Source organism: Streptomyces sp. NBC_01445, from assembly GCF_035918235.1.
Taxonomy (GTDB): Bacteria; Actinomycetota; Actinomycetes; order Streptomycetales; family Streptomycetaceae; genus Streptomyces.
Window position 1 is genome coordinate 5,269,603 of the sequence record NZ_CP109485.1, and the last position, 56,509, is coordinate 5,326,111.

Genomic DNA, 56,509 nt, shown 5'->3' on the forward strand with positions numbered 1-56,509 from the left:
GCCGATCCCCAGTTCCCCGCGGCGTCGGCGCTCGCCGTGTGGTGGACGAAGGAGTACGGGGCGGTGCGCGACGCGTTCGCCGAGTGAGCGGCCGTCAGTGAGCCGGACCGGCCGGGTCAGCCCGACGCCGGGTCGCCCGTGGAGACCTGGAGCTGGATCGACTCGGGGTTCTTCGGGTCGATCTCCGTGCGCGCCTTGGGGTACTGCACGATGACCGTGCCCTCACCGAAGGTGTTCTCGTCGACGTCCCGGACGTCGAACTTCCAACCGGCGGCCTGCATGCAGGCCTTGACCGACTTGATGTTCTTGTAGGTGAAGTCCGGGAGCAGGACCTTGTCCGGGTCGTTGTAACCCGTTTCAGGCTCCTTGCACTCGTCCTCTTCCATCGTCTTCGTCAGATCGGGACCCTTGTGACCGGCGACGGCCGACGGCGACTTCTTCGCGTCGCCGCCGCCCTTCTCGTCATTGCCGTTCAGTGTCAGGGCCGTGATCAGACCGCCGACCGCGATCAGCGCGACGACGATCGAACCGACGATCACGCCGGTGTTCCGCTTGCCGCCACCGCCGCCGGAGCCCGCCGAACTCGGCGTCGTCTGGGGCGAGATGGTGTACGGCGGGGGCGTCTGCTGGTGCTGTTGCTGCTGATACTGCTGCTGCTGAGGCGCGTACGGAGAGGTGGGCGGCGGGGTCTGGTAGCCCTGCTGCGGATATCCGTAGCCCGGAGTGGCCGGCGCCGGAGTGGGCGTCCCGTAGGGGCCCGGCTGGTACGGCGTCTGCACCGGGCCGGTCGGCGCCGCCGTCGACTGGTCGACCGGCGGGAACACCGCGGAACCGACACCCGCGCCGCTGGACGTCTGCGCGCCCGGCACGATGCTGGGCGCCGCGGCGTGCAGCGACTGGGCGACCCGCAGGCACTCGTCCCGCATCGCCTCGGCGCTCGGGAAGCGCTCGTTCGGGTTCTTCTTCAGCGCGCGGGCGACCAGCGCGTCCACGGCCGGGGGCACCGACCGGTTGATCGACGAAGGAGCCACCGGCTCCTCCTGGACGTGCGCATACGCTATGGCCAGCGGCGAGTCCGCCTCGAACGGCAGCCGCCCGGTGACCAGTTGGAACAGCATGATGCCGACCGAGTACAGGTCGGAGCGGGCGTCCACGCCACGGCCGAGGGCCTGCTCGGGCGAGAGGTACTGCGGGGTGCCGACGACCATGCCGGTCTGCGTCATCGACGTGACACCGGACTGCATGGCGCGGGCGATGCCGAAGTCCATCACCTTGACGACGTTCCGCTTCGTCATCATGACGTTGCCCGGCTTGATGTCGCGGTGGACCAGACCCATCTCGTGGCTGATCTCGAGCGCCGCGAGCACATCGGCCGTGATCTTCAGGGCCTTGTCGGTCGGCATCGCGCCGTAGTGCGCGACATCCGCGTCGAGCACGGAGCCGAGGGGCTGGCCCTCCACGTACTCCATGACGATGTACGGAGTGGTCATCCCGTCGAGGTCGTCCTCGCCGGTGTCGAAGACCGAGACGATGTTCGTGTGCGTGAGCTTCGCCACGGACTGGGCCTCGCGGCGGAAGCGCTCACGGAACGCCTGCTCGCGCCCGAGCTCGGTGTGCAGCGTCTTGATCGCCACCTGGCGGTCGAGCACCGAGTCGTACGCGAGGTGGACCGAGGCCATGCCGCCCTCGCCGAGCAGATCACGCAGCTGGTAGCGACCGCCGGCGACAGCACGCCCTGCGTACCGGCCCTGTGCGCCGTCCTGGCTCATGTTTCTACGTCCCCCATCGGCGCGGCCGGTGATCGATTACCACTATTCCCGGCCAAGTCTGCCCCGTGGCACCGGCACGTCAAGCTCGGTGCCCGTTCCGTGACCGTACGGGCAAGAAGCGTCGCGGAAGCGTTACAGGAATTGCCCAGACGATTTGCATCGCATTGCCCGCACAAGGTTTGATGGCCGGTCCATCTCGGGACGGCGCGCCGGGCGAAGCCTGTAGCGTGGCCCGACGGAGACCGTAACGACCACCGCGCGTACATCCGAGAGTGCGGACACGGACGCGGACAGAAACGACGGCGAGGACTGATGGCACAGACGCAGCGCGCTCAGGGCCCGTCCGACCCCGAGGCGGCTGGCGGCGGTATGTCAGATGCGCCGGAGTTGTGGGGCAACGGCGGGCTGGTCGGCGACGGCCGGTACCGGCTGACCCACAGACTCGGCCGGGGCGGCATGGCGGAGGTTTTCGCCGCGGAGGACGTCCGGCTCGGACGCACCGTCGCGGTCAAGCTCCTGCGCTCCGACCTTGCCGAGGACCCGGTCTCCAAGGCCCGCTTCACGCGCGAGGCCCAGTCGGTCGCGGGCCTCAACCACCACGCGGTCGTCGCCGTGTACGACTCCGGCGAGGACACCGTCGGCCGCTCGGTCGTCCCCTACATCGTGATGGAGATCGTCGAGGGCCGCACGATCCGCGACCTCCTCCTGAACGCCGAGGCGCCCGGCCCCGAGCAGGCACTGATCATTGTCTCCGGTGTCCTGGAGGCCCTCGCCTACTCGCACCAGCACGGCATCGTGCACCGCGACATCAAGCCGGCGAACGTGATCATCACCAACACCGGTGCGGTGAAGGTGATGGACTTCGGCATCGCGCGCGCCCTGCACGGCGCGCAGTCGACCATGACGCAGACCGGCATGGTCATGGGCACGCCCCAGTACCTGTCGCCCGAGCAGGCCCTCGGCAAGGCCGTCGACCACCGCTCCGACCTGTACGCGACCGGCTGCCTGCTCTACGAACTCCTCGCGCTGCGGCCCCCGTTCACCGGCGAGACCCCGCTGTCCGTCGTCTACCAGCACGTCCAGGACGTGCCGGTGCCGCCCTCCGAGGTCTCGGACGTGGCGCCGCCGGAGCTCGACGGCCTCGTCATGCGCTCCCTGGCCAAGGACCCGGACGACCGGTTCCAGACCGCCGAGGAGATGCGCGGCCTCGTCCAGTACGGGCTGCAGATGCTCTACGACCAGGGCGGCCACACCAACACGTGGAACACCGGCCCGGTCGCCGCCGACATGCACCAGGGCGGCAACACCCCGGCCATGGGCGTCGCGGGCACGACGGCACTGCCGCACCCGACCGACGGCGGTACGGCGGCCCAGCCGATGCTGCGGCCCCCGGGCAGCGACGACGGCGGCTTCGACGGCGGCCACCGGGGAGGCGGCGGCAGCGGTCGCGGCAAGATGTGGATCCTCGCGGTCCTCGCCGTGATCGCCATCGCGGGCGGCGCGGCCTGGGCGATGACCCGTGGCGGCGACCACGAGGGCGGCACCGGCACGACCCAGTCGCCCACGCAGTCGCACTCCCAGAAGGAGAAGGAGCCCACCCAGAGCTCCGACGACACCTCCACCCAGGACGACACCACCGACCCGGGCACCGGGACCGGTGGGCAGTCCGAACCCTCGCCGTCGGAGGAGCCCAGCACGGGTGACGTCACGCCGTCCGGCAGCGCGTCCGAGCCGAGCGACGAGCCCTCGGACCCGACGCCGACCAAGAGCCAGCCGACCTCCGAGGAGCCGTCCTCGGACGGTCCCAGCCTGCCCACGGAGGAGCCGCCCACGGGTGGCGCCAACGGGGACCCGGGCGGGAACGACGCGGCGGGCACCGACGGCGGCGCCTGAGCCGCCGCCCTCCCCGCAGACGACATACGAAGGCGCCCGGCCGGTCATGGTGACCGGCCGGGCGCCTTCGCGTTGAGGGTTCGATTCGGGTTGCGACAGGTACCGGGCAGGGGCGCCTGTGTCTTTACAGGTACGGGCCTCCGGAGCGGCCGGCGATCCGCGGGTCGTCGCCCTCCTCGCCGCCGCCCACGCCGGGCGGCAGCGCGCGGCGCATCTGCTCCAGCTGGGCCCGCGCGGCCATCTGCTGGGCGAACAGCGTCGTCTGGATCCCGTGGAAGAGCCCCTCCAGCCAGCCCACCAACTGGGCCTGCGCGATCCGCAGTTCCGCGTCGCTCGGGATCACCTCGTCGGTGAACGGCAGGGAGAGGCGCTCCAGCTCCTCGACGAGCTCCGGCGCAAGACCGTCCTCGAGCTCCTTCACGGAGCTGGAGTGGATCTCCTTGAGCCGCACCCGGCTCGCCTCGTCCAGAGGAGCCGCCCGCACCTCCTCGAGCAGCTGCTTGATCATGCTGCCGATGCGCATCACCTTGGCGGGCTGTTCCACCATCTCCGTCACTGGAACCTCGCGGGAGTCGTCGTCTCCACCGCCGCCGAGCGCCATTCCGTCCTGGCCCACGACCAGGACCTGGGGACTCTGCGGCGAGCTTTCGTTCCTCGGCATCTCCATGCCGCCATTCTCTCGCACCGCACCATCACACCTGAGTAGTGCCCCCATACGAGGGTGATCCACCGTGTTCGGGCGTACTCCCACCGTGATCGACGGTGTTTCCGACGCGTACGGGTCTGCGCGACGCGGGCGGCGGCTTGCGGGGCGGGCGGGGCGTCGAACGGGGGCCACGGGCCGGTCGGGACGGGAGGTCTCGGGACTCGGCGGAGCGGGGGGTGTCGGGCGTGGGGGGTGCGTAGGGCGTGAGGGGTGCGTAGAGCGTGGGTCGCGCGTGCGGTCGCGGCCGGGTCATGGGGAGCGCGTGGGGCGTGGGTCGCGCGTGTGGTCGCGGCTGAGTGATGGGGAGCGCGTGGGCCATGGGCGGGGCGTATGTCATGGGCAGCGGAGATTTCTCGCTCGGGGCAGATTTCATGGGCGGGATTTCAGGTGCGGCAGCGATTTCATGTGCGGGGCGATTTCGCGTGCGGGGCAGATTTCGCGTGCGGGGCAGATTTCGCGTGCGGGGCAGATTTCGCGTGCGGGGCAGATTTCATGTGCGGGGCAGATTTCACGTGCGGCGCAGGCGCAGTGCCAGGAATCCGATGCCGAGGCCTACGAGGACCAGGCCGGAGCCCAGCGGCAGGACGCCCACGCCGGGGATCACGGGTTCGGCGGCGGTCGGCCGCGGGGTGCGGCCGGCGGTGTCCACGGGGACGCCGGTGGGCCGGGCCGACGGCTGGACCTGCTGCTCGTCGGAGCCGTCCTCGCGTGCCTGCGGCTCTTCCGGGGGCACGGGTATGGAGGCGTAGGCCGGGCGAGAGCGGGGCGGGTCCGCCGACGGAGGGCGGGACCATTTCGGCGGCGCGGCGGCGGACGCCGAGGCGGAGTGGCTCTTACCGGCGGAGTGGCCCTTGCGGGAGGGGCTCGCGGGGGAGGCCTTCTCGGGGGAGGCCTTCGGATTGGCGTGGGAAGCGCTGGGCCTTCTGGGGGAGGCACTCGCCGAGGGCTTCCCCCTGTCGGGCGCGGAGGGTGCGGCCGCGGAGTGCCCGTCGCTGGGCCGGCCCGTGGGCGGCTTCTGTTCGGGCCGGTCGTGGGCCGGCGGCTCCGACTCGGCCCGCCCCGGCGGCGTACGGCCCTTGCCGGGGTGGCTGCCGGCCTGTGCCTCGCCGGCAGAGGCGGAGGCAGGGGTGGAGGTAGAGGCGGGGGCAGGGGCGGGGGCGGGGGCAGAGGTGGGGGCGCGCGTGGGCGCGGGTTCGGCGGCGTACGCGTAAGTGCCTGAGGCGGCCGGTCCGAGGAGGGCCAGGAACAGCAGGGGCCACAGCAGCGGCGGCAGCGGCAGCAGCGGGCGGCCGGTGGTGCGGAGGCGTGGAGTCATTCCGCGCGCCCCTCCCGGAATCGAGTCACCAAGATCGGAGGAATCCCGGAATCAGCGTCACATGACGCACCAATTCCGGCACCTTGGTGTCACTCCACTCACTCCGGCCACGCCACCCGGCCGCCCGGCCGCCTGCGGACCTGAGGGCCGGGGGGGCCGGGGGCCTGGGGGCCTGGGGGCCTGGGGGCCTGGGGGCCTGGGGCCCGGGGCCCGGGGGCCTGGGGGGCCACCAGCTCGCCCGGGCCGCGCCCCCACCCGCCGATGGATCTACTCGACGGCGAGCAGCACCTTCCCGATGTGCCCGCTCTCCTCCAGGACCCGGTGCGCCTGCGCCGCGTCGCTCATCGGCAGCTTCCGGTCGACGATCGGCCGGACGCGGCCCGAGTCGATCAGCGGCCAGATGTGTTCCCGTACGGCGGCGACGATCGCGGCCTTCTCGGCCAGCGGGCGCGCGCGCAGCGAGGTCGCGGTGATGGCCCCGCGCTTGTTGAGGAGCATGGCGATGTTCAGCTCGCCCTGGATGCCGCCCTGCATGCCGATGATCGCGAGGCGGCCGTTGGTGGCCAGCGCCTGGACGTTGCGGTCCAGGTACTTGGCGCCCATGTTGTCGAGGATGACGTCCGCGCCCGCGCCGTCGGTGGCCCGCTTGATCTCCTCCACGAAGTCCTGCTCGCGGTAGTTGATCAGGATGTCGGCGCCGAGCTCGGCGCAGTAGTCGAGCTTCTCCTTGCTGCCCGCCGTCACCGCCACCTTGGCCCCGATGGCCTTGGCCAGCTGGATGGCCATCGTGCCGATGCCGCTGGAGCCGCCGTGGACCAGGAAGGTCTCGCCGGGGCGCAGGTGGGCGATCATGAAGACGTTCGACCAGACGGTCGAGGTCACCTCGGGCAGCGCGGCCGCCGTGACGAGGTCGGTGTTCTCGGGTACGGGCAGGAGCTGGCCGGCCGGGACGGCGACCTTCTGGGCGTAACCGCCGCCCGAGAGAAGCGCGCACACCTCGTCGCCGACGGACCAGCCGGACACACCGGCGCCGAGGGCGACGATGCGTCCCGAGCACTCCAGACCGGGGATGTCACTCGCGCCGGGCGGCGGGTTGTAGAAGCCCTGACGCTGAAGCAGATCGGCGCGGTTGACGGCCCCGGCCGCCACCTCGACCAGCACTTCGCCGTCACCGGGTACGGGATCGGGGACCTCCGCCCAGACGAGCGCCTCAGGTCCACCGGGTTCCGGAATCGTGATCGCATACATGCCGGCGAGGCTACTCCTCGGAGCAATCCAGGAGACGGGTCGGCGCGTGCCCCGACTGCAATCCTCCCGGGCCCCCAACTCGCCGTCCCCGCGAGCCCCGACTGTCAGTCCCGCGGCAGCCGTCGCGTGTCCGGGATGGCCTGGGTGCCGGGGGTGGCCCGGACGATCGTGATCAGACGGTCCGTCAACTGGAGTGTGCCGATGGCCCGGTCGTCGTAACCCAGCACCCGGTGCCCGCGCACCACGCTCACCACCAGGTCCTCGGTCTCGCGGACCTTCAGCCCCACCTCGGCCTTTATGACCGGCCGTTCCACGATGTCGAGGCCGGTGCCCTGCTGGATGAGGTCCTCCATGACCATGCCCGCGCTCGGGCTGAGCACGGAGAGTCCGAGCAGCCGGCCCGCCGCGCTGGCACTGGTGATGACGGCGTCGGCGCCCGACTGCCGCAGCAGCGGGGCGTTCTCCTCCTCGCGGACAGCCGCCACGATCTTCGCCCCGCGGTTGAGCTGGCGGGCGGTGAGGGTCACCAGGACCGCGGTGTCGTCCCGCTGGGTGGCGATGATGATCTGCCGCGCTCTCTGCACCTCGGCCCGCAACAGCACATCACTGCGCGTGGCATCGCCGACGACCCCGGCGAACCCATGCGCCGTGGCCGCCTCGATGACCTTGCTACTGGGGTCGACGACCACGACCTGATCCGCCTTCAGGCCCGTCGCGCAGACGGTCTGGATCGCCGACCGGCCCTTCGTGCCGAATCCGACGACCACGGTGTGGTCACGCAAGTTGGACCTCCAGCGGTTCAGTCGCCACTCCTCCCGCGTGCGCTCGGTGAGCACTTCGAGAGTGGTGCCGACCAGGATGATCAGGAACAGCACGCGCAGCGGCGTGATGACGAGGATATTGACGATCCGGGCACCGTCACTGACGGGTGTGATGTCCCCGTACCCGGTCGTGGAGAGGGTGACGGTCGCGTAGTAGAACGCGTCCAGCAGGTCGACGCTGCTGTCGGAGCTGTCGCTGTAGCCGGAGCGGTCGATCCAGACGATGAACGCCGTCGCGACCAGCACGGCGAGCGCCACTATCAGTCGCCGGGCGACCTGCCGCAGGGGCCGCTCGACAACCCGCTTGGGCAGCTTCACCTGACGGGCGACGACCTTCTCGTCGTCCTGGCGGGCCATCGCGTCATGGCCGGGAAGTTTCACGTGAAACACCTCTCGGCAGCGCCGTAGCCTCCGTCGCCACCTGTCGGGCTCCACGACCACGGCAGGTCGAGGATCTCCACTTCCCGCCCGGCCTTCGCGCCGCCGGGCGCGACGACGGCGAGCCCGTCGGCCGCCGCGATCCCGCGCAGCATGGCCGGACCGTTGTAGCGCAGCGGCACGGCCACATCCCCCCGCACGACGACAGGGACGAGCCGCGTGTCATGCGGATGCCCGTGCACAGCCTCCTGGAGCGGCACGGTGTACGGCTCCTGCTCCGGCCGTCCCGCGAGGATCCCCAACAGGGGCTCGGCGAGCGTGAGGAGCCCGGAGACGGCCGCGAGTGGGTTGCCCGGCAGGCCGACGAGGTGCTGCCGTTCCTTGGTGCGGGCGAGCAGCATCGGGTGCCCCGGCCGCACCGCGACACCGTCGACGAGCAGCTCGGCATCGACCCGGCTCAGCGTCGGGTGCACATGGTCGACCGGGCCCGACGCGGTGCCGCCGGTCGTCACGATGAGGTCGGCGTTCGACGCCCGTACGGCCTTGAGCAGCGACTTCGGATCGTCGCCCAGACGCCGTACGGAGGCGACCTCCGCGCCGAGCGCCCACAGCCACGGCGGCAGCATGGGGCCGAGCGCGTCCCGGATGAGGCCCTCACGGGGGAGGCCCTCGGTCAGCAACTCGTCGCCCAGGATGAACACTTCGGCCTTCGGCCGGGTCACCGTCAGAAGTTCGTCGTACCCGGCGGCCGCGGCCAGCCCGAGCACCGCGGGCGTCACCAGGGCTCCGGTGGGCAGGAGTTGGTCGCCGGAGCGGCACTCCTGGCCGCGAGGTCGGATGTCCTGGCCGTGGCCGACGTCGCCCAGGGCGAACAGCCGTCCCTTGTCGTCGGTGCGGCCGTGTTCGCTGCGGATGACGGCGGTCGCGTCTCTCGGGACCCGGGCGCCGGTCGCGATCCGGACGGCCTCACCGTCGGACAGCGGCTCGGGCCGGTCCTGCCCGGCGAGTATCCCCTCGGCCCGTACGTCCCAGGGGCCCGGCCCGGCAACGACCCAGCCGTCCATGGCGGACGTGTCGAAGGACGGGAGGTCGGAGAGCGCGGCGAGGGGTTCGGCCAGCGTCAGGCCCAGCGCCCGAACGAGCGGCACGCGGCACTCCGCCGCACCTCCCCGGAGCGCGGCGGCCGCGCGTCCGACCCGACCGGCGACGGCCCGCGCAGCGGACCAGGGGGCGGCCTGGTGCCGGGAGTCGGTTCGGTGGCTGGAGGAAGTGCTGTTGCGTGCGGGGTCCTTGCGGTCCGGGTGGTCGGTGTGGCTGGTGGGGGTGGCGGGGCCGGTGCGCCGGGCGCGCTCTGCCGAACCGTGTCCTGGGCGTCCCGTACCGGAACCTGCCCCGCCGGAGCGTCCCGCACCGCGGCCGTCCGCCGCCCGGGCCTCGTTGACCAGGGCGAGCGCCTCGTCGACGGCGCCGTCCTCGGCCGCCCGCGCCTGCGCGGCGAGCGACTCCGCGCTCTGACCGCTCATCATGCGTCCGGCCGCACGCCCGCGGAGCCACCGGGTGAGTCGCCGCCGGATGCGGGGCTGTCGGACGAGGCAGCCGGGCCGGCACCCGCCGTCCCGGGCGCCGACGCTTCCTCGTCCGCGGCCTCCTTCGCCCAGCGGTCAGCGAGCGCGGCGGCCTTCGCGCAGGCCTCGGCGACGGCCTCGCGGCCCCCTCCGGCGTTCGCGGCCGCGTACCCGACGAGGAATGTCGTCAGGGGAGCGGCCGGCCTGGCCACACCGTGCGCGGCGTCGCGGGCGAGGTCGAGCAGGACGCCGGTGTCGACGTCGAGCTCGATGCCCAGTTCGTCCTTGGCTGCGGAGATCCATTCATCCAACACGTGCCCATGCTCCCTGATACGTGACCGGGCGGCGGCGATGTCGTCCCAGGTGTCGCAGTCGAAGGACGCGACGGGGTCGGTGATGCGGGTGAGTTCGAGTCGGCCGACGAGCAGCCGCAGGGGCAGCCCGGAGAGGCCGTCGTCGTGCGCGGCTGCGAGTTCGGCGAGGTGGTGGCGCAGGGGTGCGCTGCGGTAGGCCGCGACGAGCGGCTGGTCCCGGCCGTCGGCGTCGGTGAGCATGACCCCGTCCGCCGTTCCCGCGTCAAGGGCATCGAGGAGGCCCCGTACCGTCTGCTCGCTCAGGAAGGGCAGGTCGGCGGAGAGGACGAGGACCTGGTCGCCCGTGGTGGCGCGCAGACCGGCGTCGAGTGCGGCCAGCGGTCCGCCGCCGGGCGGGTCCTCACGGGTCCAGATCACGGGGTGCGCGGTGGGTCGGGGTTCGGCGACGACGACCGTGGTACCGGCCGTGGCGCAGGCGGCCAGTACCCGGTCGAGCAGCGGCCTGGCTCCGACACGGACCGCGGGCTTGTCCGCGCCGCCGAGCCGTCTGGCGGCGCCGCCGGCGAGCACGACGGCGTCGTGGGCGGGGCGGCTCGGCGCGGGAGCAGCGTTCATCCCCCGAGTATGGGCGCACGAAGGATCATTGCCACCCCTGGAAACGGCCCGCACCCACGAGGATTTACGTCACATCGAGGTGGGCGGTGCGGGCCGTTCGTGCTCACAGGGTGCGCAGGCTCGCGCTCACAGAACGCGCAGGCTCGTCCTCACAGGGTGCGCAGGAGCACCGCCGGCTGTTCGATGCAGTCCGCGACGTAGCGCAGGAAGCCGCCTGCCGTGCCGCCGTCGCACACCCGGTGGTCGAAGGTGAGTGACAGCTGGACGACCTGGCGCACCGCCAACTCCCCCTGGTGGACCCAGGGTTTGGGGATGATCCGGCCCACGCCGAGCATCGCTGCCTCGGGGTGGTTGATGATCGGCGTCGAACCGTCGACGCCGAAGACGCCGTAGTTGTTCAACGTGAACGTGCCGCCCGTGAGTTCCCCGGGTGTGAGCCGGCCGGCCCGCGCCGCGTCCGTGAGGCGGGCGAACTCGGCGCTCAGGGACTCGGCGTCGCGTACGTGCGCGTCCTTCACGACGGGGACGACGAGTCCGCGCTCGGTCTGGGCGGCGAACCCGAGGTGCACGGCGTCGAGCTGCACGACTTCCCGGGCCGCCATGTCGACCCGGGAGTTGAGCTCCGGGTAGCGGGCCAGGGCCGCGGTGCAGATACGGGCGAGCAGGGCGAGTACGGAGATCTTCTCCCCGCCGGCCGCGTTCATGGCCACGCGCGCGTGCATGAACTCCGTGGCGTCGGCGTCCACCCAGCAGGTCGCGTCGGGGATCTCGCGGCGGCTGCGGGTGAGCTTGTCGGCCACGGCGCCTCGGAGGCCGCGCAGGGGGACACGGATGCCGTCGGCGGTCCCGCCCACTGGGGCCTGGGCCGGAGCCGGGGCCACGGCCTCCGCTTCCGCCGCGTGGGCCCGCACCTGCACCGTCTCCCGCATGGCGCTCTCGACATCGGCCCGCATGATGAGTCCTTCGGGTCCCGACCCGGGCAACTCGCGCAGGTCGACACCGTGTTCGCGAGCGAGCTTGCGCACGAGGGGAGAGATGACCGGCACGGGTCCGCTCCGCGGCGGCGCCTCCGGAACCGGGGCGGACGAGGCATTCCGGGTGGGTGCCGCAGGCGCCACGGGGAGGTCGTCCTGTCGGCGAACCCGGCGGCGGCGCGCGGGGGCGGCCGCGGTGCCGTATCCCACCAGGACGTTCCCGGACCCCTCGTCGTCACCCTCCCCCTCGGCCGGTGTGCCCACAGCGACCGTCAGGAGGGGCGAGCCGACGGGCAGTTCGGTGCCCTCCTCGCCGAAGCGGGCGGTGACCACGCCCCCGTAGGGGCACGGGACCTCGACCATCGCCTTGGCGGTCTCCACCTCGACGACCGGCTGGTCCACCGCCACGACGTCGCCGACCTGGACGAGCCAGGTGACGATCGAAGCCTCGGTGAGGCCTTCGCCGAGGTCGGGCAGCTTGAACTCGAGGACCTGTGCCATCAGCTGCCCGCCTCCCACTGGAGTCGCGCGACCGCGTCCAGGATCCGGTCGACTCCCGGCAGATGGTGCCGCTCCAGCATCGGCGGCGGATACGGGATGTCGAACCCGGCCACCCGCAGGACCGGCGCCTCCAGGTGGTGGAAGCACCGTTCGGTGACGCGCGCGGCGATCTCACCGCCGGGGCCGCCGAAACCGCCCGACTCGTGCACGACGACCGCCCGCCCGGTGCGGCGCACGGACGCGCTGACCGTCTCGTCGTCGAACGGCACCAGGGAGCGCAGATCGACGACCTCCAGATCCCAGCCCTCGGCCCGCGCCGCCTCCGCCGCCTCCATGCAGACGGGTACCGACGGCCCGTACGTGATGAGGGTGGCACTGCTGCCGGTCCGGCGGACCACGGCCCGTCCGATGGGTTCGACGTCCGTCGGGTGCTCGGGGTTCCAGGAGTCCTTCGACCAGTACAGCCGCTTGGGTTCGAGGACGATGACGGGGTCGTCGGAGGCGATGGCGGCGCGCATCAGGCCGTAGGCGTCGGCGACGGTGGCGGGCGTGACGACATGGAGACCCGGGGTGGCCATGTAGTAGGCCTCGGAGGAGTCGCTGTGGTGCTCTACGCCGCCGATGCCGCCGCCGTAGGGCACGCGCACGGTGAGGGGCATCGGCATCGCGCCCCTGGTGCGGTTGCGCATCTTCGCGACGTGCGAGATCAGCTGCTCGAAGCCCGGGTAGGCGAACGCGTCGAACTGCATCTCGACGACGGGCCGCAGACCGTACATGGCCATGCCGACCGCGGTGCCGAGGATGCCCGCCTCGGCGAGCGGCGTGTCCGTGCAGCGGGCGTCGCCGAACTCCTTGGCGAGTCCGTCGGTGACTCGGAAGACGCCGCCCAGCGTGCCGACGTCCTCGCCGAGGACGTGCACGGAGGGGTCGGCGGCCATGGCGTCGCGCAGGGCGCGGCCGAAGGCCTGCGCCATGGTGGCCGGCTTGGCGGCGACAGTCGTCATCGGTCCGTCCCGTCCGCCTCGGCGTCGAGCTCGGCGCGCAACTGGGCGGCCTGCTCGCGCAGTTGAGTGGTCTGCTCGGCGTAGACATCACGGAAGAGGTCCATGGGGTCGAGCACCGGATCCTGGTTCATGCGCTCGCGCAGGTCGGCGGCCATCTTCTCGGCGTCGTCGCGCACGGCCCGTATGCCTTCCTCGTCGAGGAGTCCGCGATCCGTCAACTCCCGCTCCAGGAGCAGGATCGGGTCGTGGTCGCGCCAGGCGTCGACCTCGGCGTCGACGCGGTAGCGCGTGGCGTCGTCCGCGTTCGTGTGCGCCTCCATGCGGTAGGTGATCGCCTCGACGAGGGTCGGGCCGCCCCCTCCGCGCGCGTGGCGCACGGCTTCGGCGAGGACCTCGTGCACGGCCGCCGCGTCGTTCCCGTCCACGAGGCGGCCGGGCATCCCGTATCCGACGGCCTTGTGGGCCAGGGACGGGGCGGCGGTCTGCTTGTCGAGCGGTACGGAGATCGCGAAGCCGTTGTTCTGGACGAGGAAGACGACCGGGGCCTGCCACACCGCCGCGAAGTTCAGCGCCTCGTGGAAGTCGCCCTCGCTGGTGCCCCCGTCGCCGACCATGGCGAGCGCGACCACGTCGTCACCCTTGAGACGGGCGGCGTGCGCGAGGCCCACGGCGTGCGGCAGCTGCGTCGCGAGCGGCGTGCACAGGGGGGCGACGCGGTGCTCGCGCGGGTCGTACCCGGTATGCCAGTCGCCCCGCAGCAGGGTCAGGGCCTGTACGGGGTCGAGGCCGCGGGCGACGGCGGCGAGGGTGTCCCGGTAGCTGGGGAAGAGCCAGTCGCGCTCCTCCAGGACGAGGGCGGCCGCGACCTCGCAGGCCTCCTGTCCGGTGCTGGAGGGGTAGACCGCGAGCCGGCCCTGCTTCGTCAGGGCGGTCGCCTGCGCGTTGTACCTGCGGCCGCGCACCACCTCCGCGTACAGCTGGTGCAGGAGCCGGGCGTCGGCCTTGGCCGCGGCGTCGGTGCCGAGAACCCGGAACGGCTCGGCGTCGGGCAGCAGCGGCGCGGGATCCGTGCGCGGCTGCCAGGCGGGCGGCGGGGTGGGCCGGTAGGCATCCCGCTGCTCCATGACCGTCATGACGGCACCTCCTCGTTGGAAGCGGCTGAGAGACGCGACGGTGTGATGCGCCCCACCTACCGATTGTTCGGTCGTCGGCACATTTTGGCTACAGGCACCTCCAGGCTGTGGACAAACGGTTCTCCACAGCCTGGGATGGACGCAGTACGTCCATGGTAGGGAGGCGGGGGGACATGGCATCTGAACGAATGGCCGACAGCTCGGGCGGCGACCGCCCCGAGACTCCGCCCCGCGCGCCCGACAGCGGGCCGGGCAGCGGCCCCGACAGCCGCCCGGGCTCCCCGCCGCGCCCGCCCGAGGGCCGCCCCGAGTACCAGCCGCGCGCGCTGGACGCCATCGACCGCGACATCCTGCAGATGCTCCAGATGGACGGCCGGGCCTCGATACGCTCCGTCGCCGAGCGCGTCCATGTGTCACGGGCCAACGCCTACGCGCGCATCAACCGGCTCATCGACGACGGCGTCATCCGCGGGTTCGGCGCCCGCGTCAACCACGAGCGGGCCGGGCAGGGTGCCTCGGCGTACATCACGCTCAAGATCGTCCAGAACTCCTGGCGCACCGTCCGCGAGCAGCTGCGCCGGCTCCCGGAGGCCTCGCACATCGCGCTGGTCAGCGGCGATTTCGATGTGCTCCTGATGGTGCACACGCAGGACAACAGGGCCCTGCGGGAGCTCGTACTCACCAAGCTCCAGGCCATGCCGGAGGTGCTGAGCACGCGGACGCTGCTGGTGTTCGAGGAGGAGGACCTGGAGCCGGACGCCTGACGCGCCCGCGCCCCGGGGCCGTCAGTCCTCCTTGCGCAGCCCTCCGAAGATCAACTGCACGACGGCGTCGGCGACTTCGCGGTCGTCCATGCCCCGGCCGCCCGGCCGGTACCACTCCACGATCGAGTTGATCATGCCGAACACGAGGCGGGTCGCGAGCCGTACCTCGATGTCGCCCCGCACGTCACCGTCGGCCGCGGCCGCCTTCAGAAGCTCGGCCACCTGGTGGTCGAACTCCCTGCGCCGCTCCATCGCCCAGCGCTCCGCGTCGGTGTTCCCGCGCACGCGCAGCAGCAGGGTCACGTACGGCAGCTCGGATATCAGGACCTGGACCATGCGCCGGGTGACGTACTCCAGCCGCTCGACGGCACGCCCCACGCACGCGTGCTCCTCGCCGAGGATGCCGAAGAGGCCGTCGAGCGCGCGGCTGACGGCGCGGCGCAGCAGCTCCTCCTTGCCGGCGACGTGGTGGTAGATCGACGACTTGGAGATACCGGCCGCCTTGGAGAGGTGCTCCATCGAAGTGCCGTCGTAGCCTCGCTCGTTGAAGACCCGCACGGCGACCGACAGGAGGGTCTCGGGCGTGTAGGTGTCGCGCCTTGCGGTGGTCATGCGGAGCCCTCCCGCTTGTCGGAGGCGTACGAGTGGCGGTAGAGCGCGAGCGAGGGCGCATAACGGCCGGACGGGTCGCGCAGGTGCAGATCGTCGAGGAGGGAGTACGCCCAGTTCTTGCCGAGCTTCCTGCTCCACTCGATGGGCCCCAGTGGGTAGTTGACGCCCAGGCGCATCGCCGTGTCGATGTCCTCCGGAGTGGCCACTCCCTTGGCGACGGCATCGTGCGCCAGGTCGATGAGCCGCGCGACCGTGCGCGCGACGATCATGCCGGGCACATCCCCGATGACGCTGACGTCCTTGCCGATGGCCTGGAAGAGCCCGGTGGCCTCGCGCAAGGTCTGCGGGGACGCTTCCTGAGAGGTCGCGAGCGCGATACGGGTCGCGGCGCGATAGTCGAACGCGAGATCGAAGTAGATGACGTCGCGGTACTCGACGGACGTCTGGCCGTCCGCGAGGGCGAGCTGGCCGCCGCCGGGAAGGACCAGGCGCGTGCCGTTGTCCTCGTCCTCCTCGCGCACGGGGATGCCCGCCTCGCGGATCAGCGCGAGAAGCTCGCCCGCAGGCCCCAGGTCGCCTTCGGCGACGACGTACGCGGGCGCCTGGGCGGGCTGTGCGGTGTGCGGCTCCGGGCGTTCCTCACCGTCCGTGTACGCGTACCAGCCGCGGCCCGTCTTGCGGCCGTGCATGCCGGCCTCGACCAGGCGACGCTGGGCGAGGGCCGGCCGGAACTTCACGTCCTGGAAGAAGGCCTCCCACACGGAGCGGGTGACCGCTTCGTTGACGTCCTGTCCGATGAGGTCCGTCAGCTCGAAGGCGCCCATCTTGAAGCCGCCGCACTCGCGCAGGACGGCGTCGATGGTGGCGGGCTGGGCGCCCTGCTCCTCGTAGACCGCGAACGCCTCGGCGTAGAAGGGGCGGGCGATGCGGTTGACAATGAATCCGGGGGTGTCTGCGCAGACGACGGGGGTCTTGCCCCAGGCGCGGGCCGTCTCGTACGCGCGCGTGGCCGCCGTTACGTCGGTCGCCGCGCCGGAGACCACCTCGACCAGCGGCATCAGGGGCGCGGGGTTGAAGAAGTGCAGGCCGACGAGGCGCCCCGGCAGACGCAGCGCGCCGCCGACGGCGGTGACGGACAGGGACGAGGTGTTGGTCGCGAGCAGACAGTCGTCCGCGACGATCTCCTCCAGGTCCGTGAACAGCTGCTGTTTCACGTCGAGCCGCTCCAGTACGGCCTCGACGACGAGCGCCGCCCCCGCGAACTCCTCGAGGGACCCGGCGGCGCTCAGACGCGCACGCGCGGCGTCGCGCTCGGCCGCGTCGAGCCTGCCCTTGTCGACCAGGCGGTCCAGGCGCGCGGCGATGGCGTCCGCGGCCTCCTGGGCGCGGCCCGGTACGGCGTCGAAGAGCCGGACGGGGTGGCCAGCGGTCAGGGCGACCTGGGCGATGCCCTGGCCCATGGTGCCGGTGCCCACCACGCCCACAAGGCGTTCGGGGCTGCCGAGCTCGAGTGCTGTCATGGTCGCGATCCTCCCGCACGGAACGACGGCCGGGGTCCCGGGGGTCGGGGCGCTGAGGCGGGCGCGAAGTTCTCCACAGGTTCGACGGACCCCCTTGTCCCGACCGATCGTTCGGTTACTCTAACCGTGTCTGCCTGTTCCTGCCCAGCTGTTCCTGCCCAGCTCGCCGGCTCGACGAAGAGCCGCCTCGACGAGGAGTTGGTCCGTCATGGCCGCCGAAGTCACCGCGCACGACCTGATCGCCAAGCACCGGCCCACCCTTGACCAAGCGCTGGAAGCGATCCGCACGCGCGCGTACTGGTCACCGCACCCCGAGCACCCCAAGGCCTACGGAGAGCACGGAAGCCTGAGCATGCCCGAGGGCAAGGCCGCCTTCGACGCGCTCTCCGGCACCCGGATCGACCTCGGCCAGCCCGGCACGGACGACTGGGTGGGCGGCGAAATGTCGCCGTACGGCGTCGAGTTGGGCGTCACCTACCCGCACCCCGACCTGGACGTCCTGCTCCCCGCGATGCGCGCGGGCATGCGCGCGTGGCGCGAGGCGGGCGCCGAGGCGCGGGCCGCCGTATGTCTGGAGATCCTGGCCCGGATCAGCGCGCGTACGCACGAGTTCGCGCACGCCGTGATGCACACCAGTGGCCAGGCCTTCATGATGGCGTTCCAGGCGGGCGGCCCCCACGCGCAGGACCGCGGGCTGGAAGCGGTGGCGTACGCGTACGTCGAGCAGGTGCGCACACCGGACGCGGCGGAGTGGACCAAGCCGCAGGGCAAGCGCGACCCCCTCGTCCTCGGCAAGCAGTTCACGCCGGTCGGGCGCGGCATCGCCCTCCTCATCGGCTGCAACACCTTCCCCACGTGGAACGGATATCCGGGGCTCTTCGCCTCCCTCGCCACCGGCAACCCCGTCCTGGTGAAGCCCCACCCGCGCGCGGTGCTGCCCCTCGCCCTGACCGTCCAGGTCGCCCGCGGGGTCCTCGCCGAGTCCGGCTTCGACCCGAATCTGGTCGCGCTGGCCGCCGAGAAGCCCGGCGAAGGCATCGCCAAGACCATCGCCCTGCGCCCCGAGATCAAGATCATCGACTACACGGGCTCGACGGCGTTCGGCGACTGGCTGGAGACGCACGCCCGGCAGGCGCAGGTCTACACGGAGAAGGCCGGCGTCAACACGGTCGTCATCGACTCGACCGACCGCTACAAGGGAATGCTGGCGAACCTCGCGTTCTCCCTGTCCCTGTACAGCGGCCAGATGTGCACCACCCCGCAGAACCTGCTCATCCCGCGCGACGGCATCACCACGGACGAGGGCCCCAAGACGTACGACGAGGTGGTCACCGACATCGCGGCCGCGGTCGGCGGCCTCCTCGGCGACGACGCCCGGGCGAACGCGCTGCTCGGCGCCCTCGTCAACCCGGACGTGAAGTCCCGCCTGGAGGCGGCCTCCGGCCTCGGCGAAGTCGCCCTCGCCTCACGGGAGATCAGCAACCCGGAGTTCCCCGGTGCCGTCGTCCGCACGCCGATGATCGTCAAGCAGGACGGCGCACGGAAGTTCTGGGACGGCGCCGACTCCGACTCCGCCTACCTCAGCGAGTGCTTCGGCCCGGTCTCCTTCGCCGTCGCCGTCGACTCCACGGCGGACGCGCTGGACCTGCTGCGGCGCACGGTGCGCGACAAGGGCGCGATGACCGTCGGCGCGTACACGACCTCCGACGAGGTCGCCGAAGGCGTCGAAGAGGTCTGCCTCGAAGAGTGCGCCCAGCTGTCCATCAACCTCACGGGCGGGGTGTACGTGAACCAGACGGCGGCGTTCTCGGACTTCCACGGCTCCGGTGGCAACCCCGCGGCCAACGCGGCGCTGTGCGACGGAGCGTTCGTGGCGAACCGCTTCCGCGTCGTGGAGGTGCGCAAGGAGGCCTGAGGCCTCCGACCGGCGTCAGCTCAGGCGGCCGGGCGGCCCGCGGGACCGCCCGGCGTGCCGCAGGTGCTCCAGTGGAAGAGCGTCATGCCGACGCTCGTCGCCAGGTTGTAGCTGGAGACCTGCGCCCGCATCGGCAGCGACACCAAGTGGTCGGCGCGGGCGTGCAGTTCGGGCGACAGGCCGCTGCGCTCCGAGCCGAAGGCGAGCAGCGCGTCGTCCGGCAGCGCGGTCCCCCGGATGTCCTCGCCCTCCGGATCGAGCGCGTACACGGGCCCCGGCGGCAGCTCTTCCACCGTCAGGCGCTCGACGGCCGTCGCGAAGTGCAGGCCCGCACCCCCGCGGACGACGGTCGGGTGCCAGGGGTCGAGGCTGCCGGTCATGACGACGCCCGTCGCACCGAAGCCCGCGGCGAGCCGGATGACGGCGCCCGCGTTGCCGAGGTTGCGGGGGTTGTCGAGGACGACAACGGGCGCGGTCCTCGGCAGGTGTGCCACGGCGGCCAGGTTCTCCGCCCGGTCCGGCCGCACCGCCAGCGCGGCCACCCCCGTGGGATGCAGACGCGGCACCAGTGCGCGCAGCGTCTCCTCCGGCACCTCCACCAGGAGCCCGTCCAGAGCGTCCCGCACGTCCGGGGCGAGCTCCTCGGCCAGGGCGAGCGCGGCGGCCCGGCCGGTCGCCAGCGCCACGGGCACGCGCGCGCCGAAACGCAGGGCGTGCTTGAGCGCGTGGAACCCGTCGAGGAGCACGGACGCGTCTGCACGGGCGCGCCATTCATCGACGCCGGCGATATCCACCCTGTTCATGCCGCTCGCCTGTCCACGCTGTTCGCCCTGCTCATGGCGAGAAGCCTACGTGGGCCTGTTCGGGGCTCTCGGCTGCGCGAGGCCCCGGCACCGTAGAAGCACCGGCCGTACGGGAAAACAAGCCTCCACGCGCGCGTGCCACCCATCCGCCCAGCCGCTTCAGGAACGACGTCGGCAGGAATACGGCATCGGCGGCGATCATCGCAAGCGAGAAGAACGGCAGCCCGAGCAGGACGGCGATCGCCGCGTGCTCGCACATCATGGCGACCAGCAGGACGTTCTTGACGCGCCGGTTGAACAGCGTGAACGGGAAGGCGACCTGCACGGCGACCGTCCCGTACGACACGAGCATCACCATCAGCCCGTGCGAGGCGAGCAGGTCGCCCAGGGCCGGCCACGGCGAGAAGTAGTCCAGGTGGAGCGGGTAGTAGACCGCCGTCCCGTCCTGCCACCGACTGCCCTGGATCTTGTACCAGCCGGCGGTCGCGTAGATCAGACACGCCTCCGCCATGATCACGAGAAGAGCGGCGTTGTGCGCGAGGTTCGCGATCACGTCGAGCAGCAGTCGGGGCTCGCTGTACGGGTCCCTCCGGTTCACCGCCCACCACAGGCCCTGCACGGCCCACAGCCCCCAGAACACGACCAGCCAGCCCCCGCTCACGACCCCCATGAACGTGATCGCGGAGAGCCCGAGCCCCGCGAGCCACCACACCACGGGCCCCACCCGGTCCGGCGGCCCGATGTCGCTCTCGCGCGCGGAGTGCTCACGCGCGCGTGCCGCTCGCCGCGCGTCCAGCGACCAGACCTGCCCGCACCGCGTGAACACCAGGTAGATCGACATCAGGTGGATGACGTTGTCGCCGCCGTCGCCCATGAAGATGCTGCGGTTCTGCAGCGAGAGCACGCCGATCATGAACAGGACGGACATGGCCCGGGTGCGCCAGCCCAGCATCAGCAGCGCACTGGTCACGACCGCGGCGGCGTAGACGATCTCGAACCAGACGCGGCCGTCCGACCACATCAGAGCAGTGAAGGCGCCGTTGCCGGCGATGAGCTGCTGCGCCATGTCCCAGCTCCACGGCCCGTCGGGCCCGTACAGCTCGTGGCGGTTGGGGAACTCACGCAGCAGGAAGAGCAGCCAGGTCGCGGAGAACCCGATCCGGATGACGGCGGTCTGGTAGGGGCCGAGGGCGGACCCGGTGATCCGGTCTATGCGGTCTATGCGGTTCACCGGGCATCCGTCCCGTCGGTGGCGGCACGCGCGCGCGTGCCGGTGCCGTTACGGCTCTCGCTCTTGCTGTTGCTGTTGCTGGCGAGTGCCCTGTCCGCGACCGTCACCGTCCACCAGGGAACCTCCCGGTAGACAGGCTTGGAATCCACTTTCTCGTCACTCCACGGGGGCGGCACCACATTGGTGGTCCGCGAGCGGACTTGGACGCGGGCGATGGTGGCCTTCTCGCCGGCGGCCGCCTTGCCGCCGGCCGTCAGCCCGTCATCGTGGGACAGCCGCAGGACGACGATGCGGCGGATGTAGCGCTCGGAGAGCTGGCCGCGCACACCGTTCGGGCGGTTCTCACTGTCGTGCGCGGACACATAGAAGTCCCAGGCCCGGCGCAACTCGTTCTGCTGCGTGTGGCTGGGCAGCAGATTCCCGTCGATGTCGGCGCCGTCCTGTGCCGACAGGTCGTACCAGCCGGTCGTACGCGTGCCGCCGTCGGCCGTACGGATCTCCGCGCGGGCCTGCACGGCGATGTTCTGCTGGAGCGGGTTGGGCGCGAACAGCTTCCAGTTCTGCTCGAACTCCGGATAGATCCAGCTGTCGACGGACCCGCTGTACTCCTTGGAGAGGGTGTTGGGCGGCGAAACGTGCAGAAACACCATCGCGACATGCACACACGCCCCGAGAGCGATCACGACGAGCGCGCAGGCAGCGGCTATCTGGTAGCGGAGGGAGAGGGCCGACAGTCCGACACGGGGTGCGGCGGCTGCGGGCGGGGGCGCGAGGGGTGGGGACGCGGGATCCGGGTCGGGCTCGTGGCTCAGCTCGGGCTCGTGGCTCGGGTCGGACTCGTAGCTCGGCTCGGGCTCGCGGCTCGGCTCGGGTACCTGATTCGGCACCGGACTGCGCGAAGGGCCCGGCTCCGGCCCCGGCTGCGGCTCCAGGTCGGAACGCCGGGCGGTCGAGCCCTTGTCGTACGCGTCCATGCCGCCCCGTCTCCCCGAGTTTCCCGATGCCTCCGGTCCGCGCTTGTGCCGAACCGATTCCTCGCCCCGCGGCCCGCCCCCGCCGCCGCACCGGCACGGTACTCAGCCGCGCTCGCGAGGCACAGAGCCATGGGACCAGCAGTGGGACTTATCCACAGGCCGGACCTCGCAGGGTTGACACCCTACGGCGCCACGTCCCACCATTGAATCCAACGAACCGAACGATCGGTCGGGAGATTCGCTCAAGGTCGAGGGAGACCGGGATGGCGACAGCAGCTGCGCACCAAGCGGCGCGGACACAGGCGGCCCACGCCACGTCCGACGCCACCGGCACCGCCTCGGGCCAAGCCTCGGGCACCGCCGCGTACCAGACAGCGTTCGACACCGCCGTCGCGGCGGAGGAGCGCATCGAGCCCCGCGACTGGATGCCGGACGCCTATCGCGCGACGCTCGTGCGCCAGATCGCGCAGCACGCCCACTCCGAGATCATCGGCATGCAGCCGGAGGCCAACTGGATCACGCGCGCCCCCTCGCTGCGGCGCAAGGCGATCCTGATGGCCAAGGTCCAGGACGAGGCCGGCCACGGCCTGTACCTGTACAGCGCCGCCGAAACGCTCGGCACGGGCCGCGACGAGCTCCTCGACAAGCTGCACAGCGGCCGCCAGAAGTACTCGTCGATCTTCAACTATCCGACGCTGACCTGGGCGGACGTCGGCGCCATCGGCTGGCTCGTGGACGGCGCCGCGATCACGAACCAGGTCCCCCTGTGCCGCTGCTCGTACGGGCCGTACGCGCGCGCCATGGTGCGGATCTGCAAGGAGGAGTCCTTCCATCAGCGCCAGGGCTACGAGCTCCTCCTCGCCCTGAGCCGCGGCACGGAGGCCCAGCACGCGATGGCGCAGGACGCCGTCGACCGCTGGTGGTGGCCGTCCCTGATGATGTTCGGCCCTCCGGACGACGAGTCGTCGCACTCCGCGCAGTCGATGGAATGGAAGATCAAGCGCCATTCGAACGACGAGCTGCGCCAGCGGTTCGTCGACATCTGCGTTCCGCAGGCCGAGTCCCTCGGGCTCACCCTCCCCGACCCGGACCTCGTGTGGAACGAGGAGCGCGGGCACCACGACTTCGGAGCCATTGACTGGACGGAGTTCTGGGAGGTCCTGAAGGGCAACGGACCGTGCAACGAACAGCGGATCACCCAGCGCAGGCAGGCGCACGACGAGGGCGCCTGGGTCAGGGAAGCGGCCGCGGCCCACGCGGCGAAACACTCCGAGGCGAAGCACTCCGGGGCACAAGACTCCGGGGCGAACGGGAAGGCGACGGCATGAGCGACGCGAAGGACTGGCCGCTGTGGGAGGTCTTCGTACGCTCCCGGCGCGGGCTGTCGCACACCCACGCGGGAAGCCTGCACGCGCCGGACGCCGAGCTCGCCCTGCGTAACGCCCGCGATCTGTACACCCGCCGCGGCGAAGGCGTCTCGATCTGGGTCGTCCCGTCCACCTCGATCACCGCCTCCTCGCCCGACGAGAAAGACCCCTTCTTCGAGCCCTCCGCCGACAAGCCGTACCGGCACCCGACGTTCTACGAGATCCCGGAAGGGGTGAAGCACCTGTGACCACGCCCCTGAACCCCGACTCGTCCGTCGGCACCGTCACCGCTGCCGCGGCGCTCGCCCTGGGCGACGACGCGCTCGTGCTGTCGCACCGCCTGGGGGAGTGGGCCGGACACGCCCCGGTCCTCGAAGAAGAAGTCGCCCTGGCCAACATCGCGCTTGACCTCCTCGGCCAGGCCCGGGTCCTGCTCTCCCTCGTCGGCGACGAGGACGAGCTGGCCTACCTGCGCGAGGAACGCGCGTTCCGTAACGTCCAGTTGGTCGAACAGCCCAACGGCGACTTCGCCCACACCATCGCCCGCCAGCTGTACTTCTCCACGTACCAGCGCCTCCTGTACGGCCGCCTCGCCGCGACCGACGGACCGCTCGCCGGCCTCGCCGCCAAGGCGGTCAAGGAGGTCGCGTACCACCAGGACCACGCCGAGCAGTGGACCGTACGCCTCGGGGACGGCACCGCCGACAGCCACGACCGGATGCAGCGGGCCTGCGACGCACTCTGGCGTCACACCGGAGAGATGCTCCAGCCCGTCGACGGAATCGACATCGACTGGCCCGAGATGGAAGCCAGTTGGACCGCATCGGTCACTGCCATCCTGGACCGGGCGACCCTGACCGTCCCCGAGGGACCGCGGACCGGAGCCTGGAGCGCCGGAGCGGGACGCCAGGGCCTTCACACGGAACCGTTCGGACGGATGCTCGCCGAGATGCAGCACCTCCACCGCAGCCACCCGGGGGCGTCATGGTGACCAAAGCCCCCGAGGCCTCCCCCCAGGACACCGCCGACCGACCGGAGACGCCGCTCGAAGCTGAGCTGCGCCGCCTCGCCGGCTCCGTGCCCGACCCCGAACTGCCCGTGCTCACCCTGGAAGAGCTCGGCGTGCTCCGCGCCGTCCACTGCCTCACCCCGGGCAGCGTCGAGGTGGAACTGACCCCCACCTACACCGGCTGCCCCGCCGTCGAGGCCATGTCCACGGACATCGAGCGCATCCTGCACGAGCGCGGGATACCGGACGTCACCGTCCGGCGGGTGCTCGCACCGGCCTGGACCACGGACGACATCACGGACGAGGGCCGCCGCAAGCTCCGGGAGTTCGGCATAGCGCCACCCCGCGCCGTCCGGGAGGACAAGGAACCGGTGACCGTCACCCTCGGCCCCACGCGCACCACCACACCCCCGCGCTCAGCTGGCGACGCGGCCGCCGCCGCGCTCCTCGGCGCCCCCGAGGCCGGCGACTCCCCCCTGTCCTGCCCGCACTGCGGATCCACGGACACCGAACTGCTGAGCCGCTTCTCCTCCACCGCCTGCAAGGCCCTGCGGCGCTGCCTCGACTGCCGCGAACCCTTCGACCACTTCAAGGAGTTGTGATGGCCCGCTTCCACCAGCTCCGCGTAGCGGCGGTCGACCGGCTCACCGACGACTCCGTGGCCCTCACCCTCGAGGTCCCCGAATCCCTTCGTGAGGCATTCCGCCACGCACCGGGCCAGCACCTCGCCCTGCGCCGCCCGGCCGACGACAGCGAGATCCGACGCACCTACTCGATCTGCTCACCCGCACCCGGCCCCGAAGGCCCCCGCACGCTCCGCGTCGGCGTCCGCCTCGTCGAAGGCGGCTCCTTCTCGACCTACGCCCTCAAGGAGATCGCCGTCGGCGACGCCCTTGAGGTCATGACCCCTGCCGGCCGCTTCATCCTCGAACCCACGCCCGGTCTCTACGCCGCCGTGGTCGGCGGCAGCGGCATCACGCCGGTCCTGTCCATCGCGGCCACCCTGCTCGCCCGCGAACCGCACGCCCGGTTCTGCCTCATCCGCAGCGATCGCACCGCCGCCTCGACGATGTTCCTGGACGAGGTGGCCGACCTGAAGGACCGCTATCCCGACCGGTTCCAGCTGGTCACGGTCCTCTCCCGGGAGGAGCAGCAGGCCGGCCTCGACTCCGGCCGCCTCGACCAGGAGCGCCTGACGACCCTCCTGCCCGCGCTGCTCCCCGTAGACGACATCGCCGGCTGGTACCTGTGCGGCCCCTTCGGACTCGTACAGGAAGCAGAGCGCACACTGCGCGCCCTCGGCGTGCGAAGAGCCCGCATCCACGAGGAGATCTTCCACGTCGACGACGGAGCGGCACCCGCGCGCCCCGCGCCGACCCTCGCGCACTCCATGGTCACCGCCCAGCTCGACGGCCGTTCCGGCACCTGGCCCGTCGACGACGGCGAATCACTCCTGGAGACCGTGCTGCGCAACCGCCCCGACGCTCCGTACGCCTGCAAGGGCGGCGTCTGCGGGACCTGCCGCGCGTTCCTCGTCTCGGGCGAGGTGCGCATGGACCGGAACTTCGCACTCGAACCCGAGGAGACCGACGCCGGCTACGTACTCGCCTGCCAGTCCCACCCGGCCACGGAGACGGTGGAACTGGACTTCGACCGCTGATCTCTGATCTCTGATCTCTGATCTCTGATCTCTGATCTCTGATCTCTGATCTCTGATCTCTGACCGATCGAGCCGCACCACTGCCCTCCCATTCCCTCCGCGTATTCCCTCCGCGTATTCCCTTCTCGTAGAACTTGTTCTACCTTGACGCACCGTCAGATCCTGGCGGGTCGCCATGATGAACCGGTGCACGGAGGGACAGGGCAGTGGACTTCACCTTCACCGAAGAACAGCAGGCGTCCGTCGAGGCGGCCAAGGCCGTGTTCGGCCCGGTAGCGCCCGACAGCGTGCCGAGCCCGGCCCTCACCCCCGGCGCGGTCGCAGACGACTTCGACCGCACCCTGTGGTCGAAACTCGCCGACGCCGACCTGCTCAGCCTCCTACTCGCCCCCGAACACGGCGGCGCGGGCCTGGACGCCATCGCGCTCTGCCTGGTCCTACGGGAATCCGCCAAGGCACTCGCCCGAGTCCCGCTCCTGGAGCACACCGCGGCCGCCGTCACCGTACAGACCTACGGCAGCGACGAGTTGAAGGAGCAGATCCTCCCCAGGGCAGCCCGCGGCGAACTCGTCCTCACCGCCGCCTCCGCGGGCCGCACCGGACACGACCCGGCCCAACTCGCCGTCAGCGCACGCCGCGACACGGACACCGACACCTGGATCCTCGACGGCGCCCAAACCGGCGTGACTTGGGCGCACAACGCCGACCACATCGCCGTACCCGCCCACACCCCACAGGGCCGCTCCGTCATCGCCGTACTGCCCCATCCGCACGAAGGACTCACCGTCGCCGAACAGATCTCCACGACCGGCGAACGCCTCGGCGAACTCCACCTCGACTCCGTGCGCCTCGAACCCCACCGGATCATCGAGACCGACGAGGCCTGGGACCGGCTGCACCAGCTCCTCACCACCGGAACCTGCGCCCTGGCACTGGGCCTCGGCGAGCGCGTCCTGCAGATGACCGGCGACTACACCAGTAAGCGCGAGCAGTTCGGCTACCCGGTGGCCACATTCCAAGCGGTCGCGGTCCAGGCCGCGGACCGTTACATCGACCTGCGCGCCATGGAGGCCACCCTCTGGCAGGCCGCCTGGCGCATCAGCACGCAGGCAGGCGGAGCACTCCCCACGGCAGGTGACATCGCGGTCGCCAAGATCTGGGCCTCGGAAGGCGTACGACGCGTCGTCCAGACCGCACAGCATCTGCACGGAGGATTCGGCGCCGACACCGACTACCCGCTGCACCGCTACCACGCCTGGGCCAAACAGCTCGAACTGTCCCTCGGCCCGGCAGCCGCACACGAGGAGACACTCGGCGACCTGCTGGCGGCCCATCCCCTCGGCTGACCCAGGGGTCAGAGAACGAAGCCCGACTGCCCCTTGTCGTCCACGACGGGACGCCCCGCGGCGGCCCACACCTGCATGCCACCGTCTACGTTCACCGCGTCGATGCCCTGCTGCACGAGGTACATCGTCACCTGCGCGGAACGGCTGCCGGACCGGCAGATCACGTTGACCCGACCGTCCTGGGGAGCCGCCTCGGTCAGCTCGCCGAAACGCGCCACGAACTCACTGATCGGAATGTGCAAGGCACCCTCGGCGTGACCCGCCTGCCACTCATCGTCCTCACGGACGTCGAGGAGAAAGTCCCCGTCCACGAGCTCGCCGACATCAACCGTGGGCACACCAGATCCGAAATGCATACCCCCGACGCTACCCGACCCCGCCGGCAGGCCTGACCCGCCAGGCACTGGGGCGGTCAGCGGCTCGGACGGCCGTCAGAAACGCGGAGTGGGACCGACGGCGCTCTGGCTGGGGGCAACCACCCAGCCACCGGCTGGCCTGCCAGCCCAGCTGCCCAGCTGCCCAGCTGCCCAGCTGCCCAGCTGCCCAGCTGCCCAGCTGCAGCAAGCGTGCTCGCTCAGCCGCCGGCAGCCTGCTCGCTCAACCGCTCAACCGCCAGCGGCGTGCTCGCCGGCCCGCTCAGCTATCGGCAGCCTGCTCACGCATCAGCCGCTCCAGCTCAGCCTCGCGCTCGGCGACCTGCACGAGCAGCTGCTCCGCGATCTCCTCGAGCAGCCGGTCGGGGTCGTCCGGCGCCATCCGCAGCATCGCGCCGATCGCGCTCTCCTCCAGCTCCTGAGCAACGGCCGTCAGCAGTTCCTTGCGCTGCGCCAGCCACTCGAGCCGCTCGTACAGCTCCTCGCTCGGGCTGGGCTTGCGCGCCTCGGGCACAGGCCCCGCGGCCCACTCGTCGGACAGCTCCCGCAGCAAGGCCTCGTCGCCGCGACCGTATGCCGCGTTGACCCGCACGATGAACTCGTCGCGCCGCGCCCGGTCCTTCTCGTCCTGCGCCAGATCCGGGTGCGCCTTGCGGACGAGTTCCCGGTAGAGCTTGCGCGCCTCGTCGCTCGGCCGCACACGCTGCGGCGGCCGCACGGGCTGATCGGTGAGCATGGCGGAGGCCTCCGGCGAGAGACCGTCCCCGTCCATCCACTGGTCGAACAGTTCCTCGACCGCGGGCATGGGCATCACACGCGCCCTGGCCTCGTCCGCCTTACGCCGGTCCTCCGGATCCCCGCTCCGCGCGGCGACCGCCTCGGCGATCTGCGCCTCGAGCTCGTCCAGGCGCGTATACATGGGGCCGAGTTTCTGGTGATGCAGCCGAGAGAAGTTCTCCACCTCGACCCGGAACGTCTCCACCGCGATCTCGTACTCGATCAGGGCCTGCTCGGCGGCGAGCACAGCCCGCTCAAGCCGCTCCTCGGGCCGCCCCTCAGCAACCGGCTGCCCCTGCGGCTCAGCGGCAGGGGCCTCGGACGGGGTCGACTCGGCTTCCGGGGTCGTCACCCGTCCAGCCTAGGGCACGGCCGGGCTGCATTGCTCGACGCCTGATTTCAAAGGTTCTGGGGGGCTCCCCCTCCCCCCGCCCCCTCCCGCCCCACCCCAGATCAACTCAATTCAGCCCACCCCAAAACCGGACCCAGCCCAAGCCGACCCCCTCACCCCCTGAATCAGCCCCAAGGCGACTCACCCCACCACCCCAACCGGCCCACACGCCCAACCCCAGCTCCAGCCCCGCCCCCCGAAGGCCAGCCCTCTTCACCGCCCCACCTCAAACCCCCACCTCAAACCCCCACCTCAAACCCCCACCTCAGCCCCCACCCTCCCCTCCCGCACAGCCTTGACCAGGGCTGCGTGGTCCTGTTCTGTGCGGTCCGCGTAGGTCACCGCGAACTGGGCGATGGCCTCGTCCAGTTCCTCGTTCTTGCCGCAGTAGCCAGCGATCAGTCGAGGGTCGGCGCTGTGTGCGTGTGCGCGGGCGAGGAGCGCGCCCGTCATGCGGCCGTAGTCGTCCATCTGGTCGGCGGCGAGAGCCGCGGGGTCGACACTTCCCTTGCGGTTTCTGAACTGCCTTACCTGGAAGGGTCGTCCGGCCACGGTCGTCCAGCCGAGCAGGATGTCGCTGACGACCTGCATCCGCTTCTGTCCGAGGACCACGCGCCGCCCCTCATGGGCGGCCGCCGGCGTATCGAATCCGACTGCGGGCAGGTGCGGCAGCAGCGCGGAGGGGCGGGCTTCCTTCACCTGGAGCACGAGCGCCTCTCCCCGGTGGTCGAGGAGCAGCACCACGTACGACCTCGTGCCCACGCTTCCCGTGCCGACGACGCGGAAGGCGACGTCCTGGATCGCGTAGCGGCCGAGCAGGGGCAGGCGGTCTTCGGAGAGTGTCTGCAGGTAGTCACCTAGGGAGGCAGCGACCTCGGACGCCTCCTCGTCGGGTACGCGGCGCAGTACGGGTGGTGCGTCGACGAAGCGGCGGGTGCCGTCCTCGGCGAGTTCGGTGGACTTGGCGGCGAATCTTCCACTGGTGTTGTTGCGCGCCTTCTCGGAGACGCGCTCCAGCGTGCCGACGAGGTCGTGGGCGTCGGTATGGGAGACGAGTTCCTCGTCGGCGATGGCGTTCCACGCGTCGAGGGCGGGCAGTCGGGCCAGCAGGCGCATGGTGCGGCGGTATGCGCCCACCGCGTAGTGCGCGGCTTCCCGGCACGTGTCCTCGTCGGCTCCGGCTACGCGGCCCGCGAGGACGAGCGAAGTGGCGAGTCGCTTCACGTCCCATTCCCAGGGGCCGTGCACCGTTTCGTCGAAGTCGTTGAGGTCGATGACGAGGCCGCCGCGGGCGTCGGCGTAGAGGCCGAAGTTCGCCGCGTGGGCGTCTCCGCAGATCTGGGCGCCGATGCCGGTGACGGGCGTCTGTGCGAGGTCGTGGGCCATGAGGCCGGCAGATCCGCGCAGGAATGCGAACGGGGTCGCCGCCATCCTGCCGACGCGTATGGGCGTGAGCTCTTCGATCCGGCCGAGGTTGGACTCCTCGACCGCCCTGACGGCGTCGGGGCGAGCGGGGTGCAGAGTGAGGGCCGCGTGCGCGGAGCGCGGTACGCGGTCGCGCAGGGCCTTGCCCTCCTGCTTGGGTGACCCGGAGGAGGGGCGCGCCGCGAACCCCTCGACGGCCGGCAGCCGTCGGGCCGCCGGTTCCTCACGCTGCGCCGGCACCGCAGTGTCGAGCTCGGTCACGCGGACCGCCTCCCCCGTCTCTGAACATCAACTGGCAACGACCGTACCGCCGTCGGCCGAAACCCGTCAGAGCCTGTGGATAACCCCGTGACTGTGGAAAACGAGCGCGGAACAGGAACGGGGAACCCGAGCGCGGAACCCGCACCCAGCCCTCCCTCGCCAGCCGCTCTACCCCTCAGGCAGATACGCCTCGGCCCACAGCCCGAGTTCCTTCAGCGCCGGTTCGAGGGCGGCGCCCGCTTCGGTCAGGCGGTACGCGACGCGGAGCGGGGGTCCTTCGTCGACCTCGCGTACGACGAGGCCGGCGGCGCCGAGTTCGGTGAGGCGGTCCGAGAGCATGCGCTCGCTGATGCCGGGGATGGCTCGGCGCAGGTCGGCGAAGTGAACGGGGTGCTGGAGGAGGACGGAGACCACGAGTCCCGTCCAGCGCTTGCCGAGCAGGCCGAAGACGCGGGTGATGCCGCCGTCGACCCGCTTGCACGCGTCGGGGTTGTGGATCCCCGCCTCGCGTACGGAGCCGCTCTCGTGTTCCCCGTTGCCCGCCATGCCTTCAGAGTACTGCCCTCCCGTAGGGGACTAAATAAAAGTAAGTTACTGTTCATACGGTAGCTCCGAACGGAACTGCACCTACTCAGCCACCCACCTGCTTCCCGACCACCCCGCACCTTTGGAGACCCGCAATGCCCACCCTTCTTCACATCGACTCGTCCGTCTGGCCCGGCTCGGCCTCCGCTTCCCGCACCGTCGCCGACGCCTTCCGCAAGACCTGGGAGGAGCAGCACCCCGACGGCACCGTGATCTACCGCGATCTGGCCGTGAACCCGGTCCCGCACCTGGACACGGTCGGCGCCTCCGCCGGTTTCGCCGATCCCGCCACCCACAGCCCGGAGCAGGCCGCAGCCTTCGCCGGGCGCCGGGAGCTCATCGAGGAGCTGGAGCAGGCGGACGCGGTGCTGATCGGCGCACCTATGTACAACTTCTCGATCCCGTCGACCCTGAAGGCATGGCTGGACCAGGTGATCCTCATGGGGCGCACCGCCGGCGAGACGCCGTCCGCGAAGGGGACGCCGGTCACGGTCGTCGCCAGCCGTGGCGGCTCGTACGCGCCGGGCACCCCGCGCGAGCCCTTCGAGTACGTGCAGAACTACCTGCGTGATCTTCTCGGCACGATGCTCGGCCTGGACGTGGCCTTCATCGTTCCCGAGCTGACCCTGGCGCACACGACTCCGGCGATGAGCGAGCTCATCCCGCTCGCCGAGGCGTCCCGCGCCAAGGCCCTGGAAGACGCTGACGCCCGGGCCAAGGAGCTCGCCGCGCGCTTCTCGGCCGACGCCGCCTGACGCTCCGCACCGTCACCAAGGCACCGAGGGTCCCCTGTCCCGTACGGCTCCCGTTCGACCCGTTCCGTACGACGCCGGGGACCCTTCAACAATCAGTGTGATTGTCCTCACCACAGGACCGCTCACATCCGGAAAACGCAGAAGCCCCGCAGATCTGAGATCTGCGGGGCTTCCGTCTTGTGCGCGAGGGGGGAGTTGAACCCCCACGCCCTTTCGGGCACTGGAACCTGAATCCAGCGCGTCTGCCTATTCCGCCACCCGCGCATTGGGTGTGCCTTCCGGTCCCTCGCCCTTTGGGGGCGAGCGCCTTCCGACATGCAGAAGATTAGCACGCTGCCGAGGGTGGATTCACATCCGTTTTCGCGGGCACCTGCTGGGCAGGGCCACCCCCGCTGACCTCGCATCCGATGCAGTCAGCCGGCAGTCCGACAGCGGTCCGCCGACAGTTCGCCGACAGTTCGCCGACAGTCCGACAGCACTCCACCAGCAGTCCGAAGCCCCCGGAGAGATCCACTCCACCCCGGGGCCCCTCCCCGAGGACCCGCCCCGAAGCCCCGCCGCCGACGCAGCGAAAGGCACACATTCACACTCCCGCAGCCCCGGACCCGAGCCTCCCCTCCGTCTCACCTTCCCCGTCCCCTCCCGGCTCCACCGCCGCGTGCGGGACACTGTCCAGGGACCCCCTCTACGATCCAGCTGTGAGGGTCGACACTCATCGACCGGGCTGACAGGGGGAACCAGCCGATTTCCCGGCGCGTGGATACGATCAGTAAGCAGTACCAGGACGAAAACGAAGGAGGAGGTGCCCCATGGGAGTCCTGAAGAAGTTCGAGCAGCGTCTCGAGGGTCTGGTCAACGGCACCTTCGCCAAGGTGTTCAAGTCCGAGGTCCAGCCCGTCGAGATCGCCGGCGCCCTCCAGCGCGAGTGCGACAACAACGCGACGATCTGGAACCGCGAGCGGACCGTCGTCCCCAACGACTTCATCGTGGAGCTGAGCGCGCCGGACTTCGAGCGCCTCAGCCCCTACTCGGGGCAGCTCGGCGACGAGCTGTCCGGCATGGTGCGCGACTACGCGAAGCAGCAGCGCTACACCTTCATGGGACCGATCAAGGTCCACCTGGAGAAGGCGGACGACCTGGACACGGGTCTGTACCGGGTACGCAGCCGCACGCTCGCGTCGAGCACCAACCAGCAGCAGTCCCAGCCCTCCCAGCAGCCGCCGCAGCCCGGCCGGGGTCCCGCTTCGGCGCCCCCGGCGGCGGGCGGAGGCTACGGCTATCCGCCGGCGGCAAACGCTGCCGGGGGGTACGGCCAGCCGCCGGCCAGCGCGCCGCCGATGCCCGCGGGGCCGCCTCCGGGCCGCCCTACGCAGGCCCCGGCGGGAGCCCGGCCGCGTAATCAGGCAGGACCGCTGCCCGGCGCACAGGTGCGTCACTGGATCGAGATCAATGGCACACGCCATCAGATCTCGCGCCCCACGCTGGTCCTCGGCCGCAGCACCGAAGCCGATGTGCGGATCGACGACCCCGGCGTCTCTCGCCGGCACTGTGAGATTCGGACCGGAACGCCCTCGACGATCCAGGATCTCGGGTCCACCAACGGCATCGTGGTGGACGGGCAGCACACCACCCGCGCTACGCTCCGCGACGGCTCGCGGATCGTCGTGGGCAGTACCACCATCATTTACCGGCAAGCCGAAGGGTGAAGCGGGGGCAATGTCAGAGCTGACCCTTACGGTCATGCGGTTGGGTTTCCTGGCCGTTCTGTGGCTGTTCGTGATCGTGGCCGTCCAGGTCATCCGTAGCGACCTGTTCGGCACGCGCGTCACCCAGCGCGGGTCGCGTCGTGACAGCGGGCGCCAACAGCAGGCCGCGGCCCGCCAGGCCGCGCCGCCGCAGCAGCGCGCCCAGCAGCAGAACAGCGGTGGAGGCGGCGGGCGGCAGCGCCGCGGCGCCCCCACGAAACTCGTCGTCTCCGAGGGCACCCTCACGGGCACCACGGTGGCGCTGCAGGGCCAGACCATCACGCTGGGCCGTGCGCACGATTCGACGATCGTTCTCGACGACGACTACGCGTCGAGCAAGCATGCCAGGATCTACCCGGACCGGGACGGACAGTGGATCGTGGAGGACCTCGGGTCCACCAACGGCACCTATCTCGACCGGGCCCGGCTGACCACCCCGCAACCGATTCCGCTCGGCGCGCCGATCCGCATCGGCAAGACCGTCATCGAGCTGCGGAAGTAGTACGACAATGAGCGAGCGGAGCGAGCGAGCCGACGCGGTCACCCAAGACCTGAGCGCGCTCCCGACCGGAGGGTGGGCACCGTGCGGATGTACCCGGAGCCGACGGGCGAGGTGCGCATGAGTCTGTCACTGCGCTTCGCCGCCGGATCGCACAAAGGCATGATCCGCGAGGGGAACGAGGACTCGGGCTACGCCGGTCCGCGCCTTCTCGCGATCGCCGACGGCATGGGCGGTCAGGCCGCCGGTGAGGTCGCCTCGTCGGAGGTGATCTCGACGATCGTCGCGCTCGACGACGACGTTCCCGGCTCCGACATCCTCACGTCGCTCGGCACGGCCGTGCAGCGGGCCAACGACCAGCTGCGGATGATGGTCGAGGAGGACCCCCAGCTGGAAGGCATGGGGACGACCCTGACCGCTCTGCTGTGGACGGGTCAGCGCCTCGGTCTCGTGCACGTCGGCGACTCGCGCGCGTATCTGCTGCGCGACGGTGTGCTGACGCAGATCACGCAGGACCACACCTGGGTGCAGCGCCTCGTCGACGAGGGCCGCATCACGGAAGAGGAAGCCACCACTCACCCGCAGAGGTCCCTCCTCATGCGCGCGCTGGGCAGTGGCGATCACGTCGAGCCCGACCTCTCCATCCGCGAAGTTCGGGCCGGCGACCGGTACTTGATCTGCTCCGACGGCCTGTCCGGCGTGGTCTCCCACCAGACGATGGAGGAGACCCTCGCCAGCTACCAGGGCCCGCAGGAGACCGTGCAGGACCTGATCCAGCTGGCGCTGCGCGGCGGTGGCCCGGACAACATCACGGTGATCGTGGCGGACGTCCTGGACATCGACAGCGGTGACACGCTCGCCGGTCAGCTGTCCGACGCGCCGGTCATCGTGGGCGCGGTCGCCGAGAACCAGCAGCACCAGCTGCACGACGGCGGGGCGATGCAGACCCCCGCGGGCCGTGCGTCGGAGCTCGGCCGCGGGTCCGGCAGGCCGGTGCCCGGGCAGGGCGGCGGCGGTGGCGAGTTCGGCCCGCCCGGCAGCGGCGACGCGGCCGGTTACGCCCCCGAGGGAAGCTTCGGCTCGTACGGGGACGACGACTTCGTCAAGCCGCGGCGCGGCCGTAAGTGGCTCAAGAGATCCTTCTTCATCGCCCTGGCGCTGGCCGTCGTGGGCGGTGGCCTGTACGGCGGCTACCGCTGGACGCAGACGCAGTACTACGTCGGTTCGAACGAGTCGCATGTCGCGCTGTACCGCGGCATCAGCCAGGACCTGGCGTGGGTGAGTCTGTCGAAGGTCGAGAAGGACCACCCCGAGATCGAACTCAAGTACCTGCCGCCCTACCAGCGCAAGCAGGTCGAGGCGACGATCACCGAGGGCAGCTTCGGTGACGCCAAGGACAAGATCGGCGAGCTGTCGCTGCAGGCCTCGGCCTGCAGGAAGGACGCCGAGCGCCGTCAGGCGGAGAACGAGCAGAACGCGAAGACCGGCGAGGGCGAGGCGGGTGGCACCACGGGCGCCACCAAGACGTCTTTCACCACGTCGCGCACCTCGGCGAAGACAGCGCCGAGTCCGACACCCACGCCGTCCGGAACGGCCAAGTCCAAGACCGCACCGACGCCCACACCTGGCCCCAGCCTCTCGGAGGATGAGCAGAAGCTGGTCCCGCTGTGCGGTAAGCAGTAAGCAGCCGTTGGGGGCCTTTGCACGCCATGAGCAGTAGCACTACACACACGTCGACCATCGGCGCGATCGGTGCGCCGAGCCGGCGCAACACCGAGCTCGCGCTTCTCGCGTTCGCCGTCGTCATCCCTGTTTTCGCGTACGCGAACGTGGGGCTGGCGATCGACGGCTCGCTGCCCGCCGGGCTCCTGGGCTACGGCCTCGGCCTCGGCCTGCTCGCGGGCGTCGCGCACATCGTCGTACGCCGGTTCGCGCCGTACGCCGATCCGCTGCTCCTGCCGATCGCGACCCTGCTCAACGGCATGGGTCTGGTCATCATCTGGCGCCTGGACCAGTCGGAGCGCCTGCAGCAGCTGGCCAAGTCGCAGTACGGGTCGTTCAGCCCGGACGCGCCGAACCAGCTGATGTACTCCGCGATCGGCATCGCCCTGTTCGTGGGCGTGCTCATGCTGCTCAAGGATCACCGCATCCTGCAGCGCTACACGTACATCTCCATGGTGGGCGCGCTGATCCTGCTGCTGCTGCCGCTCGTGCCGGGTCTCGGCATGAACGTGTTCGGCGCGAAGATCTGGATCAGCATCGGCGGGTTCTCCATCCAGCCCGGTGAGTTCGCGAAGATCGTCATCGCGGTGTTCTTCGCGGGCTACCTGATGGTGAAGCGGGACGCGCTCGCGCTGGCCAGCCGCCGCTTCATGGGCCTGTATCTGCCGCGTGGCCGTGACCTCGGACCGATCATCGTCGTCTGGGTGATGTCGATCCTCATCCTGGTCTTCGAGACGGACCTCGGTACGTCGCTGCTGTTCTTCGGCATGTTCGTCGTGATGCTGTACGTCGCCACGGAGCGCACCAGCTGGATCGTGTTCGGTCTGCTGATGTCGGCGGTCGGCGCGGTCGGTGTCGCCTCGTTCGAGCCGCACGTGCAGAGCCGTGTCCAGGCGTGGCTCGACCCGATGCACGAGTACATGCTCAGCAGGCAGGGCGTCGGCGGTCACTCCGAGCAGGCGATGCAGGCGCTGTGGGCGTTCGGCTCCGGTGGCGTACTCGGCACGGGCCTCGGCCAGGGCCACTCCGACCTGATCAAGTTCGCCGCGAACTCCGACTTCGTCCTCGCCACGTTCGGCGAGGAGCTCGGCCTCGCGGGCATCATGGCGATCCTGCTGATGTACGGGCTGATCGCGGAGCGCGGTCTGCGTACGGCTCTCGCGGCCCGCGACCCGTTCGGCAAGCTGCTCGCGGCGGGTCTGTCCGGCGCGTTCGCGATCCAGGTGTTCGTCGTCGCCGGCGGTGTCATGGGTCTCATCCCGCTGACCGGTATGACCATGCCGTTCCTCGCGTACGGCGGTTCCTCCGTGATCGCGAACTGGGCACTGATCGGCATCCTGATCCGTATCAGCGATACCGCGCGCCGCCCGGCGCCGGCCCCCGCCCCCAGCCCCGACGCCGAGATGACCCAGGTGGTCCGACCGTGAACAAGCCCCTGCGCCGGATCGCGATCTTCTGCGGGCTCCTCGTCCTCGCTCTGCTGATCCGCGACAACTGGCTCCAGTACGCCCAGGCCGACAAGCTGCAGTCCGACAAGCAGAACCCGCGCGTCGCCATCGAGCGGTACGCACAGCCGCGCGGCGACATCATCGTCGACGGCAAGTCGATCACGGGTTCCGTGGCGACGGACGGCACCGACCTCAAATACAAGCGGACCTGGAAGGACGGGCCCATGTGGTCGCCGGTCACCGGGTACGCCTCGCAGCTGGTCGGCGCGAGCCAGATCGAGTCCATCGAGGACGGCATCCTCACCGGCAACGACGACCGGCTGTTCTTCCGCCGCACCCTCGACATGATCACCGGCAAGAAGAAGGAGGGTGGCAACGTCGTCACCACCCTCAACGCCGCCGCGCAGAAGGCCGCGTACGACGGTCTGAAGAACCGTGGCAAGGGTGCCGCCGTCGCGATCGACCCGAAGACCGGTGCGATCCTCGCGATGGCGTCGACGCCGTCGTACGACCCGTCGTCGTTCGCCGGGATCCTGCAGAAGGACGGCGACACCTTCGGCAAGCTCGACAAGAACAAGGACAAGCCGCTCACGAACCGCGCGCTGCGCGAGACGTACCCGCCCGGCTCGACCTTCAAGATCGTTACCGCCGCGGCCGCGCTGGAGCACAACCTCTACAACGGCGCCGACGAGAAGACCGACACCCCGCTGCCGTGGATCATGCCCGGCACCACGACGCCGCTGAAGAACGAGGGCAACATCCCCTGCGAGGACGCGACGCTGCGGGTGGCGCTGCGCTACTCCTGCAACACCGTCTTCGGCAAGGTCGGCGCCGACCTCGGCAACGACAAGATGCTGGAGACGGCGGAGAAGTTCGGCTTCAACAAGGAGCAGTTCACCCCGGTCCGTTCGAACGCGTCCGTGTTCTCCAAGAACATGAACAAGTCGCAGACGGCGCTCTCGTCGATCGGTCAGTACAACACCGCGGCGACGCCGCTGCAGATGGCCATGGTGGCCTCCGCGGTCGCCAATGACGGCAAGCTCATGGAGCCGTACATGGTCAGCGAGCTCCAGGCGCCGAACCTCGACACGATCGAGCACCACACGCCGAAGGAGATGAGCCGGCCGCTGTCGGAGAAGAACGCCCAGATCCTTCAGTCGATGATGGAGACGGTCGTCAGCGAAGGCACCGGTACGAACGCGCAGATCCCCGGCTATACCGTCGGCGGAAAGACGGGTACCGCCCAGCACGGCCTCAACAACAGCGAGAAGCCGTACGCGTGGTTCCTGTCGTACGCGAAGGCCAAGGACGGCAGCTCGCCGGTCGCCGTGGCCGTGGTCGTCGAGGACGGCAGCGCGAACCGTGACGACATCTCCGGTGGCGGTCTGGCAGCGCCGATCGCCAAGAGCGTGATGGAAGCGGTGCTCGCCAAGAAGTGACTCCGATCACGACTCCTTCACAACGGTGCACGTTGCGATACCGGTCCTGTATCGGGTGACGGCTCCAGGCAGGTCAGGCACGACAGGCCGGGTACGGTATGCCCGGACAGCACACCGCCCGACCCCGCACGGGTGACGGTCGGGACCGACGGAGAGGGCTGGTAGGTAACCATGGAAGAGCCGCGTCGCCTCGGCGGCCGGTACGAGCTGGGCCAGGTGCTCGGCCGTGGTGGCATGGCGGAGGTCTATCTCGCCCATGACACCCGGCTCGGTCGCACCGTGGCGGTGAAGACGCTACGCGCGGATCTCGCGCGCGACCCGTCGTTCCAGGCCCGGTTCCGCCGGGAGGCCCAGTCGGCCGCCTCGCTCAACCATCCCGCGATCGTCGCCGTGTACGACACCGGTGAGGACTACATCGACGGGACCTCCATCCCGTACATCGTGATGGAGTACGTCGACGGGTCCACGCTGCGTGAGCTGCTGCACTCCGGGCGCAAGCTGCTGCCCGAGCGTGCCATGGAGATGACGATCGGCATCCTCCAGGCGCTCGAGTACTCGCACCGCGCGGGAATCGTCCACCGTGACATCAAGCCGGCCAACGTCATGCTGACGAGGACCGGCCAGGTCAAGGTGATGGACTTCGGCATCGCCCGCGCCATGGGCGACTCCGGCATGACGATGACGCAGACGTCGGCCGTGATCGGCACCGCCCAGTACCTCTCCCCGGAGCAGGCCAAGGGCGAGCAGGTCGACGCGCGGTCCGACCTTTATTCGACGGGCTGTCTCCTCTACGAGCTGCTGACCGTGCGGCCGCCGTTCGTGGGCGACTCCCCGGTCGCGGTCGCGTACCAGCACGTGCGCGAGGAGCCGCAGCCGCCGAGCGTCTTCGACTCCGAGATCACCCCCGAGATGGACGCGATCGTCCTCAAGGCCCTCACCAAGGACCCGGACTACCGCTACCAGTCGGCGGACGAGATGCGCGCCGACATCGAAGCGTGCCTCGACGGGCAGCCGGTCGCGGCGACCGCGGCGATGGGCGCGGTCGGCTACGGCGGCCACCCGGACGACCAGCAGACGGCGATGCTGCACCCGCAGAACGGCGGCGGCCAGACGTCGATGCTGCCTCCGGTCAGCCCGGACGACGGCGGCTACGGCTACGACGAGCGCCCCGACCGGCGCCGTCAGAACCAGGGCAAGAGCCGTACGTCGACGATCCTGCTCGTCCTCGCGGGCATCCTCGTCCTGGTCGGCGCGATCCTGATCGGCAAGTGGTTCACCAGCGGGAGCGGGAGCGACGCACCGTTCGCGGCGCCCAAGTTCGTCGGCAAGACGGTCCCCGATGCCAGGCTCGCCGCCAACAACACGCACCTCAAGCTCGACGCCTCGAAGAAGGAGCCCTGCGACAAGTTCCCCAAGGGCCAGATCTGCACGCAGAGCCCGGCCGCGGGGGCCGACGTCAAGAAGGGCGACACCATCACGGTGACGGTGTCGACCGGGGCGCCGAAGGTCGCGGTGCCGAACGTCATCGACGACAACGTCGACGACGCGACGGCGAAGCTCGAGAGCGACGACTACCAGTTCGTGGTCAAGACCGAGCCGAAGGAGTCCAGCGCCAAAGCGGGCACGGTCCTCGACCAGGACCCGGTCTTCGGCAAGGAAGTGCAGAAGGGGAGCACCATCACCCTGACCGTCGCCAAGAAAAAGACAGTCTCCACCGTCCCGGACGTCTCCAACAAGACGTGCGACGAGGCGAAGGCACAGCTCGAGGCCAACAACCTCAAGGGCACCTGCACCGAGGAGGAGAACGCGACGGCCGAGGCCGGCAAGGTGTTCTCGCAGAGCCTCGTGGCGGGCTCCACGGCCGAGCCCGGCTCCACGGTCACCCTGAAGGTCGCCAAGGCGGCCCAGCAGATCACGGTGCCCGGTGACATCGCCGGCAAGAAGCTGAAGGACGTACAGAAGCAGCTGACGGACCTCGGTCTCGTCCCGGCTCTGTCGCCCGGCTCGTCCAACGACCCGAACGCCACGGTCGTGACCAGCCAGCCCGGCCCCAACTCGCCGGTGAACAAGGGCGACACGGTCACCCTGCTCACCACCCCGCCCGGCCAGAACGGCGGCGGGGACAACGGCGGCGGGATCTTCGGAGGCGTCACCGGCCGCCAGTAGGCGCCCTCCATGTCATGAAGGAACCCCGGCACCGCACAGGCGGCGCCGGGGTTCTTTCGTGCGGTGATTCGGGGGCTTGCGTATGTGGGGTCTTACGTGCGCCGATGGCGCCGTCAGCGCAGCTCCGCCGGCGGCGTCCGATCGCTGTCGACCTTGTCGATCCGCTCCAGCTCGCCCCACACCACGTAGCGGTACGTGGATGTGTAGACGGGCGTGCACGTCGTCAGCGTGATGTAGCGGCCGGGCTTCTTCACGCCCGACTCCTTGGGGACGGCGCCCAGGACCTTCACGTTGTACTTCGACGTCTCGGGGAGGATGTCGTACACCTTGTAGACGTACCACTTGTCCTTCGACTCGAAGACGATCGGGTCGCCCTTTTTGATCTTGTCGATGTTGTGGAACTTCGCGCCGTGCCCGTCCCGGTGCGCGGCGAGCGTGAAGTTGCCCTTCGCATCCTTCGGCAGCGCCGACTTGACCGGGTCGGTGTAGTAGCCGGCGACACCGTCGTTGAGGATCTTCGACGAGGTGCCTTTCTCGACGAGCACCTCACCGTTCCTCATCGACGGCACGTGCAGGAAGCCGATGCCGTTCTTGGTGTCGAGCGCGCCGGGGCCGTGGTCGGCCCACTGGTCGCGCACCTTGTCTCCCTGCTTGTGCGCGGCGCGGTCCGCGACCACGTTCGTCCACCACAACGAGTAGGCGACGAACAGGCCGAGGACCAGGCCCGCCGTGATGAGGAGCTCACCGAAGAGACTGACGGCGCCGGCGATGCGGCCACGGCCGCGTCGTGGCGCGGGCGGCGCCTCGCCGGCCCGCTCGTCGTGGTCGGTCGTCGCTGCCACTGCTTGTGCCCCGTCCCTGAACCTGCGCCTGTTACTTGCCACTTGCCCCGCTACTGCACCAGCGCGTCCGGCTTCCCCTTGCTGCGCGGCCGTTCCTCGACCATCTTGCCCCAGACGATCATTCGATACGTACTGGTGAATTCCGGCGTGCACGTGGTCAGCGTGATGTACCGGCCCGGAGCTGTGAACCCGGAGCCCTGCGGGATCGGATTGATGACTGTCGTGTTGCTCGGCGGGGTCTGCGGAAGAATGCTCGTCATCTTGTACACGTAGTACGTGTCCTGCGTCTCGACGACGATCGGATCGCCCGGCTGGAGCCGGTTGATGTAGCGGAACGGTTCGCCGTGGGTATTGCGGTGCCCGGCGACCGCGAAGTTGCCGGTCTTGGCGCTCGGCATCGCCGTCTCGATGCTGTCCTTGCCGTAGTGGCCCACCATGCCGCGGTCCAGGACCTTCGTCTTGCTGATGCCCTCGGCGATCGGCACGACGACGTCCAGCTTCGGGATGTGCATGATCGCGAAGCCCTGGCCGGGCGCGAACTTGTCCGGCTCGCGTTTGCCGTTCGCCCAGTCGTCCTGGAGGTGGTGCGCCGCGCTGCCCGCCTGCTGGTGGGCCCGGATGTTCGACCACCACAGCTGGTACGTGACGAAGAGCAGCATCAGCACGCCGATGGTGATGAACGTTTCGCCGATCGCCCGGCTGGCGACCTCGCCCGTACTCGGTTTGCTCGCCCTCGCGGCCCTGCGCGCCTCCAGACGGCTGCGGGGCGGGGAGGCGGGCTCCGGGGTCTGTGCGGGCGCCGCCGAGCGCCTGCCGCCGTGCTTGGCGGCCTTCCTGCGCGCGGCCCGGCCACCGGTCACCACGGGCGCGTCGACGCGCTCAGGGGCGCCGGAGTCGGACTCGGTGCCGGTCTCTGCGCCCGTGGAGGCGTCTGCGTCTGTGTATGCGCCCGTATCGGGCTCGGCCACTCCCCGGGTGTCCGCGGTGCGCAGGGCCACGGTCTCGTCGTCCGGGACCGGCCGCGGCGGTCTCGCCTCGTACTCGCGGACGGGCGGCACGTACGCGGGCTGCTGCGCCTGCTGTACCTGCGCCGGATGTGGTGCCTGCGGAGCCTGCTGCTCGCCGCCGTACCAGTCCTGTACGTAGCCCTGAGGGTCGTACCACTCCTGCTCCGGCTGAGGCGACGGCTGGGCCTGGAGCGGCTGTTGAGCGTCCGGCTGCGGCTGCGGGTACGGCTGGGGCTCCTGAGGCTCGTCCGCGGCGCGGAACCAAGGCGAGGGGTGCTGCCCGGGCAGTGGATCGTTCAGCGGGTCGTGGAGCCGCTGAACGGCCGCCTCGAACGCACCGGCAGCCTCGTACGGTTCCTGCTCGTACGAGGCTCCCTCGCGCTCGGGGCGCAGGGCGGTCACGCCGAGGCCCTGCCCACGACCGGGGCGAGCCCGGCCGATCGTGCCACCGCGGTCTTGTCGCCGCAGACGGTCAGCCAGTTGGCCAGCATCAGGTGACCGTGTTCCGTGAGGACGGACTCGGGGTGGAACTGCACGCCCTCGACGGGCAGTTCGCGGTGGCGCAGGCCCATGATGATGCCGTCGTCGGTGCGCGCGGTGACCTCGAGCTCGTCGGGGACGGTGTCCGGTTCAGCGGCGAGCGAGTGGTAGCGGGTCGCCGTGAACGGGTTCGGCAGTCCCGCGAAGACGCCCCTTCCCTCGTGCCGCACCAGGGACGTCTTGCCGTGCAGCAGTTCCGGCGCCCGGTCCACGACACCGCCGTACGCGACCTGCATGGACTGCATGCCGAGGCAGACGCCGAAGACGGGCACGCCGGTCTGAGCGCAGTGGCGCACCATCTCGACACAGACACCGGCCTGTTCGGGAGCGCCGGGGCCCGGGGACAGCAGTACGCCGTCGAAGCCGTCCTGCGCGTGCCGGGTCCCGACCTCGTCGTTGCGCAGCACTTCGCACTCGGCGCCCAGCTGGTACAGGTACTGGACGAGGTTGAAGACGAAGCTGTCGTAGTTGTCGACCACGAGAATGCGGCTGCTCGCGCCCACTAGTTGTTCACCGTCACATCGTTGAAGGGCAGCAGGGGCTCGGCCCACGGGAAGACGTACTGGAACAGTACGTAGACCACCGCGAGGACGAGCAGCAGCGAGATCAGTGCCCTGATCCACGTGTTTCCCGGCAGATGCCGCCAGATCCAGCCGTACATGCCGTCCCTTCCGTCGCCGTACGGCAACAGACTAACGGCGCAGGGCCTCCGGTTTCCCGGCCTCCGCGGGCTGGGTGGCATCAAGGTGCGCCCAGACGATCAGCCGGTGGCTGTGACCCCACTCCGGCTCGCACGTCGTCAGCGTCAGATAGCGGCCCGGCTCCGTGTATCCGGACTTGCGCGGCACCGGGTCGATGACGGCGACATCGCTGGGCAGCGTCTTGTAGGGCTTGGTGTCGATGCGGTACGTGAACCAGGTCGTACCGTCGGTGAGGACGACGGCGTCGCCGGGACGCAGCTTGGGGAAGTCCTTGAACGGGTCGCCGTAGGTGCGGCGGTGGCCGGCGACGGAGAAGTTCCCCTTCTGCCCGAGCTGCGCCGTGCCCGCGTAGTGGCCGAGGCCCTTCTTGAGGATGCCCACGCCCGTCCCCTGGAGCACCGGTTTGTTCCACGTGAAACCGAGCCGCGGGATGTACATGACGGCGAACGGCTTGCCGTCCTTGTAAGCGGACGGGGACGGCGAGGGCGTCTGGGGCCGGCTCTGGTCCTGGGCGGGGCTCTGGCTCTGACTCTGGCTCGGGGACGGGCCCGGACGGGGCTGTTCGACCGCCACCGATCCCTTGGACCACTGGTCCTGGAGGGTGTCGATCTGGTGGTCCATGGCACTGTCGGCCTTCACGCCGGTCCAGAACAGCACGTAGGCGACGAACAGCACGATCAGGGCGCCGACCGTGATGCACAGTTCGCTGAACGTCCTGACGACCACTCGGACCGACACAGGCTCCCCCAGGCGGCTACTCCACGGGCTTCGCGTAGTGGAGATCCACTGTGCCCGAGTAACCGGGAAGAGTCACCGCCCCGTCGTCCTCGACTTTCCAGCCGAGGCCGTAGGCGTTGACGTAGAGCATGTAGTTCTGGATCTGGGGCGAGACGGCGAGCGCCTGCTTCAGCTTCTCCGGGTCCCCGACCGCGGTGATCTTGTACGGGGGCGAGTAGACGCGGCCCTGGAGGATCAGGGTGTTGCCGACACAGCGCACAGCGCTGGTGGCGATGAGCCGCTGGTCCATGACCTTGATGCCCTGCGCGCCGCCGTTCCACAGGGCGTTGACGACGGCCTGGAGGTCCTGCTGGTGGATGACCAGGTCGTTCGGCTGGGGTTCGGGGTAGCCGGGGAGCTTGGCGGTGGCGTTCGGCGGGGCGTCCGCGAGCGTGACCGAGACGGCCTGTCCGCGCAGTTTCTTCGTCCCGGACGCCTTCTCCAGGGCGGACAGCTTGGCGTCCTCGGCCTTGGTGCCGGCGCCGCCGCGCTCGGTGAGGGCGTCGACGTCGTCGCGGATCGCGCTGTTGGACTCCTCGAGCTGGCCGTTCTTGTGGCTGCGCTCCTGGATGAGGTCGGAGAGCTTCAGCAGCGAGGTGTCCGTGCGGATGTTGGTGCCCTTGGCGGTGTTGAAGCTGGTGAAGAAGATCAGCCCGGCCAGGGCGAACACGGCCACGGTCAGCAGCCGCACGGGACGGAGGCGCACACGGGGGCGCCCCCCGCCGGGGGGCTCTTCCCGGGAGTCGGCAGAATTGCTCAACGTACCCTTATCTCCTTCAGCGCCGCGGAAGCACTACGCTAACGGACGCCCGGGGGAGCGCAGAGATTCCCCTTGTACGCTGCCCGGAGCCAGCCCACGTTCCCTGCGCGGCCACGCAGCGCATCGACAGGAGAGACCCTCGTGCCGAAGTCACGTATCCGCAAGAAGGCCGACTACACGCCGCCTCCGGCGTCGAAGCAGGCGGCGAATATCAAGCTGACCAATCGCGGCTGGGTAGCCCCGGTGATGCTCGCGATGTTCCTGATCGGGCTCGCCTGGATCGTCGTTTTCTACGTCACCGACGGCACCCTGCCGCTGGACGCGCTCGGCAACTGGAACATCGTCGTGGGCTTCGGCTTCATCGCGGCCGGGTTCGGCGTTTCCACGCAGTGGAAGTAGCTCTGCCCCTAGCTATCCACTGAGTTATCCACAGCTGTTTCCACAGTGGGGAAAAGGTCGGAAGATCTGTGGATAACCCACCGGGCGTTGACGCCGGTGTGACTGACGCACCGCAGCTCGCCCACATGTTCGCCCCTTGTCCTGGCTGGGGAAACCCAGGTCAGCGACAAGGGGCACACCTGTTCCCCACCGAGTGCACAGGATCCGGCACCGTCTGTGGACAACGTGAGCCAGAGACAGAGCTCAAGTGAGCTGGGACGTCCTCACAAGCACAGTGACGACCACCACGGCGAGGACGAGCGCACAGGTCCCGTACTGCACCAGCGAGCGGCGCTCCCTGGGGGCGTGGACCATCGCGTACCCGACGACCACACCGGCGACGAGCCCGCCGACATGGGCCTGCCAGGCGATGTTGCCCCACGTGAACGTGAAGAGCAGGTTCAGCGCGAGAAGGCCGATGACGGGGCGCATGTCGTAGTTGAGGCGCCGCACCAGCACCGCGGTCGCGCCCATGAGTCCGAAGACGGCCCCGGACGCACCGAGGGACTGCTCGCTCGGCCCCGCGATCGCGTAGGTCAGCGCGCTGCCGGCCAGCCCCGAGACCATGTACAGCGCGATGTAGCGGGCCCGGCCGAGCGCCGCCTCCAGCGGGCCGCCTAGCCACCACAGGCCCAGCATGTTGAACGCGATGTGCCACACCTCCTGGTGCGTGAACATCGCCGTCACCAGGCGGTACCACTCGCCGCCTGCCACGCCCTGGTCCGGGACGAAGGGCGCGGGAGGCCAGGCCCCGATCAGAACGAAGTCGGAGAGCAGCCGGTCCCACACATGGACCGCGATGAACACCGCCACGTTGATCCCGATAAGGATCTTCGTGACCAGGCGCGGATCGGCCGCGATCGTGCCGCCCGTGATCGTCCTCGGCCTGCTGGCTGCCGGGCTCTGTCCCGTACCGGAACCACCCCGCACACAGTCCGGGCACTGGAAGCCCACCGAGGCGCTGACCATGCAGTCCGGGCAGATGGGCTTGTCGCAGCGGGCGCAGCGGATCCCGGTCTCGCGGTCAGGGTGCCGATAGCAGCGGGGCGTGCCCTGCGCGTCCTGAGGACTCTGCGGACTGCCTGGCACCTGATCCATCGGAATCCCCTCGTACGAAACGTGCGCGGTCAACACATGGCCCCGCCCATCCTTACGGATGAGCGGGGCGTATTGGTTCCCGTCGGCCCGGTTCGCGTCAGCGGGTCTCGACGACGACCGACTCGATGACCACGTCGTTGACCGGCCGGTCCGTACGCGGGTTGGTCTGCGCGGTCGCGATGCCGTCCACGACCTTCTGGCTGGCCTCGTCGACGACCTCGCCGAAAATCGTGTGCTTACGGGTCAGCCAGGCCGTCGGCGACACCGTGATGAAGAACTGGGAGCCGTTGGTGCCCGGGCCGGCGTTCGCCATGGCCAGCAGGTACGGCCGGTCGAAGGCGAGGTCGGGGTGGAACTCGTCCCCGAACTGGTAGCCGGGACCGCCCGTGCCATTGCCCAGCGGGTCACCGCCCTGGATCATGAAACCGCTGATCACCCGGTGGAAGACAGTGCCGTCGTAGAGCTTGTCGGTGGACTTCTCGCCCGTCTCCGGGTTGGTCCACTCCCGCTCGCCCCGAGCGAGCTCGACGAAGTTCTTGACCGTCTTGGGCGCGTGGTTCGGCAGCAGCCGGACTTCGATGTCGCCTTGGTTGGTCTTCAGGGTGGCGTAGAGCTGCTCAGCCACGATCTGCCTTCCGTTGCCTTCTGTGACGATCCGATCCTCGCACGCCCCCGTTGACGCGTCGCCCGGCGGCAGCCGCAGAATTTCCGGCCGAGTCGCCACCGAGGAGGCGCGCCGCAGGACGATCCGTGGCATTGTCGTCCGCAAGCCCTCATTGCACCGTATTGATCAGCTATTGCCTGGAGTGCCTCAGTACATCCAAAGGCGGCTTATGCCCCGAATGCCCGCCCTCGCATGCCGCACTGCCGCCGGGCAGGCATGATCCGAAAAAGGGTGGAAAGGTGAAAACCTATATGCCACCGAGGAGGAGGATCCCGTGACCCGCATCGACAGCGTGCGCGCCGCGACCAGCTCGGCGAAGGACAGCGTGCTGCACGCCGCGGAAGTGGTGGCGCCCTACGCCGAGACGGCCAAGGACCGGACCGCACTGTATGCGCAGGAAGCGCGCGTACGGCTCGCGCCCGTGATGTCGCAGGCTGCGCAGCAGACCCGCGACCAATACGACACGTACCTCGCACCGCATCTTGAACAGGCCCGCAGCCATGTGCCGCCGAAGATCGACCAGGCCGCGCAGGACGCTGCCGTCCGCACCCGGAAGGCAGCCCGCAAGGCCGCCGTCTACGCCAAGCCGCGGATCGAGCAGGCCGTGGCCGCCGCCCAGCCCGTCCGCGAGGAGGCGACGGCCCGCAGCGTCGCGGCGATCGCCGCCCTGCGTGGGCAGGTGTCGCCGAAGGAGATCCAGAAGCTGGTCCGCAAGCACGAACGGCGGGCGCGGGCGGGACGCGTCGCCAAGGGCTTCCTCGTCGTCGGCATCCTCGCCGGGGGCGCCTTCGCCGCCTGGAAGTGGTGGGACAAGCAGGCCAACCCGGACTGGCTGGTCGAACCGCCGGCCGCGACCGAGGTGGCGGACAGCACGCCCCTGTCGTCGGTGGACGGCAGCCAGGGCGCCCTCGACCCCGAGGTCCAGGCCAAGCAGGCCGAAGCGGAGGCGGACGCCGCCGACCGCGACGACCGCGGCTGAGCCTCGAACGAGCAGTAACGCCGTAGGGCGGGAGACCAGTGGTCTCCCGCCCTACGGCGTTCACGTGTTTCACGCGGAACTGTGGAGCCTAGGAGATTCGAACTCCTGACATCTGCCTTGCAAAGGCAGCGCTCTACCAACTGAGCTAAGGCCCCGAAAACGATGCGTCGAACCGGAAGAAGTGCGATCCGGTGCGCATCGCAGACCAGACTACCGGGTCACCCCCCGGATCTCGCAAAAGGATTGGGGCTCCCGGTCCACGACCACTCTCCGTAAGATGCCCCACGTGGTTCGCGGCAGCGAACCGCCGTATTTGGGGAAGCGATGGGGAGACGCAATGGACGCCGCACAGCAGGAAGCTACCGCAAGAGCCCGGGAGCTCCAGCGAAACTGGTACGGAGAGCCACTGGGGGCGCTCTTCCGTCGCCTCATCGATGATCTGGGCCTCAACCAGGCCAGGCTCGCGGGGGTTCTCGGTCTGTCCGCGCCCATGCTCTCCCAGCTGATGAGCGGTCAGCGCGCGAAGATAGGTAATCCGGCCGTCGTCCAGCGTGTCCAGCTGCTCCAGGACCTGGCGGGTCAGGTCGCCGACGGAAGCGTCAGCGCCGCCGAGGCCACCGAGCGTATGGACGAGATCAAGAAGTCACAGGGGGGCTCGGTGCTCACCAACACCGCGCAGACAACAACCAGTTCGGGCGCACCCACGGTCAAGCGCGTGGTCCGCGAGATCCAGTCGCTGCTGCGCTCCGTCTCCGCGGCCGGGGACATCATCGATGCGGCGGACACCCTCGCCCCGAGCCACCCGGAACTGGCAGAGTTCCTCCGGGTCTACGGCGCCGGGCGCACCTCCGACGCCGTAACCCACTATCAGGCGCACCAGAGCTGATCCCGGCCGAACGGTAGCGATATCGGGCCGGCCGCGAGTCCCGCGGCCGGTCCTGGGCCGCGGGACCATCCGAGAGGCCGACGCGTCGTGACGGCCGAGGGGGGAGCGACGCACCACGATGGGTGAGGTCTTCGCCGGACGCTACGAACTGGCCGACCCGATCGGTCGCGGGGGAGCAGGCGCCGTATGGCGCGCCTGGGACCACCGGCGCCGCCGATATGTGGCCGCCAAGGTCCTGCTGCAGAGCGATGCCCACACCCTGCTGCGCTTCGTGCGCGAACAGGCACTGCGGATCGACCACCCCCACGTCCTCGCCCCGGCCAGCTGGGCCGCGGACGACGACAAGGTCCTGTTCACCATGGACCTCGTCGCCGGCGGCTCGCTGGCGCATCTGATCGGTGACTACGGGCCTCTGCCACCGTCCTTCGTGTGTCTCCTCCTGGATCAGCTCCTCGCCGGCCTCACCGCGGTGCACGCGGAGGGCGTCGTGCACCGCGACATCAAGCCCGCCAACATCCTCCTGGAGGCGACCGGCACCGCCCGGCCTCATCTGCGCCTCTCGGACTTCGGCATCGCGATGCGCAAGGGCGAGCCCCGGCTCACCGAGACCGACTATGTGGTGGGTACGCCCGGCTACTTCGCCCCCGAACAGGCGATGGGCGGTGAGCCGGACTTCCCCGCAGACCTGTTCGCCGTCGGTCTCGTCGCCCTGTATCTGCTCCAGGGCGCCCGGCCGGACTCCAGGGCACTGATCGAGCACTTCACCGATCACGGCACCCCTGGCGCGCCCCAGGGGATTCCCGGCCCTCTGTGGACCGTTGTGGCCGGTCTGCTGCAGCCTGATCCGGAAGCGCGCTTCCGTACCGCGACAGGCGCCCGCAAGGCCCTCCTGGCGGCCTCCGAGCTGCTTCCCGAGCCCGGACCCGACGACGAACTGGTCGAGGTCTTCGACCAACTCGGCGCGCTCCCACCAGGGTTCGCCCCGACCGGCCCGACCACGACCTCCCGCGCGGTCGCCCCCGGCCTCGTACACGACCGGAGCCAGGACCATGGCTCGGCCGGCCGTACGACAGGCCGTTCCACGACGCGGAAGCCCGCTCCGGAAGAGTCCCTGCCGGCGCTCCCACCGGAGCCCCCGACACCAGCGCCACCGCCACCGCTGTACGCCCCCGCGGTGCCGGACGTCCCACGGGCGGACTCGTCCGTCCAAGACCCCGCCACCGCCGTGCCCCAGGGGCCAGAGCCCTTCGCACCACAGACCGGCCCGCGCGGGCCCAGCGTCACGCCCGGGCCCACCCCGTCCGGACCCGTCCCACCCGGGACCATCCGGTCGGCAACCGGCAGACCTGGGTCCCGCACGTCGGGAACGGTCACGCCCGGCACCAGCATGTCCGAGACCGGCAGCTTCCACCTGCCGCCGCCTCCCCCTGCGCAGCCACCCACACAGCCACGCGTGCAGCCCTCCGCACAGCCATTCGCGCAGATCTCTCCCGAGCGGCAGCCAATCACCCCCAACACGGCGCCTCGCCACGCTCCCGAGTACACCGCCCAGCCGCACCCCCACCCCACGGCACCACACACCGCACCACAACCGACACCACAACCAACCCCACCAACCCGCCCGCACCCCCACGAGCCCTCCCCCCACACTCCGGCCACGACCCCGGCCACGCAGCGCTCCTACGCCGCTCCAGCTCCCGCATCGGCGCCCCCTCAGCCGGCCTCTATCTCTACGTACACCGCCCAGAGCGTTCAGGTTCCACTCCTCGGCCACCCGGATCCCGGCGGCGCTTCCCAGAGCCCGACCCCTCATCGGCGGGTGCGGAAACGGCGGCCGGGACCGCCCGCGAAGGTGGCGATCCCGGTGCTGTTCGTTGCCTTGGTCAGTTTCGCGGTGGGCATCTGGGCGCTGACCCAGGCCTGAGAACCTCCGACTCGCCCCGCCTACCAGCCAGCAGACGCCCGCCGGCGAGCGACGTACGTCCATACGCCGAGCCCCAGCACCAGCACGGAGCCCGTGCCGATCCCGGCGATCCCGACAACCGTCATGCGGTTCACCCGACCTGACCCGCCCTGCGCCGCCTGCCCGCCGCCCTGCCCACCCGTCGAGGGCAACGATGAGTCCCCGCCCTGCGCGGCCCCACTCTCAGCGGCGGCCCGGTCCGCGTCAGTGACCTGGAACGCCCCCGGATCCCGCACATACGCGGGCGCCGAAGCCGCGTCCCCCTGGACCGTCAGACGGAGCGTCAGCCCGGACTCCTTGTTCCCGAAGGTCCCCTTCATCTCCGGCGTGAGGGAGAGCTTCAGGTAGTACCAGCCGGCGAACCGCACGCCCGCTTCGTCCGCGCGCGACAGATAGCGGTTCTCGTAGGCGACCGGAGGCAGGGAGTCCAGTGCCGCCACGGAGGGCTCCCCTCCGTACGAGGCGTCCTTCGAAGTGACCTGCGTCCGCGCCGGGTTGTACAGCGCCACGCTGAGGGCGCTCGGCACAAAGCCCGTACGGTGCGCGTCCCCCGCCGAGGTGCCCAGCTCGGCCTCGGTGAAGAGCTGCTGTCCCCAGTCCAGCGGCACCCGGTAGAAGAGCGTCTGACCTGGGCGGATCCGGTCCTTCCACACGCCTTGCCGCAAGCTCTGCGCGTCGTTGAAGCCCGTGCCGCCCCGGCGTTCGGAAGGGATTCCGGCGGGCGGCCGCGGCGAAGCCGACGGCCAGGCCCCGGGCCCGGTGGTGGCGGACGGCGACTTGAGCGCGGGCTCCGAAGAGACACTCAGCTCCAGGTCCCAGCGCTCCCGCGTGGAGTCAGGCGCGGTCTTGCGCGCGACGACCACGTAATACGTGCCCGCATCCTGGCAGCGCCCGCCGCCCTCCCGGACGACCCGCTCCGCGGTGGCGGCTATCGGCCTCGGGTACTCGGCGGAGCGGAACGCCGCGACCTCGGAGTCACAGCGATTGCCCTGTCGATCCTGCAGGGTCACGGAAATGCTGTCGTTGAACGCCACCTTCACGTCCGCCCCGACCTTCGGCACCGCCACCGCCGAGACATACGTATCGGAGGATCCATCCAGGTCGACGCGGTAGTAACGCGTGCCGGCCGCCCCCTTCGCCCCCGACCCAATGCCGAGCCCGGTGCCCTTCACCCCCGCCTCGATGGAGCTCCGATAGATCTCCCCGGCCTTGAGCTCCGCCGCATCCGTACTGGTCACCGCACCCTGGACGGTCCTTGCGCCTTGTGCGAAGACATACGGAGCCGAGTCCGCAGCCGCCGCGGTCCCGGGCAGCGCAACCACCGCGACCGGCACGGCCACCGCGCATATCGCTGCCGCGAACGCCGACACCGGCCGTCCCCGCCCGCACAGCACCACGCGCCGCCCTCCGCGCCGACTCATCACGCGCCCCTTCGTCGCCCCGCCATCGCCATCGCTCAATCGCCGGGCATACCATCCTGCCGCCAGGGCCCCATACGCCCCACAGGCATTCGCCAAAGCAAGCAAATGATTTATGTAAGCAAATGGGAAGCCCGGGGCGACCTCACGCCCAACCTCACCCCGGACAGCACAAAGCCCCGACCGCGCATGCGATCGGGGCCCTGAAGAGACTGTCGTCGATACTCACGAACCCGTGGGTACGGAGTCAGTCGCCTCCGTCCACAGATCCTGCTCGGCGCGATCCGCCTGGATCTGGCGGTACACGAGGAGCCCGCCGATGGCGGCCAGTGCGACCAGGAGAAGCTTCTTCACCGCGCGACCTCGTCTTTCTTTGACGTAAGGGACCTCTGGCGCCCGACTATACACACCGGCCGATACCGATCAGTGACCTGCACCCGGGCCCAACTCCCGCACCCCGTCGACCAGTCGAACCGGATCACGGAGCTCCGATCACACTTCGCAGAACGTGACATTCCGTGTGATTGACGGCCTTACGGTGCGATTGCGCCCATCCGAGTGGTGTTCATCTGAACATCGACGCGCCACGGGCGTCGGTCCCCCACTGGAGAGCCCACATACACATCATGAGGAAAGTACGCAAATCGCCCAACCCGAAAGTGAGGGATCATGGCCGGCAACAAGGTCATCAAGCTGTGGACCGTCCTCATCACCGCCTTCCTCGCGGTACTGACCGCGATGGGTCTCACCTCCCCGGCCGCCGCGGCCACGCCCGTACAGCAGACGGAGGGCACCCGCAACACGGCGGTGAGCACCCCCGCCGCTACCGCCGTCCGAGCCCCCTGGGCCTTCAAACGGTCCCTGCCTCCCACAATGAAGCAGCGCATCCGCGCCGAGGCCCACGGTTCCTCCCCCAGCTGCCGCCACCGCCCGCCGGTCGACACGGAGTCCGGGAACGAGTTCGAAGACACCGCGGCAGGAATCAGCACCCTCCACTCGCAGCCGTAGCAACAGCGGTACGTGAAGACGAAGCTCCACCAGCAGTAACAGCAGCAGTAACAGCAGCAGTAACAGCAGCAGCAGCGAAAGCGGCAACGGCAAGAAAGCCGGCCCTGGAGAACCGCACCAGACCCTTCGCAGCAGACCCATCGCAGCAAAAGCTCCACCGCAAGAACAGCCGGTGAGGAAGACCGACAGGTACCACTGGCAGGCACCACCGCAGAGAACGTCCGGCAGCACGGTCATCGGCCCAAGCCGACAGCGCCGCTCAGCAGCCGGTACGAGCACGAGCACCACAGACCGACGCACTACCCGCACCACGGCCACAGCAGCGCGGCACCGCAGAACCTCGGCGGCGGCACCAGGCAGCGCTTCACCAGCGCAGCCACGCCCCGAACCTGCCCGCCGCACTCCAGATCCAGATCCAGACGGCACCAAACGGCAGGCAAGCGCCCACCGCGACACAGCGCCATCGATGCACCGCGCTCCCGCGCCCTCGACCTTTCACGACCCCGGCCACCACAGGCTGAGGGTCTTCTCGGCGTGTGCCCCCGGACTACGGCCCCGCCCCGCCGCCTTGAGACGCCGAGTCCGGCCATTGAGGACGTGCCCGTGCGCTGACCCGAGCACGAGGCCGCCGCCCTCGATGACACCCTCGGTGTCCAGCCTGGGCACCCTCGCACTGCCCGGCGTGCGCACCACGGGTCAGGTGCTGCTGCTCACCACACCGGGGGGACCCGCGTCAGCCTCGTACGCGGCGAGCAGATCGAACCGGCCGCCACCGCCCAGAGCTGTCGGGCATCGACATCACCGCCGCCGACGGCCAGTCCGTCACCCGCCGCGCCGAGTAGTGACCGTCAGCAAGTCAACAAGCACGCCAAAACGAAGAGAGGGCCTCTCCCACCAGGGGAGAGGCCCTCTCTTCATGTACTGCTTCTGTGGGGCTAACAGGATTTGAACCTGTGGCCTCATCCTTATCAGGGATGCGCTCTAACCAACTGAGCTATAGCCCCGCCGCGCTTTGCGGTGTGTGTCCCGCGCGCTGACCTCTGAAGATTAGCGCACGACCCGGCCAGTCCCAAAATCGATAGCTGGGACCCCGCCCCACCGGCCAAAAGGCCTGTGGAGCGCACCCCGTCAGGGAATGCGCTCCACATGAGTCACGGCGACCGAAGCGGCTGCCGCTCGGCTGCTACTCGTCCTCGGCGAGGGTCAGCTCGACTCCGCCCACGAGGCCCGCGGAGAGGTTGTAGATGAAAGCGCCGAGCGTGGCCAGCGCCGTCGCGAGGACGACGTCGATGACCGCGATGATCGACGTGAAGATCAGGACGCGCGGCAGCGACAGGAACGACTGAAGGTCGAAGCCATTGGACTCGTTCGAGCCCGTGGCCTCGGAGATCGTGCCGCCGACGGTCGAGAAGACGCCCATGGCATCCATGACCATCCACAGCACCGCGGCCGCGACGATGGTGCAGATACCGAGCGCGATGGAGAGCAGGAAGCTGACCTTCATCACCGACCACGGATCGGCCTTGGCGACCCTCAGGCGCGCCTTGCGCGTACGAGGCGTCGTGCGGGCCCCCGTGCGCGGCCTGCGGACCGCTCCGGCCGGCGGAGCCGCCTGGTAGGCCTGCGGCGGGTGGTACGGCTGCGAGGACTGCGGGGGCTGCTGGCGCTCCCCGGGCAGCGCCCCGTCCGTGCCGGCCGCGTACTGCTGCGCCTGCGGACCTCGGGTGTCCGTCACAGTTCCCCCCTGGGATCCATGAGACTCGTGCGAGTCGTTCGAGTCAGTGGCGGGGCCACGGCCGCCGTCCGTTTCCGTACCGGTCGATCCGGCGCCCGTGGCTCCGCTCACGATGACTCACTCCTCGCGTTACTCGGCCGTGGACTCCGTGCCCTCGTCCGTTTCGACAGCCGTCTCGACCTCGACGGACTCGTCGACGATGACGTCACCGTCGACCTCCTCCGCCTCGCGACCGGCCTCGGCGTTACGAGCGATACCGACCACGGCATCGCGCTTGCCCAGGTTGATCAGTTGGACGCCCATGGTGTCACGGCCCGTCTCCCTGACCTCGTTGACTCGCGTACGAATCACACCGCCGGACAGCGTGATGGCGAGGATCTCGTCGGTCTCCTCGGTCACCAGCGCGCCGACGAGCGATCCGCGGTCCTCCACGATCTTGGCGGCCTTGATACCGAGGCCGCCGCGACCCTGGACGCGGTACTCGTCGACGGCGGTCCGCTTCGCGTACCCGCCGTCGGTGGCAGTGAACACGAACGTACCCGGCCGGACGACATTCATCGAGAGCAGCTGGTCGCCCTCGCGGAAACTCATACCCTTCACACCGGATGTGGCACGGCCCATCGGGCGCAGCGCGTCGTCCGTTGCAGTGAAGCGGATGGACTGCGCCTT

At 70.1% G+C, this 56,509-nt stretch carries 53 protein-coding genes and 3 tRNA genes (2 of these 56 running past the window's edge); 22 read left to right on the top strand and 34 right to left on the bottom strand.

Annotated features, from left to right (window positions below; genetic code table 11):
• Positions 1-87, top strand: partial view of a phosphotransferase gene (locus tag OG574_RS24030; protein ID WP_326774894.1) — the final stretch only. The gene continues 924 nt to the left of window position 1, outside the view; only the last 87 of its 1,011 coding nucleotides appear in the window; the start codon falls outside the window, past its left edge; the stop codon is at positions 85-87.
• 29 nt (positions 88-116) lie between these two features.
• On the opposite strand, the gene OG574_RS24035 is transcribed toward OG574_RS24030, so the two are convergent.
• Positions 117-1,769: a protein kinase domain-containing protein gene (locus tag OG574_RS24035; RefSeq protein WP_326774895.1), complete on the bottom strand. Its 1,653-nt coding sequence runs from the start codon at positions 1,767-1,769 to the stop codon at positions 117-119.
• Between the two features lie 312 nt (positions 1,770-2,081).
• Here OG574_RS24035 and OG574_RS24040 point away from each other — a divergent pair, with 312 nt between their 5' ends.
• Positions 2,082-3,662, top strand: coding sequence for a protein kinase domain-containing protein (locus tag OG574_RS24040; RefSeq protein WP_326774896.1), 1,581 nt, complete (start codon positions 2,082-2,084; stop codon positions 3,660-3,662).
• Between the two features lie 124 nt (positions 3,663-3,786).
• On the opposite strand, the gene OG574_RS24045 is transcribed toward OG574_RS24040, so the two are convergent.
• The 9 genes from OG574_RS24045 to pdhA all read right to left on the bottom strand — a co-directional run bounded on the left by OG574_RS24045 (position 3,787) and on the right by pdhA (position 14,236).
• Entirely contained in the window at positions 3,787-4,329 is a 543-nt protein-coding gene (locus OG574_RS24045; RefSeq protein ID WP_326774897.1) for a bacterial proteasome activator family protein, read from the bottom strand.
• Positions 4,330-4,876: 547 nt separating this feature from the next.
• Positions 4,877-5,683, bottom strand: a complete 807-nt coding sequence (locus OG574_RS24050; protein ID WP_326774898.1) for a hypothetical protein — start codon at positions 5,681-5,683, stop codon at positions 4,877-4,879.
• A gap of 267 nt (positions 5,684-5,950) precedes the next feature.
• Entirely contained in the window at positions 5,951-6,931 is a 981-nt protein-coding gene (locus OG574_RS24055) for an NAD(P)H-quinone oxidoreductase (protein ID WP_100596498.1), read from the bottom strand.
• Positions 6,932-7,035: 104 nt separating this feature from the next.
• Positions 7,036-8,142 (bottom strand): potassium channel family protein, encoded by a 1,107-nt coding sequence (locus OG574_RS24060; protein ID WP_326774899.1) that lies wholly within the window; start codon positions 8,140-8,142, stop codon positions 7,036-7,038.
• The gene (locus OG574_RS24065) at positions 8,130-9,653 is read right to left on the bottom strand and encodes a molybdopterin molybdotransferase MoeA (RefSeq protein WP_326774900.1); all 1,524 of its coding nucleotides are present in this window, start codon (positions 9,651-9,653) and stop codon (positions 8,130-8,132) included. Before OG574_RS24065 ends, OG574_RS24060 begins: the two co-directional genes overlap by 13 nt.
• The gene (locus OG574_RS24070) at positions 9,653-10,624 is read right to left on the bottom strand and encodes an NTP transferase domain-containing protein (RefSeq protein ID WP_326774901.1); all 972 of its coding nucleotides are present in this window, start codon (positions 10,622-10,624) and stop codon (positions 9,653-9,655) included. The genes OG574_RS24065 and OG574_RS24070 overlap by 1 nt, the downstream gene beginning before the upstream one ends.
• 149 nt (positions 10,625-10,773) lie before the next feature.
• Positions 10,774-12,099, bottom strand: coding sequence for a dihydrolipoamide acetyltransferase family protein (locus tag OG574_RS24075; RefSeq protein WP_326774902.1), 1,326 nt, complete (start codon positions 12,097-12,099; stop codon positions 10,774-10,776).
• Positions 12,099-13,103, bottom strand: a complete 1,005-nt coding sequence (locus OG574_RS24080) for an alpha-ketoacid dehydrogenase subunit beta (RefSeq protein ID WP_326774903.1) — start codon at positions 13,101-13,103, stop codon at positions 12,099-12,101. Before OG574_RS24080 ends, OG574_RS24075 begins: the two co-directional genes overlap by 1 nt.
• Positions 13,100-14,236: a pyruvate dehydrogenase (acetyl-transferring) E1 component subunit alpha gene (pdhA, locus tag OG574_RS24085; RefSeq protein WP_100596503.1), complete on the bottom strand. Its 1,137-nt coding sequence runs from the start codon at positions 14,234-14,236 to the stop codon at positions 13,100-13,102. The genes OG574_RS24080 and pdhA overlap by 4 nt, the downstream gene beginning before the upstream one ends.
• A gap of 173 nt (positions 14,237-14,409) precedes the next feature.
• Here pdhA and OG574_RS24090 point away from each other — a divergent pair, with 173 nt between their 5' ends.
• Positions 14,410-15,000 carry an Lrp/AsnC family transcriptional regulator gene (locus OG574_RS24090; protein ID WP_326774904.1) on the top strand — a complete coding sequence of 197 codons (591 nt, stop codon included), beginning with the start codon at positions 14,410-14,412 and terminating at the stop codon, positions 14,998-15,000.
• Positions 15,001-15,021: 21 nt separating this feature from the next.
• On the opposite strand, the gene OG574_RS24095 is transcribed toward OG574_RS24090, so the two are convergent.
• Both OG574_RS24095 and OG574_RS24100 read right to left on the bottom strand, forming a co-directional pair.
• Positions 15,022-15,612 carry a TetR/AcrR family transcriptional regulator gene (locus OG574_RS24095; protein ID WP_326774905.1) on the bottom strand — a complete coding sequence of 197 codons (591 nt, stop codon included), beginning with the start codon at positions 15,610-15,612 and terminating at the stop codon, positions 15,022-15,024.
• Entirely contained in the window at positions 15,609-17,132 is a 1,524-nt protein-coding gene (locus OG574_RS24100) for a 3-hydroxyacyl-CoA dehydrogenase (RefSeq protein WP_326774906.1), read from the bottom strand. Before OG574_RS24100 ends, OG574_RS24095 begins: the two co-directional genes overlap by 4 nt.
• Before the next feature lie 208 nt (positions 17,133-17,340).
• Here OG574_RS24100 and paaN point away from each other — a divergent pair, with 208 nt between their 5' ends.
• A complete protein-coding gene (gene paaN / locus OG574_RS24105; protein ID WP_326774907.1) occupies positions 17,341-19,047 on the top strand; it encodes a phenylacetic acid degradation protein PaaN in 1,707 nt (568 codons plus the stop codon).
• 20 nt (positions 19,048-19,067) lie between these two features.
• Here paaN and OG574_RS24110 read toward each other — a convergent pair whose 3' ends face one another.
• The 3 genes from OG574_RS24110 to OG574_RS24120 are packed head-to-tail and all read right to left on the bottom strand — an operon-like array spanning position 19,068 to position 22,055.
• Complete coding sequence (locus OG574_RS24110; protein ID WP_326774908.1) at positions 19,068-19,850, bottom strand: TrmH family RNA methyltransferase; 783 nt, start codon at positions 19,848-19,850, stop codon at positions 19,068-19,070.
• A 31-nt stretch (positions 19,851-19,881) separates the two neighbouring features.
• The gene (locus OG574_RS24115; protein ID WP_326774909.1) at positions 19,882-21,081 is read right to left on the bottom strand and encodes an HTTM domain-containing protein; all 1,200 of its coding nucleotides are present in this window, start codon (positions 21,079-21,081) and stop codon (positions 19,882-19,884) included.
• Complete coding sequence (locus OG574_RS24120; protein ID WP_326774910.1) at positions 21,078-22,055, bottom strand: DUF5819 family protein; 978 nt, start codon at positions 22,053-22,055, stop codon at positions 21,078-21,080. The genes OG574_RS24115 and OG574_RS24120 overlap by 4 nt, the downstream gene beginning before the upstream one ends.
• Before the next feature lie 263 nt (positions 22,056-22,318).
• On the opposite strand from OG574_RS24120, the gene paaA reads away from it, so the two are divergent.
• The 6 genes from paaA to OG574_RS24150 all read left to right on the top strand — a co-directional run bounded on the left by paaA (position 22,319) and on the right by OG574_RS24150 (position 27,437).
• Positions 22,319-23,383 (top strand): 1,2-phenylacetyl-CoA epoxidase subunit PaaA, encoded by a 1,065-nt coding sequence (gene paaA / locus OG574_RS24125; protein ID WP_100596509.1) that lies wholly within the window; start codon positions 22,319-22,321, stop codon positions 23,381-23,383.
• The gene (paaB, locus tag OG574_RS24130; RefSeq protein ID WP_227296143.1) at positions 23,380-23,670 is read left to right on the top strand and encodes a 1,2-phenylacetyl-CoA epoxidase subunit PaaB; all 291 of its coding nucleotides are present in this window, start codon (positions 23,380-23,382) and stop codon (positions 23,668-23,670) included. The genes paaA and paaB overlap by 4 nt, the downstream gene beginning before the upstream one ends.
• The gene (gene paaC, locus OG574_RS24135; protein WP_326774911.1) at positions 23,667-24,413 is read left to right on the top strand and encodes a 1,2-phenylacetyl-CoA epoxidase subunit PaaC; all 747 of its coding nucleotides are present in this window, start codon (positions 23,667-23,669) and stop codon (positions 24,411-24,413) included. The genes paaB and paaC overlap by 4 nt, the downstream gene beginning before the upstream one ends.
• Complete coding sequence (gene paaD / locus OG574_RS24140) at positions 24,407-25,033, top strand: 1,2-phenylacetyl-CoA epoxidase subunit PaaD (RefSeq protein ID WP_326774912.1); 627 nt, start codon at positions 24,407-24,409, stop codon at positions 25,031-25,033. Before paaC ends, paaD begins: the two co-directional genes overlap by 7 nt.
• Positions 25,033-26,091: a 2Fe-2S iron-sulfur cluster-binding protein gene (locus OG574_RS24145; protein ID WP_326774913.1), complete on the top strand. Its 1,059-nt coding sequence runs from the start codon at positions 25,033-25,035 to the stop codon at positions 26,089-26,091. Before paaD ends, OG574_RS24145 begins: the two co-directional genes overlap by 1 nt.
• A gap of 206 nt (positions 26,092-26,297) precedes the next feature.
• Positions 26,298-27,437, top strand: a complete 1,140-nt coding sequence (locus OG574_RS24150) for an acyl-CoA dehydrogenase family protein (RefSeq protein ID WP_326774914.1) — start codon at positions 26,298-26,300, stop codon at positions 27,435-27,437.
• Between the two features lie 8 nt (positions 27,438-27,445).
• On the opposite strand, the gene OG574_RS24155 is transcribed toward OG574_RS24150, so the two are convergent.
• The 4 genes from OG574_RS24155 to OG574_RS24170 all read right to left on the bottom strand — a co-directional run bounded on the left by OG574_RS24155 (position 27,446) and on the right by OG574_RS24170 (position 31,211).
• The gene (locus OG574_RS24155; RefSeq protein ID WP_326778598.1) at positions 27,446-27,775 is read right to left on the bottom strand and encodes a rhodanese-like domain-containing protein; all 330 of its coding nucleotides are present in this window, start codon (positions 27,773-27,775) and stop codon (positions 27,446-27,448) included.
• Positions 27,776-28,073: 298 nt separating this feature from the next.
• Complete coding sequence (locus OG574_RS24160) at positions 28,074-28,940, bottom strand: hypothetical protein (RefSeq protein WP_326774915.1); 867 nt, start codon at positions 28,938-28,940, stop codon at positions 28,074-28,076.
• 291 nt (positions 28,941-29,231) lie between these two features.
• The gene (locus OG574_RS24165) at positions 29,232-30,665 is read right to left on the bottom strand and encodes a DUF2252 domain-containing protein (protein ID WP_326774916.1); all 1,434 of its coding nucleotides are present in this window, start codon (positions 30,663-30,665) and stop codon (positions 29,232-29,234) included.
• Between the two features lie 168 nt (positions 30,666-30,833).
• Entirely contained in the window at positions 30,834-31,211 is a 378-nt protein-coding gene (locus OG574_RS24170; protein ID WP_100597261.1) for a winged helix-turn-helix transcriptional regulator, read from the bottom strand.
• 134 nt (positions 31,212-31,345) lie between these two features.
• Between OG574_RS24170 and OG574_RS24175 the strand changes: the two genes are divergently transcribed.
• Complete coding sequence (locus OG574_RS24175) at positions 31,346-32,005, top strand: FMN-dependent NADH-azoreductase (RefSeq protein ID WP_326774917.1); 660 nt, start codon at positions 31,346-31,348, stop codon at positions 32,003-32,005.
• A 180-nt stretch (positions 32,006-32,185) separates the two neighbouring features.
• On the opposite strand, the gene OG574_RS24180 is transcribed toward OG574_RS24175, so the two are convergent.
• Positions 32,186-32,269 (bottom strand) — tRNA-Leu (locus OG574_RS24180).
• A 545-nt stretch (positions 32,270-32,814) separates the two neighbouring features.
• Between OG574_RS24180 and OG574_RS24185 the strand changes: the two genes are divergently transcribed.
• The 6 genes from OG574_RS24185 (at position 32,815) to pknB (ending at position 41,024) form a co-directional block, all read left to right on the top strand.
• Positions 32,815-33,711, top strand: a complete 897-nt coding sequence (locus OG574_RS24185; RefSeq protein ID WP_326774918.1) for a DUF3662 and FHA domain-containing protein — start codon at positions 32,815-32,817, stop codon at positions 33,709-33,711.
• A 10-nt stretch (positions 33,712-33,721) separates the two neighbouring features.
• Positions 33,722-34,252, top strand: coding sequence for an FHA domain-containing protein FhaB/FipA (locus tag OG574_RS24190; protein ID WP_100597256.1), 531 nt, complete (start codon positions 33,722-33,724; stop codon positions 34,250-34,252).
• 117 nt (positions 34,253-34,369) lie between these two features.
• The gene (locus tag OG574_RS24195; RefSeq protein WP_326774919.1) at positions 34,370-35,932 is read left to right on the top strand and encodes a Stp1/IreP family PP2C-type Ser/Thr phosphatase; all 1,563 of its coding nucleotides are present in this window, start codon (positions 34,370-34,372) and stop codon (positions 35,930-35,932) included.
• Positions 35,933-35,958: 26 nt separating this feature from the next.
• A complete protein-coding gene (locus OG574_RS24200) occupies positions 35,959-37,398 on the top strand; it encodes an FtsW/RodA/SpoVE family cell cycle protein (RefSeq protein ID WP_326774920.1) in 1,440 nt (479 codons plus the stop codon).
• On the top strand, positions 37,395-38,858 hold the full coding sequence (locus tag OG574_RS24205; RefSeq protein ID WP_326774921.1) for a peptidoglycan D,D-transpeptidase FtsI family protein: 1,464 nt from the start codon (positions 37,395-37,397) through the stop codon (positions 38,856-38,858). Before OG574_RS24200 ends, OG574_RS24205 begins: the two co-directional genes overlap by 4 nt.
• Positions 38,859-39,029: 171 nt before the next feature.
• Positions 39,030-41,024, top strand: a complete 1,995-nt coding sequence (gene pknB, locus OG574_RS24210; RefSeq protein WP_326774922.1) for a Stk1 family PASTA domain-containing Ser/Thr kinase — start codon at positions 39,030-39,032, stop codon at positions 41,022-41,024.
• A 113-nt stretch (positions 41,025-41,137) separates the two neighbouring features.
• On the opposite strand, the gene OG574_RS24215 is transcribed toward pknB, so the two are convergent.
• The 6 genes from OG574_RS24215 to OG574_RS24240 are packed head-to-tail and all read right to left on the bottom strand — an operon-like array spanning position 41,138 to position 45,651.
• Complete coding sequence (locus OG574_RS24215; RefSeq protein WP_326774923.1) at positions 41,138-41,866, bottom strand: class E sortase; 729 nt, start codon at positions 41,864-41,866, stop codon at positions 41,138-41,140.
• 50 nt (positions 41,867-41,916) lie between these two features.
• On the bottom strand, positions 41,917-43,275 hold the full coding sequence (locus OG574_RS24220; protein WP_326774924.1) for a class E sortase: 1,359 nt from the start codon (positions 43,273-43,275) through the stop codon (positions 41,917-41,919).
• Positions 43,272-43,916 carry an aminodeoxychorismate/anthranilate synthase component II gene (locus OG574_RS24225; RefSeq protein WP_326774925.1) on the bottom strand — a complete coding sequence of 215 codons (645 nt, stop codon included), beginning with the start codon at positions 43,914-43,916 and terminating at the stop codon, positions 43,272-43,274. The genes OG574_RS24220 and OG574_RS24225 overlap by 4 nt, the downstream gene beginning before the upstream one ends.
• A complete protein-coding gene (locus OG574_RS24230) occupies positions 43,916-44,074 on the bottom strand; it encodes a hypothetical protein (RefSeq protein ID WP_384264638.1) in 159 nt (52 codons plus the stop codon). Before OG574_RS24230 ends, OG574_RS24225 begins: the two co-directional genes overlap by 1 nt.
• 31 nt (positions 44,075-44,105) lie before the next feature.
• On the bottom strand, positions 44,106-44,852 hold the full coding sequence (locus tag OG574_RS24235; protein ID WP_326774927.1) for a class E sortase: 747 nt from the start codon (positions 44,850-44,852) through the stop codon (positions 44,106-44,108).
• A 16-nt stretch (positions 44,853-44,868) separates the two neighbouring features.
• Positions 44,869-45,651, bottom strand: coding sequence for a DUF881 domain-containing protein (locus tag OG574_RS24240; protein WP_384264634.1), 783 nt, complete (start codon positions 45,649-45,651; stop codon positions 44,869-44,871).
• A gap of 141 nt (positions 45,652-45,792) precedes the next feature.
• On the opposite strand from OG574_RS24240, the gene crgA reads away from it, so the two are divergent.
• Positions 45,793-46,050: a cell division protein CrgA gene (gene crgA / locus OG574_RS24245; RefSeq protein ID WP_326774929.1), complete on the top strand. Its 258-nt coding sequence runs from the start codon at positions 45,793-45,795 to the stop codon at positions 46,048-46,050.
• A 243-nt stretch (positions 46,051-46,293) separates the two neighbouring features.
• On the opposite strand, the gene OG574_RS24250 is transcribed toward crgA, so the two are convergent.
• Positions 46,294-47,187: a rhomboid family intramembrane serine protease gene (locus OG574_RS24250; RefSeq protein WP_326774930.1), complete on the bottom strand. Its 894-nt coding sequence runs from the start codon at positions 47,185-47,187 to the stop codon at positions 46,294-46,296.
• Between the two features lie 97 nt (positions 47,188-47,284).
• The gene (locus tag OG574_RS24255) at positions 47,285-47,812 is read right to left on the bottom strand and encodes a peptidylprolyl isomerase (RefSeq protein ID WP_326774931.1); all 528 of its coding nucleotides are present in this window, start codon (positions 47,810-47,812) and stop codon (positions 47,285-47,287) included.
• A 313-nt stretch (positions 47,813-48,125) separates the two neighbouring features.
• Here OG574_RS24255 and OG574_RS24260 point away from each other — a divergent pair, with 313 nt between their 5' ends.
• Complete coding sequence (locus OG574_RS24260; RefSeq protein WP_326774932.1) at positions 48,126-48,830, top strand: DUF5324 family protein; 705 nt, start codon at positions 48,126-48,128, stop codon at positions 48,828-48,830.
• Between the two features lie 82 nt (positions 48,831-48,912).
• On the opposite strand, the gene OG574_RS24265 is transcribed toward OG574_RS24260, so the two are convergent.
• Positions 48,913-48,985 (bottom strand) — tRNA-Ala (locus OG574_RS24265).
• A 182-nt stretch (positions 48,986-49,167) separates the two neighbouring features.
• Between OG574_RS24265 and OG574_RS24270 the strand changes: the two genes are divergently transcribed.
• Positions 49,168-49,716 carry a helix-turn-helix domain-containing protein gene (locus OG574_RS24270; RefSeq protein ID WP_100597242.1) on the top strand — a complete coding sequence of 183 codons (549 nt, stop codon included), beginning with the start codon at positions 49,168-49,170 and terminating at the stop codon, positions 49,714-49,716.
• Between the two features lie 118 nt (positions 49,717-49,834).
• On the top strand, positions 49,835-51,640 hold the full coding sequence (locus OG574_RS24275; protein ID WP_326774933.1) for a serine/threonine-protein kinase: 1,806 nt from the start codon (positions 49,835-49,837) through the stop codon (positions 51,638-51,640).
• Between the two features lie 20 nt (positions 51,641-51,660).
• On the opposite strand, the gene OG574_RS24280 is transcribed toward OG574_RS24275, so the two are convergent.
• Together OG574_RS24280 and OG574_RS24285 are read right to left on the bottom strand one after the other, a co-directional pair.
• Positions 51,661-53,100 carry a hypothetical protein gene (locus OG574_RS24280; protein ID WP_326774934.1) on the bottom strand — a complete coding sequence of 480 codons (1,440 nt, stop codon included), beginning with the start codon at positions 53,098-53,100 and terminating at the stop codon, positions 51,661-51,663.
• Positions 53,101-53,322: 222 nt separating this feature from the next.
• Entirely contained in the window at positions 53,323-53,451 is a 129-nt protein-coding gene (locus OG574_RS24285) for a DLW-39 family protein (RefSeq protein WP_003999697.1), read from the bottom strand.
• A gap of 315 nt (positions 53,452-53,766) precedes the next feature.
• Here OG574_RS24285 and OG574_RS24290 point away from each other — a divergent pair, with 315 nt between their 5' ends.
• Positions 53,767-54,105 carry a DUF6344 domain-containing protein gene (locus OG574_RS24290; RefSeq protein WP_326774935.1) on the top strand — a complete coding sequence of 113 codons (339 nt, stop codon included), beginning with the start codon at positions 53,767-53,769 and terminating at the stop codon, positions 54,103-54,105.
• Positions 54,106-55,035: 930 nt separating this feature from the next.
• Here OG574_RS24290 and OG574_RS24295 read toward each other — a convergent pair.
• The 3 genes from OG574_RS24295 to gyrA form a co-directional block, all read right to left on the bottom strand.
• Positions 55,036-55,109: transfer RNA gene (locus OG574_RS24295), tRNA-Ile, on the bottom strand.
• 179 nt (positions 55,110-55,288) lie between these two features.
• The gene (locus OG574_RS24300) at positions 55,289-55,951 is read right to left on the bottom strand and encodes a DUF3566 domain-containing protein (protein WP_326774936.1); all 663 of its coding nucleotides are present in this window, start codon (positions 55,949-55,951) and stop codon (positions 55,289-55,291) included.
• A gap of 18 nt (positions 55,952-55,969) precedes the next feature.
• A protein-coding gene (gyrA, locus tag OG574_RS24305) for a DNA gyrase subunit A (RefSeq protein ID WP_326774937.1) crosses the window boundary here: on the bottom strand, positions 55,970-56,509 show its 3' end. 2,088 nt of this gene lie beyond the right edge of the window; 540 of the gene's 2,628 nt are visible here — the last part of the coding sequence; its start codon lies off the right edge, out of view; the stop codon is at positions 55,970-55,972.

Coding starts and splice junctions, on each gene's coding strand:
- OG574_RS24170 (WP_100597261.1), bottom strand. CDS start 31,211: ATGGCGGGCAACGGGGAACACGAGAGCGGCTCCGTACGCGAGGCGGGG.
- OG574_RS24175 (WP_326774917.1), top strand. CDS start 31,346: ATGCCCACCCTTCTTCACATCGACTCGTCCGTCTGGCCCGGCTCGGCC.
- pknB (WP_326774922.1), top strand. CDS start 39,030: ATGGAAGAGCCGCGTCGCCTCGGCGGCCGGTACGAGCTGGGCCAGGTG.
- OG574_RS24120 (WP_326774910.1), bottom strand. CDS start 22,055: ATGGACGCGTACGACAAGGGCTCGACCGCCCGGCGTTCCGACCTGGAG.
- OG574_RS24250 (WP_326774930.1), bottom strand. CDS start 47,187: ATGGATCAGGTGCCAGGCAGTCCGCAGAGTCCTCAGGACGCGCAGGGC.
- OG574_RS24040 (WP_326774896.1), top strand. CDS start 2,082: ATGGCACAGACGCAGCGCGCTCAGGGCCCGTCCGACCCCGAGGCGGCT.
- OG574_RS24280 (WP_326774934.1), bottom strand. CDS start 53,100: ATGAGTCGGCGCGGAGGGCGGCGCGTGGTGCTGTGCGGGCGGGGACGG.
- paaA (WP_100596509.1), top strand. CDS start 22,319: ATGGCGACAGCAGCTGCGCACCAAGCGGCGCGGACACAGGCGGCCCAC.
- OG574_RS24185 (WP_326774918.1), top strand. CDS start 32,815: ATGGGAGTCCTGAAGAAGTTCGAGCAGCGTCTCGAGGGTCTGGTCAAC.
- OG574_RS24100 (WP_326774906.1), bottom strand. CDS start 17,132: ATGACAGCACTCGAGCTCGGCAGCCCCGAACGCCTTGTGGGCGTGGTG.
- pdhA (WP_100596503.1), bottom strand. CDS start 14,236: ATGACGGTCATGGAGCAGCGGGATGCCTACCGGCCCACCCCGCCGCCC.
- OG574_RS24145 (WP_326774913.1), top strand. CDS start 25,033: ATGGCCCGCTTCCACCAGCTCCGCGTAGCGGCGGTCGACCGGCTCACC.
- OG574_RS24080 (WP_326774903.1), bottom strand. CDS start 13,103: ATGACGACTGTCGCCGCCAAGCCGGCCACCATGGCGCAGGCCTTCGGC.
- OG574_RS24065 (WP_326774900.1), bottom strand. CDS start 9,653: ATGAGCGGTCAGAGCGCGGAGTCGCTCGCCGCGCAGGCGCGGGCGGCC.
- OG574_RS24090 (WP_326774904.1), top strand. CDS start 14,410: ATGGCATCTGAACGAATGGCCGACAGCTCGGGCGGCGACCGCCCCGAG.
- paaD (WP_326774912.1), top strand. CDS start 24,407: ATGGTGACCAAAGCCCCCGAGGCCTCCCCCCAGGACACCGCCGACCGA.
- OG574_RS24195 (WP_326774919.1), top strand. CDS start 34,370: ATGAGTCTGTCACTGCGCTTCGCCGCCGGATCGCACAAAGGCATGATC.
- OG574_RS24095 (WP_326774905.1), bottom strand. CDS start 15,612: ATGACCACCGCAAGGCGCGACACCTACACGCCCGAGACCCTCCTGTCG.
- OG574_RS24190 (WP_100597256.1), top strand. CDS start 33,722: ATGTCAGAGCTGACCCTTACGGTCATGCGGTTGGGTTTCCTGGCCGTT.
- OG574_RS24055 (WP_100596498.1), bottom strand. CDS start 6,931: ATGTATGCGATCACGATTCCGGAACCCGGTGGACCTGAGGCGCTCGTC.
- OG574_RS24070 (WP_326774901.1), bottom strand. CDS start 10,624: ATGAACGCTGCTCCCGCGCCGAGCCGCCCCGCCCACGACGCCGTCGTG.
- OG574_RS24275 (WP_326774933.1), top strand. CDS start 49,835: ATGGGTGAGGTCTTCGCCGGACGCTACGAACTGGCCGACCCGATCGGT.
- OG574_RS24200 (WP_326774920.1), top strand. CDS start 35,959: ATGAGCAGTAGCACTACACACACGTCGACCATCGGCGCGATCGGTGCG.
- OG574_RS24050 (WP_326774898.1), bottom strand. CDS start 5,683: ATGACTCCACGCCTCCGCACCACCGGCCGCCCGCTGCTGCCGCTGCCG.
- paaN (WP_326774907.1), top strand. CDS start 17,341: ATGGCCGCCGAAGTCACCGCGCACGACCTGATCGCCAAGCACCGGCCC.
- OG574_RS24110 (WP_326774908.1), bottom strand. CDS start 19,850: ATGAACAGGGTGGATATCGCCGGCGTCGATGAATGGCGCGCCCGTGCA.
- OG574_RS24230 (WP_384264638.1), bottom strand. CDS start 44,074: ATGTACGGCTGGATCTGGCGGCATCTGCCGGGAAACACGTGGATCAGG.
- OG574_RS24270 (WP_100597242.1), top strand. CDS start 49,168: ATGGACGCCGCACAGCAGGAAGCTACCGCAAGAGCCCGGGAGCTCCAG.
- OG574_RS24045 (WP_326774897.1), bottom strand. CDS start 4,329: ATGGAGATGCCGAGGAACGAAAGCTCGCCGCAGAGTCCCCAGGTCCTG.
- OG574_RS24035 (WP_326774895.1), bottom strand. CDS start 1,769: ATGAGCCAGGACGGCGCACAGGGCCGGTACGCAGGGCGTGCTGTCGCC.
- OG574_RS24290 (WP_326774935.1), top strand. CDS start 53,767: ATGGCCGGCAACAAGGTCATCAAGCTGTGGACCGTCCTCATCACCGCC.
- OG574_RS24075 (WP_326774902.1), bottom strand. CDS start 12,099: ATGGCACAGGTCCTCGAGTTCAAGCTGCCCGACCTCGGCGAAGGCCTC.
- paaB (WP_227296143.1), top strand. CDS start 23,380: ATGAGCGACGCGAAGGACTGGCCGCTGTGGGAGGTCTTCGTACGCTCC.